At 74.6% G+C, this 57,516-nt stretch carries 46 protein-coding genes (1 of these 46 only partly in view); 28 read left to right on the forward strand and 18 right to left on the reverse strand.

The window, feature by feature from the left end; all coding sequences use genetic code 11:
- Positions 1-228: 228 nt before the first annotated feature.
- The 5 genes from ACFY0X_RS16770 (at position 229) to ACFY0X_RS16790 (ending at position 9,160) form a co-directional block, all read left to right on the forward strand.
- Positions 229-1,227 carry an acetylxylan esterase gene (locus tag ACFY0X_RS16770; RefSeq protein WP_387754934.1) on the forward strand — a complete coding sequence of 333 codons (999 nt, stop codon included), beginning with the start codon at positions 229-231 and terminating at the stop codon, positions 1,225-1,227.
- Positions 1,224-2,624 (forward strand): GH1 family beta-glucosidase, encoded by a 1,401-nt coding sequence (locus ACFY0X_RS16775; RefSeq protein ID WP_387754936.1) that lies wholly within the window; start codon positions 1,224-1,226, stop codon positions 2,622-2,624. The genes ACFY0X_RS16770 and ACFY0X_RS16775 overlap by 4 nt, the downstream gene beginning before the upstream one ends.
- Positions 2,621-4,903 carry an alpha-xylosidase gene (yicI, locus tag ACFY0X_RS16780; RefSeq protein ID WP_387754939.1) on the forward strand — a complete coding sequence of 761 codons (2,283 nt, stop codon included), beginning with the start codon at positions 2,621-2,623 and terminating at the stop codon, positions 4,901-4,903. The genes ACFY0X_RS16775 and yicI overlap by 4 nt, the downstream gene beginning before the upstream one ends.
- 87 nt (positions 4,904-4,990) lie before the next feature.
- Positions 4,991-6,976: a TIM-barrel domain-containing protein gene (locus ACFY0X_RS16785; protein ID WP_387754942.1), complete on the forward strand. Its 1,986-nt coding sequence runs from the start codon at positions 4,991-4,993 to the stop codon at positions 6,974-6,976.
- A 42-nt stretch (positions 6,977-7,018) separates the two neighbouring features.
- Complete coding sequence (locus ACFY0X_RS16790) at positions 7,019-9,160, forward strand: alpha-galactosidase (protein WP_387754944.1); 2,142 nt, start codon at positions 7,019-7,021, stop codon at positions 9,158-9,160.
- Between the two features lie 75 nt (positions 9,161-9,235).
- On the opposite strand, the gene xylA is transcribed toward ACFY0X_RS16790, so the two are convergent.
- Positions 9,236-10,408, reverse strand: a complete 1,173-nt coding sequence (gene xylA, locus ACFY0X_RS16795) for a xylose isomerase (protein ID WP_387754947.1) — start codon at positions 10,406-10,408, stop codon at positions 9,236-9,238.
- Positions 10,409-10,503: 95 nt separating this feature from the next.
- Between xylA and xylB the strand changes: the two genes are divergently transcribed.
- Together xylB and ACFY0X_RS16805 are read left to right on the forward strand one after the other, a co-directional pair.
- A complete protein-coding gene (gene xylB / locus ACFY0X_RS16800; RefSeq protein WP_387754950.1) occupies positions 10,504-11,934 on the forward strand; it encodes a xylulokinase in 1,431 nt (476 codons plus the stop codon).
- A gap of 69 nt (positions 11,935-12,003) precedes the next feature.
- The gene (locus ACFY0X_RS16805) at positions 12,004-13,161 is read left to right on the forward strand and encodes an ROK family protein (RefSeq protein WP_387755707.1); all 1,158 of its coding nucleotides are present in this window, start codon (positions 12,004-12,006) and stop codon (positions 13,159-13,161) included.
- Positions 13,162-13,270: 109 nt separating this feature from the next.
- Here the strand turns inward: ACFY0X_RS16805 and ACFY0X_RS16810 are convergent, their stop codons facing one another.
- The gene (locus tag ACFY0X_RS16810; protein WP_387755710.1) at positions 13,271-14,605 is read right to left on the reverse strand and encodes a non-reducing end alpha-L-arabinofuranosidase family hydrolase; all 1,335 of its coding nucleotides are present in this window, start codon (positions 14,603-14,605) and stop codon (positions 13,271-13,273) included.
- Between the two features lie 335 nt (positions 14,606-14,940).
- Here ACFY0X_RS16810 and ACFY0X_RS16815 point away from each other — a divergent pair, with 335 nt between their 5' ends.
- The 4 genes from ACFY0X_RS16815 to aspA all read left to right on the forward strand — a co-directional run bounded on the left by ACFY0X_RS16815 (position 14,941) and on the right by aspA (position 19,697).
- Entirely contained in the window at positions 14,941-15,669 is a 729-nt protein-coding gene (locus tag ACFY0X_RS16815) for a FadR/GntR family transcriptional regulator (RefSeq protein ID WP_387754953.1), read from the forward strand.
- Positions 15,666-17,105 (forward strand): amino acid permease, encoded by a 1,440-nt coding sequence (locus ACFY0X_RS16820; RefSeq protein WP_387754956.1) that lies wholly within the window; start codon positions 15,666-15,668, stop codon positions 17,103-17,105. Before ACFY0X_RS16815 ends, ACFY0X_RS16820 begins: the two co-directional genes overlap by 4 nt.
- Before the next feature lie 97 nt (positions 17,106-17,202).
- A complete protein-coding gene (locus ACFY0X_RS16825) occupies positions 17,203-18,219 on the forward strand; it encodes an asparaginase (RefSeq protein WP_387754959.1) in 1,017 nt (338 codons plus the stop codon).
- 47 nt (positions 18,220-18,266) lie between these two features.
- Positions 18,267-19,697, forward strand: a complete 1,431-nt coding sequence (aspA, locus tag ACFY0X_RS16830; protein ID WP_387754962.1) for an aspartate ammonia-lyase — start codon at positions 18,267-18,269, stop codon at positions 19,695-19,697.
- Between the two features lie 113 nt (positions 19,698-19,810).
- Here the strand turns inward: aspA and ACFY0X_RS16835 are convergent, their stop codons facing one another.
- Positions 19,811-20,302 (reverse strand): universal stress protein, encoded by a 492-nt coding sequence (locus ACFY0X_RS16835; protein WP_387754964.1) that lies wholly within the window; start codon positions 20,300-20,302, stop codon positions 19,811-19,813.
- A gap of 4 nt (positions 20,303-20,306) precedes the next feature.
- Entirely contained in the window at positions 20,307-21,563 is a 1,257-nt protein-coding gene (locus ACFY0X_RS16840; RefSeq protein ID WP_387755713.1) for an SLC13 family permease, read from the reverse strand.
- Positions 21,564-21,788: 225 nt separating this feature from the next.
- Between ACFY0X_RS16840 and ACFY0X_RS16845 the strand changes: the two genes are divergently transcribed.
- The 3 genes from ACFY0X_RS16845 to ACFY0X_RS16855 all read left to right on the forward strand — a co-directional run bounded on the left by ACFY0X_RS16845 (position 21,789) and on the right by ACFY0X_RS16855 (position 26,746).
- Positions 21,789-22,358, forward strand: a complete 570-nt coding sequence (locus ACFY0X_RS16845; protein ID WP_387754967.1) for a GNAT family N-acetyltransferase — start codon at positions 21,789-21,791, stop codon at positions 22,356-22,358.
- 170 nt (positions 22,359-22,528) lie between these two features.
- A complete protein-coding gene (locus ACFY0X_RS16850) occupies positions 22,529-24,268 on the forward strand; it encodes a glycosyltransferase family 2 protein (protein WP_387754970.1) in 1,740 nt (579 codons plus the stop codon).
- 135 nt (positions 24,269-24,403) lie between these two features.
- On the forward strand, positions 24,404-26,746 hold the full coding sequence (locus tag ACFY0X_RS16855) for an acyltransferase family protein (RefSeq protein ID WP_387754972.1): 2,343 nt from the start codon (positions 24,404-24,406) through the stop codon (positions 26,744-26,746).
- On the opposite strand, the gene ACFY0X_RS16860 is transcribed toward ACFY0X_RS16855, so the two are convergent.
- Positions 26,737-27,237, reverse strand: coding sequence for a hypothetical protein (locus ACFY0X_RS16860; protein ID WP_387754975.1), 501 nt, complete (start codon positions 27,235-27,237; stop codon positions 26,737-26,739). The genes ACFY0X_RS16855 and ACFY0X_RS16860 overlap by 10 nt on opposite strands.
- A 242-nt stretch (positions 27,238-27,479) precedes the next feature.
- Here ACFY0X_RS16860 and ACFY0X_RS16865 point away from each other — a divergent pair, with 242 nt between their 5' ends.
- From ACFY0X_RS16865 to ACFY0X_RS16875, 3 genes are all read left to right on the forward strand, one after another.
- Entirely contained in the window at positions 27,480-27,710 is a 231-nt protein-coding gene (locus tag ACFY0X_RS16865; RefSeq protein ID WP_387754978.1) for a hypothetical protein, read from the forward strand.
- Positions 27,711-27,844: 134 nt separating this feature from the next.
- Positions 27,845-28,354, forward strand: a complete 510-nt coding sequence (locus tag ACFY0X_RS16870) for a hypothetical protein (protein ID WP_387754981.1) — start codon at positions 27,845-27,847, stop codon at positions 28,352-28,354.
- A gap of 349 nt (positions 28,355-28,703) precedes the next feature.
- Entirely contained in the window at positions 28,704-29,366 is a 663-nt protein-coding gene (locus tag ACFY0X_RS16875; RefSeq protein ID WP_387754983.1) for a DUF4937 domain-containing protein, read from the forward strand.
- A 53-nt stretch (positions 29,367-29,419) separates the two neighbouring features.
- On the opposite strand, the gene ACFY0X_RS16880 is transcribed toward ACFY0X_RS16875, so the two are convergent.
- The 4 genes from ACFY0X_RS16880 to ACFY0X_RS16895 form a co-directional block, all read right to left on the reverse strand.
- Positions 29,420-30,475 carry an SDR family oxidoreductase gene (locus tag ACFY0X_RS16880; protein ID WP_387754985.1) on the reverse strand — a complete coding sequence of 352 codons (1,056 nt, stop codon included), beginning with the start codon at positions 30,473-30,475 and terminating at the stop codon, positions 29,420-29,422.
- 119 nt (positions 30,476-30,594) lie between these two features.
- Positions 30,595-31,170 (reverse strand): TetR/AcrR family transcriptional regulator, encoded by a 576-nt coding sequence (locus ACFY0X_RS16885; RefSeq protein WP_387754988.1) that lies wholly within the window; start codon positions 31,168-31,170, stop codon positions 30,595-30,597.
- A 123-nt stretch (positions 31,171-31,293) separates the two neighbouring features.
- The gene (locus tag ACFY0X_RS16890; protein WP_387754990.1) at positions 31,294-31,923 is read right to left on the reverse strand and encodes a histidine phosphatase family protein; all 630 of its coding nucleotides are present in this window, start codon (positions 31,921-31,923) and stop codon (positions 31,294-31,296) included.
- A 125-nt stretch (positions 31,924-32,048) separates the two neighbouring features.
- Positions 32,049-32,999 carry an oxidoreductase gene (locus tag ACFY0X_RS16895; RefSeq protein ID WP_387754993.1) on the reverse strand — a complete coding sequence of 317 codons (951 nt, stop codon included), beginning with the start codon at positions 32,997-32,999 and terminating at the stop codon, positions 32,049-32,051.
- An 84-nt stretch (positions 33,000-33,083) separates the two neighbouring features.
- Here ACFY0X_RS16895 and ACFY0X_RS16900 point away from each other — a divergent pair, with 84 nt between their 5' ends.
- Both ACFY0X_RS16900 and ACFY0X_RS16905 read left to right on the forward strand, forming a co-directional pair.
- A complete protein-coding gene (locus ACFY0X_RS16900) occupies positions 33,084-34,070 on the forward strand; it encodes an ArsR family transcriptional regulator (RefSeq protein WP_387754996.1) in 987 nt (328 codons plus the stop codon).
- Between the two features lie 571 nt (positions 34,071-34,641).
- Positions 34,642-35,019 carry a hypothetical protein gene (locus tag ACFY0X_RS16905; RefSeq protein WP_387754998.1) on the forward strand — a complete coding sequence of 126 codons (378 nt, stop codon included), beginning with the start codon at positions 34,642-34,644 and terminating at the stop codon, positions 35,017-35,019.
- Between the two features lie 104 nt (positions 35,020-35,123).
- On the opposite strand, the gene ACFY0X_RS16910 is transcribed toward ACFY0X_RS16905, so the two are convergent.
- Positions 35,124-36,719, reverse strand: coding sequence for a M4 family metallopeptidase (locus ACFY0X_RS16910; protein ID WP_387755001.1), 1,596 nt, complete (start codon positions 36,717-36,719; stop codon positions 35,124-35,126).
- A 156-nt stretch (positions 36,720-36,875) separates the two neighbouring features.
- On the opposite strand from ACFY0X_RS16910, the gene ACFY0X_RS16915 reads away from it, so the two are divergent.
- Together ACFY0X_RS16915 and ACFY0X_RS16920 are read left to right on the forward strand one after the other, a co-directional pair.
- Entirely contained in the window at positions 36,876-37,277 is a 402-nt protein-coding gene (locus ACFY0X_RS16915) for a GNAT family N-acetyltransferase (RefSeq protein ID WP_387755004.1), read from the forward strand.
- Between the two features lie 109 nt (positions 37,278-37,386).
- Entirely contained in the window at positions 37,387-38,715 is a 1,329-nt protein-coding gene (locus tag ACFY0X_RS16920; protein ID WP_387755007.1) for a hypothetical protein, read from the forward strand.
- A gap of 7 nt (positions 38,716-38,722) precedes the next feature.
- Here the strand turns inward: ACFY0X_RS16920 and ACFY0X_RS16925 are convergent, their stop codons facing one another.
- Positions 38,723-40,819 (reverse strand): amino acid adenylation domain-containing protein, encoded by a 2,097-nt coding sequence (locus ACFY0X_RS16925; RefSeq protein ID WP_387755009.1) that lies wholly within the window; start codon positions 40,817-40,819, stop codon positions 38,723-38,725.
- Positions 40,820-41,031: 212 nt separating this feature from the next.
- Here ACFY0X_RS16925 and ACFY0X_RS16930 point away from each other — a divergent pair, with 212 nt between their 5' ends.
- From ACFY0X_RS16930 to ACFY0X_RS16950, 5 genes are all read left to right on the forward strand, one after another.
- Positions 41,032-41,856, forward strand: coding sequence for an ABC transporter ATP-binding protein (locus ACFY0X_RS16930; RefSeq protein WP_387755012.1), 825 nt, complete (start codon positions 41,032-41,034; stop codon positions 41,854-41,856).
- A gap of 130 nt (positions 41,857-41,986) precedes the next feature.
- Positions 41,987-43,132, forward strand: coding sequence for an iron uptake system protein EfeO (gene efeO / locus ACFY0X_RS16935; protein ID WP_387755015.1), 1,146 nt, complete (start codon positions 41,987-41,989; stop codon positions 43,130-43,132).
- Positions 43,133-43,249: 117 nt separating this feature from the next.
- A complete protein-coding gene (gene efeB / locus ACFY0X_RS16940) occupies positions 43,250-44,551 on the forward strand; it encodes an iron uptake transporter deferrochelatase/peroxidase subunit (RefSeq protein ID WP_387755017.1) in 1,302 nt (433 codons plus the stop codon).
- Between the two features lie 46 nt (positions 44,552-44,597).
- Entirely contained in the window at positions 44,598-45,452 is an 855-nt protein-coding gene (gene efeU, locus ACFY0X_RS16945; RefSeq protein ID WP_387755019.1) for an iron uptake transporter permease EfeU, read from the forward strand.
- Positions 45,453-45,679: 227 nt separating this feature from the next.
- A complete protein-coding gene (locus ACFY0X_RS16950; RefSeq protein ID WP_387755022.1) occupies positions 45,680-46,291 on the forward strand; it encodes a DUF4232 domain-containing protein in 612 nt (203 codons plus the stop codon).
- A 113-nt stretch (positions 46,292-46,404) separates the two neighbouring features.
- On the opposite strand, the gene ACFY0X_RS16955 is transcribed toward ACFY0X_RS16950, so the two are convergent.
- The 4 genes from ACFY0X_RS16955 to ACFY0X_RS16970 form a co-directional block, all read right to left on the reverse strand.
- On the reverse strand, positions 46,405-48,969 hold the full coding sequence (locus ACFY0X_RS16955; RefSeq protein WP_387755025.1) for an ABC transporter permease: 2,565 nt from the start codon (positions 48,967-48,969) through the stop codon (positions 46,405-46,407).
- 56 nt (positions 48,970-49,025) lie between these two features.
- Positions 49,026-49,796 carry an ABC transporter ATP-binding protein gene (locus tag ACFY0X_RS16960; RefSeq protein WP_387755027.1) on the reverse strand — a complete coding sequence of 257 codons (771 nt, stop codon included), beginning with the start codon at positions 49,794-49,796 and terminating at the stop codon, positions 49,026-49,028.
- 213 nt (positions 49,797-50,009) lie between these two features.
- Positions 50,010-52,127 (reverse strand): restriction endonuclease, encoded by a 2,118-nt coding sequence (locus tag ACFY0X_RS16965; protein WP_387755029.1) that lies wholly within the window; start codon positions 52,125-52,127, stop codon positions 50,010-50,012.
- A 362-nt stretch (positions 52,128-52,489) separates the two neighbouring features.
- On the reverse strand, positions 52,490-52,810 hold the full coding sequence (locus ACFY0X_RS16970) for a hypothetical protein (RefSeq protein ID WP_387755032.1): 321 nt from the start codon (positions 52,808-52,810) through the stop codon (positions 52,490-52,492).
- Between the two features lie 213 nt (positions 52,811-53,023).
- Between ACFY0X_RS16970 and ACFY0X_RS16975 the strand changes: the two genes are divergently transcribed.
- Entirely contained in the window at positions 53,024-53,959 is a 936-nt protein-coding gene (locus ACFY0X_RS16975) for a DUF2797 domain-containing protein (protein ID WP_387755034.1), read from the forward strand.
- Between the two features lie 126 nt (positions 53,960-54,085).
- Here the strand turns inward: ACFY0X_RS16975 and ACFY0X_RS16980 are convergent, their stop codons facing one another.
- From ACFY0X_RS16980 to ACFY0X_RS16990, 3 genes are all read right to left on the reverse strand, one after another.
- Complete coding sequence (locus ACFY0X_RS16980) at positions 54,086-54,451, reverse strand: hypothetical protein (protein ID WP_387755036.1); 366 nt, start codon at positions 54,449-54,451, stop codon at positions 54,086-54,088.
- Positions 54,448-55,149, reverse strand: a complete 702-nt coding sequence (locus ACFY0X_RS16985) for a DUF6232 family protein (protein ID WP_387755038.1) — start codon at positions 55,147-55,149, stop codon at positions 54,448-54,450. The genes ACFY0X_RS16980 and ACFY0X_RS16985 overlap by 4 nt, the downstream gene beginning before the upstream one ends.
- A 265-nt stretch (positions 55,150-55,414) precedes the next feature.
- On the reverse strand, positions 55,415-56,029 hold the full coding sequence (locus ACFY0X_RS16990) for a TetR/AcrR family transcriptional regulator C-terminal domain-containing protein (RefSeq protein WP_387755041.1): 615 nt from the start codon (positions 56,027-56,029) through the stop codon (positions 55,415-55,417).
- A 93-nt stretch (positions 56,030-56,122) separates the two neighbouring features.
- Here ACFY0X_RS16990 and ACFY0X_RS16995 point away from each other — a divergent pair, with 93 nt between their 5' ends.
- Positions 56,123-57,516: the 5' portion of an FAD-dependent monooxygenase gene (locus ACFY0X_RS16995; protein ID WP_387755044.1), read on the forward strand. It continues 121 nt past the right edge of the window; only the first 1,394 of its 1,515 coding nucleotides appear in the window; it begins with the start codon at positions 56,123-56,125; its stop codon lies off the right edge, out of view.

Genomic DNA, 57,516 nt, shown 5'->3' on the forward strand with positions numbered 1-57,516 from the left:
CCCACGCCGTGCGCGGGGCGCGCCCGGGCGAGTGCGGGCGGGCCGCCTCCCGCTCCGCCCGGGGGGGGCCCCCCCCCCGCGGCCCCCCCCCGCGGGGGGGGGCCCCCCCCCCGGGGGCCCCCCACCCCCGTGCGATCCCGCACCCCGCCGCCCGGCGGCAGCCCCGGCCCCGGTGCCGCCGCCCCACACCACCGCACCCCCTCATCGCCCCATCCGGAGGAACCCGCCATGCCGCACACCGATTTCGGCCTCGACGAGCTCGTCGGCTACCGGCCGGACCTGCCCGCCCCGGAGGACTTCGACGCGTTCTGGCGGCGCACCCTCGCCGAGGCCCGTTCGCACGGCGGGGTGGTCAAGGCCGATCGCGTCACCGCGCGGTACGGGCTGCGCACCGTCGAGGTCGACGACGTCCGGTTCCCCGGCTGGAACGGCGAGCCGGTGGCCGCCTGGCTGCTGCGCCCGCGCGGCGCGGTGGATCCGCTGCCGGTCGTCGTCAGCTACATCGGCTACTCCGGCGGCCGCGGGCTGCCCACCGAGCACCTGTTCTGGTCCGCCGCCGGCTACGCCCAGCTCGTCGTGGACAGCCGGGGGCAGGGCCACGACACCCCGGACACCGGCGCGGGCGACGGCACCCAGTGGGTCGGCGGCTTCATGACCCGCGGCATCGACTCCCCGGAGAACCACTACTACCGGCGGCTGATGACCGACTGCGTGCGCGCCGTGGACGCCGTCGCGGAACTGCCCGGCCTCGACACCGACCGGATCGTCCTGGCCGGCGGCAGCCAGGGCGGCGGCCTGGCCCTCGCCGTCGCCGGGCTCGCCGGTGACGGGGTGGCCGCGGTGATGCCCGACGTCCCGTTCCTGTGCCACTACCGCGAGGCCGCGCAGATCGCCCTGGAGGGCCCGTACCAGGAGCTCGTCAGCTACCTGCGCTGGCACAGCCGGCACCGCGTGCAGTCGGCCTTCGACACCCTCGACTACTTCGACGGCATCCACTTCGCCCGGCGGGCCACCGCACCGGCGCTGTTCAGCGTCGGCCTGATGGACCCGGTCTGCCCGCCCCGGACGGTCTACGCCGCCTTCAACCGCTACGCGGGCGAGGACCGCACCATGACCGTCTGGCCGTTCGCCGACCACGGCGGCGGCTACGCCTCCAACCCGCCCGCCCAGCTCGACTGGCTGCGCGAGCGCGGGCTGGGGCCGGAGCCGCGCGGGGCGGGCGCATGATCGCCCCGGCCTTCCCCCAGCTGCCGCCGGGCTTCCGGTTCGGCGCCGCCACCGCCGCCTACCAGATCGAGGGCGCCCACGAGGAGGACGGGCGCGGCCCGTCCATCTGGGACACCTTCAGCCACACCCCGGGCCGTACCCTCGGCGGCGCCACCGGGGACACCGCCTGCGACCACTACCACCGCTACCCCGAGGACGTCGCCCTGCTTCGCGAGCTCGGCGTCGACGGCTACCGCTTCTCGATCGCCTGGTCGCGCCTGCTGCCGCGGGGCACCGGCCCGGTCAACGCCAAGGGCCTGGACTTCTACGACCGGCTGATCGACGAACTGCTGGCCGCCGGGATCGCCCCCGCCGCCACCCTCTACCACTGGGACCTGCCGCAGGCCCTGGAGGACCGGGGCGGCTGGCGGGTGCGGGAGACGGCGGAGGCGTTCGCCGAGTACGCCGCCGTCGCCGCCGACCGCTACGGGGACCGGGTCGAACGCTGGATCACCCTCAACGAGCCCTTCTGCTCCGCCTTCGTCGGCTACGCCGAGGGCCGGCACGCACCCGGCGCCCGGGAGGGCCGCGGGGCGCTCGCGGCCGCCCACCACCTGCTCGTCGGCCACGGCCTGGCCGTACGGGAGCTGCGCACCGCCGGCGCCCGCGACGTCGGCATCACGCTCAACCTCGACCGCCTGCACCCCGCCTCCGGCCGCCCCGAGGACCTCGCCGCCCTGCGCCGGGCCGAGGTCCTGCACAACGAGGTCTGGACGGAACCGCTGTTCGCCGGGCGCTACCCCGAGCACGAGGAGGAGACCTGGGCGGGCCTGGCGGACGGCGACTGGCGGCGCCCGGGCGACCTCCGACTCATCGGCGCCCCCCTGGACTTCGTCGGCATCAACTTCTACCGGCCGGTCACCGTCGAAGCCGCCCCGCACCGCGAGCCCGACCCCGAGAAGCGCACCGCCACGGACATCGGCGTCACCGAACCGAACCCGTACGGCACCCGGCTGACCACCATGGGCTGGCCCGTCGTCCCGTCCGCGTTCACCGAGCTGCTCCGCGACATCGACGCCCGCTACCCGCGGCTCCCGCCGCTCTGGATCACCGAGAACGGCTCCGCCGAGGCCGACAGCGTCACCCCCGACGGCCGGATCCACGACGCCGAGCGCGTCGACTACCTGGCCGGCCACCTCGCCGCCGTCGCCGACGCCGTCACCGCCGGCGTCGACGTCCGCGGCTACTACGTCTGGTCCCTGCTGGACAACTTCGAGTGGGCCCGCGGCTACGAGCAGCGCTTCGGCCTCGTCCGCGTCGACTACGACACCCTGACCCGAACCCCCAAGGACAGCTACCACTGGTACCGGGGCCTGATCACCGCGCACCGAGCGCGGACGGAGGAATCCGCCCGATGAAGTTCACCGACGGCTACTGGCTGATGCGCCCGGGCGTCACCGCGCGCTACGCCACCGAGGTCGCCGACGTCCGCGCCGATGAGCACCGGCTGACCCTCTACGCGCCCGTCAAGCACGTGCGCGGCCGCGGCGACACGCTCAACAGCCCGCTGCTGACCGTCGAGTGCTGGTCCCCGGCCGAAGGCGTGATCGGGGTGCGCGCCACCCACCACGCCGGCTCGGTGCGGGGCGGGCCGGAGTTCGCGCTGCCCGGTGCCGAGCAGGGCGGCGGCAAGGTGCGCCGGGACGGCGACGTGGTGGAACTCTGCGCCGGGGAGCTGTCCCTGCGGGTGGACACCTCGAAGCCCTGGCAGCTGGAGTTCACCGCCGGCGGCCGGGTGCTCACCACGGCCGGCGAGCGCGGCACCGGCTTCGTCACCGACGCGGACGGCCGCCACCACATGTTCGGGCAGCTCTCCCTGGGAGTCGGCGAGCTGGTCTACGGGCTGGGGGAGAGGTTCACCCCGTTCGTCCGCAACGGCCAGGTCGTGGACGTCTGGCAGGCCGACGGCGGCACCAGCAGCGAGCAGGCGTACAAGAACGTCCCGTTCCACCTGACCAACCGGGGCTACGGGGTGTTCGTCAACCACCCCGGCAAGATCAGCTACGAGATCGGCTCCGAGTCCGTCGGCCAGGTGCAGTTCAGCGTCGAGGACCAGTCGCTGGAGTACTTCGTCGTCCACGGCCCGACCCCCAAGCAGATCCTGGAGCGCTACACGGCCCTGACCGGGCGCCCCGCGCTGCCCCCGGCCTGGGCGCTGGGCCTGTGGCTGACCACCTCCTTCACCACCGACTACGACGAGGCCACCGTCAACCGCTTCGTCGGCGGCATGGCCGAACGCGGCATCCCGCTGAGCGTGTTCCACTTCGACTGCTTCTGGATGCGCGGGTACCAGTGGAGCGACTTCCGCTGGGACGAGGACACCTTCCCGGACCCGGCGGGCATGCTCGCCAGGCTCAAGGCACAGGGACTGCGCGTCAGCCTGTGGATCAACCCGTACATCGCGCAGAAGTCGGAGCTGTTCGCCGAGGGCATGCGCGAGGGCTACCTGGTGCGCCGCCCGGACGGCGGCGTCTGGCAGTGGGACCTGTGGCAACCGGGCATGGCCCTGGTCGACTTCACCAACCCCGCCGCCCGCGACTGGTACACCGGCAGGCTGCGCGCCCTGCTGGACATCGGCGTGGACTGCTTCAAGACCGACTTCGGCGAGCGCATCCCCACCGAGGTGGTCTGGCACGACGGCTCCGACCCGGAGCGGATGCACAACTACTACACCCAGCTCTACAACCAGGCCGTGTTCGAGCTGCTCCGCGAGGAGCGCGGGGAGGGCGAGGCGCTGCTGTTCGCCCGCTCCGCCACCGCGGGCGGCCAGCAGTACCCGGTGCACTGGGGCGGCGACTGCGAATCGCACTTCAACGCGATGGCGGAGTCGCTGCGCGGCGGACTCTCCCTCGGCCTGTCCGGCTTCGGCTTCTGGAGCCACGACATCGGCGGCTTCGAGGGCACCCCGACCCCCGCCGTCTTCAAGCGCTGGGCCCAGTTCGGCCTGCTCTCCTCGCACAGCCGGCTGCACGGCAGCAAGTCCTACCGGGTGCCGTGGGACTTCGGCGAGGAGGCCGTCGAGGTCACCCGCGAGTTCACCCTGCTCAAGCACCGGCTCGCGCCCTACCTCCAGCGCGCGGCGCAGCAGGCCCACGCGACCGGCGTCCCGGTGATGCGCGCGATGGTGCTGGAGTTCCCGGACGACCCGGCCGCCGCCACCCTCGACCGGCAGTACCTGCTCGGCGACGACCTGCTCGTCGCCCCGGTCTTCACCGACGACGGCACGGTCGAGTACTACGTGCCCGAGGGCACCTGGACCAACGTCCTCACCGGCGACCAGGTGACCGGCCCGCGCTGGGTGCGCGAACAGCACGACTTCCACACCCTCCCGCTGCTCGCCCGCCCCGACTCCGTCATCCCCTTCGGCGCGGACGACCGGCGCCCGGTCTCCGCCTGGGCCGAGGGCGTCGAACTCCGGGTGCACGCCTTCGCCGACGGCGCCGAACGCACCGTCGTCATCCCCCGCACCGAAGGCGCCGGCGAGGCCGCCCGCTTCCACCTGCGCCGCACCGGCGACCGGCTGACGGTGACCACCGACAGCCCGCACCCCTGGCAGCTCCGGACCGGCGGCCCGGACGGGGCCCTGCACGTCTGCCCGGCCGGCACGTACGAGGCCGAGCTGCCCCACCCGGTCTGAGGCCGGCCGGCCGCCGGAGCCCACCCCCGGGCGTACGGCCCTCGGAGATCCCCGCCCCCGCCCGCCACCCGAACAGAGGAACCACCCTTGACCTACACCATCCGCGCGGGCGGCCTGGAACGGCACACCCCCGCAGAAGTCCTGCGGATCGAGCCCTGGGGACCGGACGCACTGCGGGTGCGCGCCGCGTCCGGGACGATCGACCCCGCCGCCCCGGGCGCCCTGGAGGGCCCCGAGCCCTGCCCGCAGGCCGAAGCGTCCGTCTCGCAGGACGGCTCCGCCCGCCTGGTCAACGGCCGCATCGCCGTCGAGGCCACGGCGCACGGCCGGCTGAGGTTCCTCGACACCGCCTCGGGCCGCGAACTCCTCGCCGAGCGCAGCCCGCACGCGCACCACGCCGACTGCCGCGTCCACGCGGCGGGCGGCCGGACGGAACAGTCCTTCCAGGCCTACGACGGCGAACGCCTGCACGGCCTGGGGCAGCACCTGCACGGGCGCCTGGACCAGAAGGGCTGCGTGATCGACCTCGTCCAGTCCAACACCGTGGCCGCCGTCCCCTTCCTGCACTCCTCGCGCGGCTACGGACTGCTGTGGAACAACCCCGCCACCGGCCGCGTCGAACTGGGCGCCGACGCCACCCGGTGGACCGCCGACGCCGGCGGGCGCATCGACTACTGGATCACCGCCGGCGACACCCCGGCCCGGATCCTGGACTCCTACACCCGGGCCACCGGCCGCCCGCCGCTGCTCCCCGAGTGGGCCTCCGGCTTCTGGCAGTCGAGGCTCCGCTACCGCACCCAGGACGAACTCCTGGCGGTGGCACGGGAGTACCGGGAGCGCGGCCTGCCGCTGTCGGTGATCGTCTGCGACTTCTTCCACTGGCCGAGGATGGGCGACTGGCGCTTCGAGGCGAGCGAGTGGCCCGATCCCGCCGCCATGGTCAAGGAACTGTCGGAGCTCGGGGTGAAGCTCGCCGTGTCGGTGTGGCCCACCGTGGAGCCCGGCAGTGACACCCACGACGAACTGCGGTCGGCCGGGCACCTGGTGAGGGAGGCGGACGGCGGCCTGCTCACCTTCCCGTGGCCGTCCCGGTACGGCGGGGACGCGCTGACCCGCCCCATGGCGTACTACGACGCCACCCACCCCGGGGCGCGCGCCGCGCTGTGGCGGCGGCTGAAGGACAACTACCGTTCGCCGGGGGTGGCGTGCTTCTGGCTGGACGCCTGCGAACCCGACCTGCCCCCGGACCGCGCCGACCGGGCGGTCTACGCGGCCGGGCCGGCCGCCGAGGCCGCGAACCTCTACCCGCTGGAGCACGTCCGGGGGGTCGCCGACGGCCTGCGCGCGGAGGGCGAGGACCGGCCGCTGTCGCTGATCCGCTCGGCCTGGGCGGGCAGTCAGGCCCACGGGGCCCTGCTGTGGTCCGGCGACATCCCCACGACCTTCGACTCGCTCGGGCGCCAGATCAGGGCGGGGCTGAACGTCGCGATGAGCGGCATCCCGTGGTGGACCACCGACATCGGCGGCTTCTTCGGCGGCGACCCGGACGACCCGGCGTACCGCGAGCTGCTGATCCGGTGGTTCCAGTACGGCACGTTCAGCCCGGTCACCCGGCTGCACGGGGACCGCGAGCCCAACTTCCCCGCCTTCGCCACCGACATGACTGGTGGGCCGAACGAGATCTGGTCGTACGGGGAGGAGGCGTACGGCATCCTCCGCGACCACCTGGTGCTGCGCGAGCGCCTGCGCCCGTACCTGAGGAGCCTGTCCGAGGAGGCCCACCGCACCGGCGCCCCGCCGATGCGTCCGCTGTTCTTCGAGTTCCCCGAGGACGTGCGCGCCTGGGAGGTGGACGACCAGTTCCTGCTCGGCCCCGACGTGCTGGTGGCACCCGTGTACGAGGCGGGCGTCCGGGCCCGCCGGGTGTACCTGCCCTCGGGTGCCCGCTGGCTCGACCCGGTCACCGGCCGGGTGCTGGAGGGCGGCAGGACGCTGGACGCGCCGGCCCCGCTGGAACGCGTCCCGGTCTTCGTGCGGGACGGGGCCGACGTCGCGGACCGGCTGACCCCGTAGGCCGCGCCGGCCAGTACTGGACCACTCCCGAACGAGGATGAGATGACCGATGCGAACGTCGTCGTACTGACGGCCGGTGACGCGGCCCTCGCGCTGGACACCGCCGGCCCCGGGATGCCCCGGGTGCTGCACTGGGGCGTCGATCCCGGCTTCCGGGCCGGCGACGCCGCGCAGGTGCTCGACGCCATGGGCCGGGCCCCGGACCACCGGGCCGGCAGCCTGATGCCGTCCCAGGGACAGGGCTGGTTCGGACGGCCGGCCCTGGCAGGGCACCGCGAGGGCCGGGTCCGCCCCCCGCGTTTCGAACTCGCCGAACCGGTCGGCCTGCGCGCCGTCCGGGACGGCCGGGGCGGCGCCGTCCACGTGCGGGCCCTGGACCGGGGCGCGGGGCTCGCGCTGGACACCGAGTTGCAGATGACGGAGCACGGCGTGGTGCGGCTGCGCCACGCCCTGACCAACACGGCGACCGACGCCTACACCCTGGACGTCCTGGCGTGCGTCCTCCCGGTGCCCGCCCACGCCGCGGAACTGCTGGACTTCGCGGGCCGCTGGGCCCGTGAGCGCTCCCCGCAGCGCGCCCCGCTGCGGCAGGGCGTGTGGTCGAGGGAGAGCCGGCGCGGCCGTACCGGCTTCGACGCCGGACTGCTGCTCGCCGGCACCGCGGGCTTCGGCTTCCGGCAGGGCCGGGTCTGGGGCGTGCACCCCGCCTGGAGCGGCAACCACGTCCAGTACGCGGAGCGGCTGGCGGACGGGACGACGGTCCTCGGCGGCGGCGAACTGCTGGACGCCGGCGAGATCCGGCTCGCGGAGGGCGAGTGCCACCGGACCCCGTGGGTGTACTTCGCGACCTCCGGCTCGGGCCTGGACGGGATCAGCCGCGGATTCCACGACATGCTCCGGGCCCGGCCCCGGCACCCGAACACCGCCCGGCCGGTCACCGCGAACATCTGGGAGGCGGTCTACTTCGACCACGACCCCGAACGGGTGCGCGCCCTCGCGCACACCGCGGCGGAGGTCGGCGTGGAGCGGTTCGTCGTGGACGACGGCTGGTTCCGGCACCGCCGCCACGACCGGGCCGGCCTCGGCGACTGGTACGTCGACGAGAAGGTGTGGCCCGACGGGCTCCGCCCGATCGCCGACCACGTCCACGGGCTCGGCATGCAGTTCGGCCTCTGGGTCGAGCCCGAGATGGTCAACCCCGACTCCGACCTGGCCCGCGCCCACCCCGACTGGTTCCTCGCCGACGCCGAACGCCTCCCGTTCGAGCAGCGCCACCAGCACGTCCTGGACGTCGCGAACCCCGACGCCTACGCCCATCTGCTGGAGCGGATCAGCACCCTGGTCGGGGAGGCGGGCATCGACTACCTCAAGTGGGACCACAACCGCGACCTGGCCGACGCCGTCCACGACGGCCGGCCCGGCGTGCACGCGCAGACCACGGCGGTCTACCGGCTGCTGGACGAACTGCGCGGCCGCCACCCCGGGTTGGAGATCGAGTCCTGCTCGTCCGGCGGGGCCCGCGCGGACCTCGGCATCCTGGAGCACACGGACCGGATCTGGGGATCGGACAACATCGACCCGGTCGAACGCCAGGCGATCCAGCGCTGGACCGGCCTCCTCCTGCCCTACGAGCTGATCGGCTCCCACGTCGGCTCCGCCCCCGCCCACATCAGCCACCGGGACACCACGCTCGCCTTCCGCTGCGCCACCGCCCTGTTCGGACACGCCGGCATCGAGGCCGACATCACGGCCTGGCCGGAGAGCGACCTGACCGCGCTCACCTCCTGGGTCGGCGCCTACAAGGAACTGCGGCCGCTGCTCCACGGCGGTGACGTGGTCCGCGCCGACCACCCCGACCCGGCAGCCTGGGTCCACGGGGTCGTCTCCCGGGACCGGGCCCACGCCGTCTTCGCCTACGTCCAGCTGGACACCTCCGTCGCCGAGAACGGCGCGCCCGTACGCCTGCCGGGCCTGGAGCCCGAGACCCGCTACGCGCTACGGGTGCGCCCCGAGCTCTCCTGCCCCGAGCACTCCTGGCCCGCCTGGGCCCGGCGGACGGCCGCGCTCACCCTGACCGGCCGGTACCTCGCCGAAGTCGGCCTCGCCGCCCCGGGCCTGACCAACCACCCCGGCCACGCACTGGTGGTCGAGGCACAGGCACAGCCACCCGCCGCGCGGGAGTGAACTCGACCTCCACGTCGACGACCGCCGCGGCCGGCGGCGAGCCACCGGGCTCGCCGCCGGCCGCGGCGGTCCCGGTCAGCGGGCGCCGAGGAGGTGGTCGAGGGCCAGCTGGTCGAGCTGCTCGAAGGCCATGCCGCGCGCGGCGGCGGCGTCGACGTCGAACTCCTCGAAGGCGGACGTGTCCGCGAGCAGCCCGGTCAGGCCGTCCTCGGCCGTGGGGAGGGCGAGTTCGGGCAGTCGGGAGGCGGCGAGCGCGGCTTGGACCTCCGGGTCGGCCCGGAAGGCGCGGGAGCGCTCCGCCAGCAGCAGGTAGTTGCGCATGCAGCCGGCCGCCGAGGCCCAGACGCCGTCGAAGTCCTCGGTGCGCGGCGGCTTGAAGTCGAAGTGCTTCGGGCCGTCGTAGCCGGCCGACTCCAGCAGGTCGACCAGCCAGAAGGCCTGCCGCAGGTCCCCCGCGCCGAACCGCAGGTCCTGGTCGTACTTGATGCCGGACTGGCCGTTGAGGTCGATGTGGAACAGCTTGCCGTGCCACAGGGCCTGGGCGATGCCGTGCGGGAAGTTGAGGCCCGCCATCTGCTCGTGGCCGACCTCCGGGTTGAGGCCGACCCGGTCGGGGCGCTCCAACTCGTTGATGAACGCCAGGGCGTGGCCGACGGTGGGCAGCAGGATGTCGCCGCGCGGCTCGTTGGGCTTGGGCTCGATCGCGAAGCGCAGGTCGTAGCCCTGCCGTTCGACGTACTCGCCGAGCAGGTCGAAGGCCTCCTTCAGCCGGTCGAGGGCGGTGCGCACGTCCTTGGCCGCGCCGGACTCGGCGCCCTCGCGCCCGCCCCAGGCGACGTAGACCGAGGCGCCGAGCTCGGCGGCCAGGTCGATGTTGCGGATGGTCTTGCGCAGCGCGTAGCGCCGCACGTCGCGGTCGTTGGCGGTGAACGCGCCGTCCTTGAAGACGGGGTGGGTGAACAGGTTGGTGGTGGCCATCGGCACCTTCAGCCCGGACGCGTCCAGGGCGGCGCGGAAGCGCTTGACCGCCTGCTCGCGCTCGGCCTCGCCCGCGCCGAACGGGATCAGGTCGTCGTCGTGGAAGGTGACGCCGTGGGCGCCGAGGGCGGCCAGCCGCCGGACCGTCTCGACCGGGTCGAGGGCGGGCCGGGTCGCGTCGCCGAACGGGTCGCGCCCCTGCCATCCGACGGTCCACAGGCCGAAGGTGAACTTGTGCGCGGGGGTGGGGACGAGCGGGTCGCTGGACATGGAGCGGCTCCGAATCGGGTGCGGAGGGTGTTTGTCAGGGCTCTCAACAAATTAGTATGCCGGGACGTCAAAAGGAACCCGCACCGGAGGAACACATGGCTGAGCAGCGTGTCGTGATCGGCGTCGACAGCTCGACCCAGGCCACCAAGGCCCTGGCCGTCGACATCGACACCGGCGAGGTGGTGGGGGAGGGCCGCGCCCGGCACACCGTCAGCACGGGCGCCGGCCGGGAGAGCGACCCCGAGCAGTGGTGGGAGGCGCTCGTCGAGGCCGCGGCACTCACCGGCTGGGCGGACCGCGCGGCCGCCCTCTCCGTCGCCGGCCAGCAGCACGGCCTCGTCACCCTCGACCGGGCCGGGCGCCCGGTGCGCCCGGCGCTGCTCTGGAACGACGTCCGGTCCGCGCCGCAGGCCGCGCGACTGCGCGACGCGCTCGGCGCGGCGGAGATCGCCCGCCGCACCGGCAGCGTCCCCACCGCCGCCTTCACCGCCGCCAAGTGGGCCTGGCTGCGCACCGACGAGCCCGCCGCGGCCGACCGCGTCGCGGCCGTCCGCCTTCCCCATGACTTCCTGACCGAACGGCTGACCGGCGAGGCCGTCACCGACCGGGGCGACGCCTCGGGCACCGGCTGGTGGGGCCCGGACGGGTACGACCGGGACGTCCTCGCCCGGATCGGCCTCGATCCCGGGCTGCTGCCCCGGGTCCTCGCGGCCGGCGCGCGGGCCGGCACCGTCCGTCCCGGACTGCCGCTGCGCGAGGGGGCGCCGGTGGCCACCGGCACGGGCGACAACATGGCGGCGGCCCTCGGGCTCGGCCTCCTGCCCGGGCAGCCGGTGCTCAGCCTCGGCACCTCCGGCACCGTCTACGCCGTCGGCCGGACGCGGCCCGCCGATCCGAGCGGCACCGTCGCCGGCTTCGCCGACGCCCTCGGGGGCTGGCTGCCGCTGGCCTGCACGCTCAACTGCACCCTGGCCGTCGACCGCTTCGCCGCCCTGCTCGGACGCGGCCGCGAGGAGGTCGAGGACGGCGGCACCGCGGTCGTCCTGCCCTACCTGGACGGCGAACGCACCCCGGACCTCCCCGGCGCGTCCGGCCTGGTCCACGGCCTGCGCCACGACACCACGCCCGGCCAGCTGCTCCAGGCCGCCTACGACGGCGCCGCCCACGCCCTGCTCACGGCGCTGGACGGCGTCCTGCTCGCGGGAGGCGAGGACCCCGGGGGCGACGAACCGCTGCTGCTGATCGGCGGCGGCGCCCGCGGCCGGGCCTGGCAGCGGACCGTCCTGCGGCTCTCGGGCCGGCCGGTCCAGGTGCCCGTCGCCCGGGAGCTGGTCGCGCTCGGCGCCGCCGCCCAGGCCGCCGCGCTGCTCACCGGAGAGCCCGCCGACGCGGTGGCGCGCCGCTGGCGCACGGCCGACGGCCCGGTGCTGGCAGCCGTCGAGAGGGACGACGACGCGCTCGAACGGATCGGGGATACCCTGCGTCGGGCCGGGGCCCTGCAGGGCGCGCCGGCCGAGGACCGGTAGGAGGGGCGCGTGACGGTGGCGATCAGGGCGGGCAAGGGGTCGGAAGGCGGACCGGCGTCGCAGCAGGACATGCGACGGCGGAACCTCTCACTGGTGCTCGGTGCGGTCGCCGGGCACAGCCCGCTCTCCCGCGCGGACGTCGCCGGGCGCGTCGGCCTGACCAGGGCGGCCGTCTCCTCCCTGGTGGACGAGCTGATCGGCCGCGGAGCGCTGACCGAGGCGGCGGCCACGGCCAGTGGACGGGTCGGCCGCCCCGGACGGGCGCTGGCCGTGAACGACCGGGGCCCGGCCGGGCTGGGCCTGGAGATCGGCGTCAGCCACCTCGGCGCGTGCGTGGTGGACCTGCGGGGCGAGCCCCGGGTGTGGCGCCGGGTCGAACGGCAGAACGCGGGCCGGCCGGCCGGGGAGGTCCTGACGGACGCCGCCGAGCTGGCGGCCGAGGCGCAGGCCGAGGCCGCGGCCCTCGGACTGCGCGTCGAGGGCCGCGTCCTGGCCGTCCCCGGGGTGGTGCCGAACGAACCGGCCGGGCTGGTCGAGCGCGCACCCAACCTCGGCTGGCGAGGCGTCCGGCCCGCCGACCACTGGCCCGACCCGGACACCGTGCCCGAGCCGGAGAACGAGGCCAACCTCGGGGCGCTGGCCGAGTACTGGAGCGCCGGACAGGCCGCGGAGACCTTCGTCCACGTCTCCGCCGGGGCCGGGATCGGCGCGGCCCTGGTCATCGACGGACGGCTGTTCCGGGGCGCCCGCGGCTTCGCCGGCGAACTCGGCCACCTCCCCGTCCGGCCGGACGGTGTCCGGTGCGCCTGCGGTGCCCGCGGCTGCCTGGAACAGTACGCGGGCGAGGCGGCGGTGCTGCGCGAGGCCGGCCTCGGGCGGCACCGCCCGGGCGACCCGGTCGCCGCGCTCGCCGAGCGGGCCGCCGCCGGACACGAGCCCACCCTGCGGGCGCTGGACGGTGCGGGGCGGGCCCTGGGCCTCGCCCTCGCCGCCGCGGTGGAACTCGTCGACCCGGACGGGCTCGTCCTCGGCGGCGCCTACGCCGAGCTCGCCGACTGGCTGCTGCCCTCCGTACGCGCCGAGTTGGCCGCCCGGGTCACCGTGCGGCCCTGGGCCCCGGAGGCGCTGCGCCCCTCGGCGCTGGGGCGGCGCGGCCCGCTGCTGGGCGCGGCGCTGACGACGGTGCGCCGGATCATGGCCGACCCCCTGCTGCTGTCCACCGGGTGACCGGAGGCCGGGGGCGAACGCCGGCTCCTTCCAGGCCCCACCGGGCCACGATGCGCGGGTGGCCGAGGTGTCGGCCACCCGCGCTCGCGGTCGTGGTGCGTCCGGCGGGTCAGCGCTGCAGGGTGAGGACGGCCGGCCGGTACGGCAGTTGCAGGTAGGGGGCGCCGTCGCTCCTGGGGTCCCTGCCCTGGTAGAGGAACTGCAGGCGGCAGGCGTCGACGGTCATGGTCTGGTCGGGGTTGTCGCGGACCAGGTCGCCGTGGCTGATGTCGTTGGTCCAGCCGGCGCCGCTGTTGGCCTTGCCCGCAAACGGGTTGCCCTCGGTGGCGGCCTGCGGGGTCCAGGTGCCGTTCAGGCTGGTGGCGGTGAAGGAGCGGAAGTAGCGCTGCTCGTTGGTGCCCCGGGCCTCGACGATCATCAGGTACTGGTTCTGGCCCTGGACCTTGTAGACCTGCGGGGCCTCGAAGAGGTTCTTCACGGTGTCGGTCATGACGGTGCTGTAGGAGGAGCCGAAGCTGCCCGGGAAGTTCCCGATCGGCATGCTCGCGCGGTAGATGCTGCCGTTGTCACCGGCGAAGAACAGGTACATGTTCCGGTCGTCGGCGATCAGGGTCGGGTCGATCGGGCCGCCGGTCGGGAGGCTGCCGGTGAACAGGTCCTGCGGCGCGGACCAGCCGTTGGGGTTGGTCGGGTCGCTGGACGTGCGGTAGCTGAAGGACCAGGAGGTGCCCCACCCCAGGGAGGCCAGCACCCAGACGTTCCTGGGCGCGAAGTAGAACAGCTGGGGCGCGACCGCGGACCGGGGCAGACCGGTCTGGGCGGCCGAGGCCATGTCCGACCAGTTGGTGAAGGGAGCGAACCCCATCGTGTTCCACGACGAACCGTCAGAGGTCGTGGCGTAGACCAGGTGCTTGCCGTTGTACGTCGTGGTGGTGAAGTCCTTCAGCGCGACCCACCCGTTCGCCGGCTGCGCCAGCGGTGCCGTCGACGTCCAGCGGTACGTCGACGGAAGGGCACAGGAGGTCGTGGACAGGCCGGTCCACCGCTGGTTGGCGGCGCCGGTGCAGTTCCAGAGCTGCACCGCCGTGCCGTTGGCGGTCCCGCCGCCCGAGACGTCCAGGCACAGCCCGGACTCGACGCCGACGATCGTGCCGTCGGCGTTCACCCGCCACTGCTGGTCGGCGCCGCCGCCGCACCCGCGGATCGCCACCCGGGTCCCGGCCGTGGTGGCGTGGCCCGGGGCCTCCAGGCACTTGTCGCCGTACACGGTCAGCTGACCGCTGTCCGTCGACGTCCACTGCTGGTTGGCCCCGCCCCAGCAGTCGTAGATCTGCAGGTTCGTGCCGTCGGTCCGGCTGGCACCCGGCACGTCGAGGCACCGGCCGGAGGCCGTACCGCGCACGGCGCCGGTGGTGGCCGCCTGAGCCGGGCCGGCGACGAGCATCGCCGCCAGGGCGGCCAGGGCCGCGACGGCGGCGGCGAGCACCGCGAACGGACGTGTGCGGGCGGAGCTTGATCTGTACACGGGATCGTCATCCTTGGGTGAGCGGCTCGGGTGGGGCAGGGAGGGCGGCGCGGAATGTTAGCGCTAACAAAATGCTGAAGCAGAGTCAGCGGTGGTAATGCGGGGTGGATTCCACGTTTATAGACCCGGCGCCTCGGCCGTGTCCAGAGACGTGCGAGCACCGTCTTCAGCCGACTTCCGCAAGCTGCGCCGCGAGCCGTTCCGTCCGGGCCGGTGTCTTGACACCGTGGCGCCGGTGCCCCGAGGATCGGCCCGTGAACCTGTCAGACAGCCAGACAGCTGGCATACCGCGGCGGATCAGCGCCACCGAAGCCGTGTTCGGCCACCTGCGCGGCGCGATCGAGCGCGGTGACTACGCGGTGGGCGACAAGCTCCCGTCCGAAGCGGAGCTGTGCCGGACCCTGGAGGTCAGCCGACCGGTGCTGCGGGAGGCGCTGCGGGCCCTGCAGGCCATGGGCCTGACCGTCTCCAGGACCGGCAAGGGCACCTTCGTCGTGGCGAACACGGTCGAGGACCCCACCTTCGGCGACTACGCGGCGAGTGACCTGCTGGAGGTGCGTCGGCACGTCGAGATCCCGGTCGCCGGGTACGCGGCGCTGCGTCGTACCCCGGGGGACCTGGACCACCTGGCCCACCTGCTCGACCGGATGGAGCGGGAGACCGACACCACCGCGTGGGTCGCGCTGGACACCGTCTTCCACCTGGCGGTGGCGGAGGCGGCCCAGAACCCCGTGTTCCGCCGGGTCATCGAGGAGATCCGTGACGCACTGGCGCGTCAGTCGACCTTCCTCAACGAGCTGGGCGGCCGGCGCGAGCAGTCCAACTGCGAGCACCGGGCCATCGTCGAGGCGCTGGTGGACGGTTCCGAGCACGACGCCGTCGAGGCGATGTCCCACCACCTCCACCGGGTCGAGACGACCCTCACCGACATCGTGCGCCCCAAGCGGGCGGACACCCCCACGGAAGGCAGATCCGAGGCGTGAGCGAGCAGTTCCTCAAAGACGAGAAGCGCCCCACGACCCGTCACGTCGATGCCGGGGACACCGGCTACAGCAAGTCCCTGAAACCCCGTCACGTCAACATGATCGCCATCGGCGGCGCGATCGGCACCGGCCTCTTCCTCGGCGCCGGCGGGCGCCTCGCCGACGCCGGCCCCTCGCTGTTCGTCGCCTACGCCGTCTGCGGCCTCTTCGCGTTCCTCGTCGTGCGCGCGCTCGGCGAACTCGTCCTGTACCGCCCGTCCTCCGGGGCCTTCGTCTCGTACGCCCGGGAGTTCCTGGGGGAGAAGGGCGCGTACACCGCGGGCTGGATGTACTTCCTCAACTGGGCGACCACCGGCATCGCCGACATCACCGCGGTGGCGACGTACACCCACTACTGGCACCTGTTCTCCAGCGTCCCGCAGTGGGTCATCGCGCTCATCGCCCTGGCCGTGGTGCTCACCGTGAACCTGGTCTCGGTGCGGTTCTTCGGTGAACTGGAGTTCTGGTTCGCCATCGTCAAGGTCGGCGCGCTGGTGGTCTTCATGGGCATCGCGATCTTCCTGATCGTCACCCGGCACCCGGTGGACGGCACCGTACCGGGACCGTCGCTGATCACCGACAACGGCGGCGTCTTCCCCCACGGGTTGCTGCCCATGTTGCTGATCATCCAGGGCGTCGTCTTCGCCTACGCCTCCGTCGAACTGGTCGGCGTCACGGCCGGGGAGACCGAGAACCCCGAGAAGATCATGCCGAAGGCGATCAACTCGATCATGTGGCGGGTGGGCCTCTTCTACGTCGGCTCGGTCGTCCTGCTCTCGATGCTGATGCCCTGGAACAGGTACTCCGCCGGCCAGAGCCCCTTCGTGACCGTGCTGTCCCACATCGGCGTCCCGGCGGCCGGCAGCGTGATGAACCTGGTCGTCCTCACCGCGGCCATGTCCTCGCTGAACTCCGGCCTCTACTCCACCGGCCGCATCCTGCGCTCGATGGCCGTGAACGGGTCCGCCCCGCGTTTCACCGCCCGGATGAGCCGCACCCAGGTGCCGTACGGCGGCATCCTGCTCACCAGCGGCATGTGCGTCCTGGGCGTCGGCCTCAACTTCGTGGTGCCCGCCGACGCGTTCGAGATCGTGCTCAACCTCGCGGCGATCGGCATCATCGCGACCTGGGCCATGATCATGGTCTGCCACCTCTTCTTCTGGCGGAAGACCCGGGCCGGCGAACTGGCCCGCCCGGCGTACCGCCTGCCCGGCTCCCCGTGGACCGAGCTCGTGACGCTGGCCTTCCTCGCCTCCGTCCTGGTCCTCATGTACGCCGACGGCGGCGCCGGACGCACCACCGTGCTGTGCGTGCCGCTGATCGCGGCCGCGCTCGTCGCCGGCTGGTACGCGATCCGGGGGCGCCTCGCGCGCGAAGCCGCCGGGACCGACGACTGAACCGGGCGGCGGCCCTCGGCGACGTGCGGACCGGTCCCGCCGTCGCCGAGGGCCGCCGGGACGGACTGGAAGCGACCCACCACCGATCGAGGCAGTGATGCACAGAAGTTCCCCGGCGGACGCTCCGGCGATCCGCGAACCCCACCACGTCCCCGTCGCCCACGTCACCCGCGGCGGCATGATCGAGGGCGTCCACCACGGCTCCGTCGTCGTCCTCGACGCGGACGGCGAGGTCCGGTTCCGGCTCGGTGACATCGAGGCGGCCTGCTATCCGCGGTCGGCGCTCAAGCCGGTCCAGGCCGTCGCCATGGTGCGGGCCGGGCTGCCGCTGGACGGCGAACTGCTCTCCCTCGCGACGGGCAGCCACTCCGGCGAGGAACGCCACCTCGCCGGCACCCGGCGGATCCTCGAACTGGCCGGCCTCACCGAGGACGACCTGCGCAACGTCCCGGACCACCCGTACGATCCGGCCGTCCGGGACACCTGGGTGCGAGGCGACCGCCCGCCGTCCCGGCTCGCCCAGAACTGCTCCGGCAAGCACGCCGCGATGCTCTACCTCTGCAAGCTCAACGGCTGGCCCCTGACCACCTACCTCGACCCCCGCCACCCGCTCCAGCGGGAGATCGCCGCCGTCGTCGAGGAGCTCACCGGCCGGCGTACCGCGCACACCAGCGTGGACGGCTGCGGCACCCCGCTGTTCGCGGTCTCCCTGCGCGGCCTCGCCCTCGCCGCCGCCCGCATCGCCGCCGCGGCGCCGGGGACCGCCGAGTTCCGGGTCGCGCAGGCGCTGCGCGGTCACCCGGAGATGGCCTCGGGCAGCGGACGGGACACGGCCGTGCTGATGCGCGCGGTGCCCGGACTGCTCGCCAAGGACGGCTTCGAGGGCGTCCAGATCGCCGCGCTGCCGGACGGCCGCGCCGTCGCCGTGAAGATCGCGGACGGGGCGAACCGGGCACGCGTCCCGGTGACGGCCGCCGCCCTGGCGCTGGCGGGAGTCGATCCCGCGCTGCTGGCGGACTGCGCCGGCGAGGCCACGGCCGGCGGCGGCCACCGCGTCGGCGAAGTCCGCCCGGTGCCGGCCCTGGCGCCGCAGGCCCGCGCCGCTTCGGCGTGACCGGTCCACGACCCCCGCACCCACCTCAGGAAGAGGACCCGCACACCATGACCGCCGCCACCCGCAGCGAGCACGACCTGCTCGGAGACCGGGACGTCCCCGCCGACGCCTACTGGGGCGTCCACACCCTGCGTGCCACCGAGAACTTCCCCATCACGGGCACGCCCATCTCCACGTACCCGCACCTGATCGACGCCCTGGCCGCCGTGAAGGAGGCCGCCGCCCTCGCCAACGAGGAACTCGGCCTGCTGGAGCCCCGCAAGGCCGCCGCGATCGTCGCCGCCTGCCGCGAGATCCGCGGCGGGACGCTGCACGACCAGTTCGTCGTGGACGTCATCCAGGGCGGCGCCGGCACCTCGACCAACATGAACGCCAACGAGGTCATCGCCAACCGGGCGCTGGAACTGCTGGGCCACGCCAGGGGCGAGTACCGGCACCTGCACCCCAACGAGGACGTCAACCTCGGTCAGTCCACCAACGACGTCTACCCGACCGCGGTCCGGATCGCGACCGTCTTCGCGGTGCGCGGCCTGCTCGACGCGATGGCCGTCCTCCAGGACGCGTTCGCCCGCAAGTCCGTCGAGTTCCGCGACGTGCTGAAGATGGGCCGCACCCAGTTGCAGGACGCCGTGCCGATGACGCTCGGACAGGAGTTCTCCGCCTTCGCGGTGATGCTCGACGAGGACCGCAGCCGGCTCGCCGAGGCGGTCGGGCTGATCCACGAGATCAACCTCGGCGCGACCGCGATCGGCACCGGCCTCAACGCCCCCGCCGGGTACGCCGAAGCCGCCCGGCGCCACCTCGCGGCCATCACCGGGCTGCCCCTCGTCACCGCGGCCAACCTGGTCGAAGCCACCCAGGACTGCGGCGCGTTCGTCCAGATGTCCGGCGTGCTCAAGCGCATCGCCGTCAAGCTCTCCAAGACCTGCAACGACCTGCGCCTGCTGTCGTCCGGGCCGCGGGCCGGACTGGGCGAGATCAACCTGCCGCCGGTGCAGGCCGGTTCGAGCATCATGCCCGGCAAGGTCAACCCGGTGATCCCGGAAGTCGTCAACCAGGTCGCCTTCGAGGTGATCGGCAACGACGTCGCCGTCACCATGGCCGCCGAGGCGGGCCAGCTCCAGCTCAACGCCTTCGAACCGATCATCCTGCACTCGCTCTCGGAGTCCGTCACCCACCTGCGCGCGGCCTGCCTCACCCTCGCCGAGCGCTGCGTGGTCGGCATCACCGCCAACACCGAGGCGCTGCGCGCGAGCGTCGAGAACTCCATCGGCCTGGTGACCGCCCTCAACCCGCACATCGGGTACACGGCCGCCACCGACATCGCCAAGGAGGCCCTGGCCAGCGGCCGGGGCGTGGCCGAACTCGTCCTGGAGAAGGGCCTGCTCCCGGCCGAGACGCTCAGGGCGCTGCTGCGGCCCGAGGTGCTCGCGGGCAGCGGTGTGCCCGAGGTGGTCGGCGGCGTGCCGGTGGCCTGAGCGCGGGCACCGTTCGCGAGCGCAGGACGAGCCGCCGTACCGGTCCCGGTGCGGCGGCTCGTCGCGTCCGGCCGGACGCCCCGCGCGGCGGCGCGGACCGGCGGCCGGTCGGGTCAGTGGTGGTGGTGCGGCGGGGGCGGGAGGGTGTCGGCGCCGGGTGCGGGTTCCGGCCAGACCAGCAGGACCGGGCAGGGCGCGTGGTCGACCACGAAGCGGGTCGCGAGGCCGAGGCTGTGCGGGCCGAGCCGGGTGCGGTCGCCGTCCCGGGCGAGGACCAGCAGCTCCGCGCCCTCGACGGCCGCGACGACCTCGCGTTCGACCCGTCCGGTGCGTTCCACGTGGGCGCAGGGGCGGCCGAGGCGCTCGGCCGCGGCGTCGAGCAGCTGTCGGGCGGAGGCCGCCGCCAGGGTCTCCACCCGGGTGCCGGGGTCCCGTTCGCGGTGGCCGCGGCCGAGCAGCCCGGCGAAGGCGCCGTGCGCCACGCCGGGCACCTCCTGGCCGCTGACGTGCAGCAGGACGATCTCGGCGCCCTGCGGCGCGTGCGCGCGGGCGGCGTCGACACAGGCGGGCCAGGTGCCTTCGGTGATCCAGACGACGACGGTCACGGTGTCAGCCTCCGAGGAGTCGTAGGGATGCCCACAGTGCCACCACGGCCGCCGCCAGGGCGGCGGGCACGACGAGCAGTCCGAGCCGGGTGAACTCGCCCAGGCCGATGTCGGTGTCGTGCTCGCGGACGATGCGCCGCCACAGCAGGGTGGCCAGGGAGCCGGCGTAGGTGAGGTTGGGGCCGATGTTCACCCCGAGCAGCACCGCCAGGACCGCGCCCGCACCGGACGGGACGGCCAGCGGCAGCAGCACCAGGGTGGCGGGCAGGTTGTTGATGACGTTCGCCAGCACCGCCGCCAGCGCCGCGACGCCGAGCAGGGCGGGCAGCGAGGTGCCGTGGGGGACGAGGTGCCCGAGCGCGGAGGCCAGCCCGTTGTCCACGACGGCCCGGACCACGATGCCGAGCGCCAGCACGAAGGCCAGGAACGGCACGGCGGCCGAGCGCACGATCGCCACCGGGGTGGTGCGGCGCCGGACCAGGGCCCGGACGGCGAGCACGAGCGCTCCGGCCAGCGCCGCCCAGGCCGGATCGACGCCGACGACCGAGGTGAGGACGAACCCGGCGAGCGTGCAGGCGACGGTGACGAGCGCGAACAGCGGCGTCTCCGGCGCCGTCACCTCGTCCGCGGTCGGGGCGCCCGCGTCCAGGTCGGCGGCGAAGAACCGGCGCAGCACCAGGTACTCGACGGCGATGGCCGCCACCCACGGCAGCGCCATCAGCGCGGCGAACCGGGTGAAGCTCAGCCCGCTGGCGGCGAAGGCCAGCAGGTTGGTGAGGTTGGAGACCGGCAGCAGCAGCGACGCGGTGTTCGACAGGTGGGTGCAGGCGTACAGGTGCGGCTTGGGCCGGGCGCCCAGCCGGGCCGCGGTGACGAACACCACCGGCGTCAGCAGCACCACGGTGGCGTCCAGGCTGAGCACCGCCGTGACCACCGAGGCGACCGCGAACACCTGCGCCAGCAGCCGCCGCGGGCTCCCGGCCGACGTCCGCGCCATCCACGCCCCGCAGGCGCGGAACAGGCCCTCGTCGTCGCACAGCTGCGCCAGCACCAGCACGGCCGCCAGGAACCCGATCACCGGCCCGAGCCGCTGCGCCTCGGCCACCGCGTGGTCCCAGGAGATCGCCCCGACGGCCACCACCAGCCCGGCCGCCGGGACGGCGACCACGGCCTCCGGCCAGCCCCACGGCCGCACCACGGCGCAGACCAGCACCAGCACCAGCAGCCCGATGGACAGCGCTTCCGCGGATGACGTACTCAGGGTCTCGCTCCTCGCAGGTGACGGTGCCCACCTGCTCCGTCGACATACGGGTGGGCCGGTAGGAATGTACCGGTTGCGACGGCGTGACCAGGGGCGGCACGGGGAGCGGGGCCGGAGAGCGTCGGGGCGCTCCGGGCCGGTTCCGGGTGTGCCCGGCGCGCTGTGGCACGATGCCCGCGGGCCGGCCACCACGGGCGGCCCTCCGCAGGTGAGGAGAGGACAGCCATGACCGAGACCGCCGCCGAATCCACCGGGCCCGCCGGGGAGCCCGTGTTCCGGCCCGCCGTGCCCGCCGACGTCCCGGCGCTGGTCGCGCTGGTCGAGTCGGCCTACCGGGGTGACGCCAGCCGGGCCGGGTGGACCACCGAGGCGGACCTGCTGGACGGCCGGCGCACCGACTCGGAGGCCGTCACGGCGGCCGTGGGCCACCCCGAGGGCCTGGTGGTGCTGGCCGAGCGGGACGGCGAACTGCTCGCCTGCTGCCAGCTGGAACGGCGCGGCGAGCGGGCGTACTTCGGCATGTTCTCGGTGCGCCCCGGGCTGCAGGGCGGCGGGATCGGCCGGGCCGTGCTGGCCGAGGCGGAGCGGGTGGCCGCCGAGGAGTGGGGCGTCGGCGCGATGGAGATGACGGTGATCGAGCAGCGCGCCGAGCTGATCGCCTGGTACGAGCGGCGCGGCTTCCGGCGCACCGGGGAGTTCAGCCCGTTCCCGTACGGCGACGAGCGGTTCGGCATACCGCTGCGGCCGGACCTCCGGTTCGCCCACCTGGTCAAGGAGTTGAAGGCGGCCGGGTGAGCACCGGGCGCCTGCCGACCGGCCCGGTTTCCGCAGGTGACGCCCTGTCAAGTCGCTGAGCTGGGGCGATGCGGAGATGTCACACCTCGTTCATTATTGGTCTAGGCCAATGTGAGAAGCTGAGCGCGAACGGCCACGTTCCGTCCGCTGCCCAGGGGGGCCATTTCCGCATGCCCGTTCTCCATGGCACCGCCATGCCCGCACCCGACACCGGTCCGCGCCGGACACCCGCGGACCCCGACGACCACCGCCTGCCCAGCCCGCCCGACGACGAGGAGCTCTACTGGTACTTCGGCCCGCAGCGCCGCTGGGTGCTGCTCTGCGCCACCCTCTCCTACGCGGGAGCCACCGCCACGCTCGGCCTGTTCGCCCTCAGCAAGCCGCTGCTCTGGCCGTTCCTGGTGCTCACCGTGCTCAACGCGGCCACCTGGCTGCTCTCGCTCACCGACGGCCAGCGCGCCCGGCGCTTCACCCGCGACTCGCACGACCTGCTGCTGCGCGCCTGGAGCCCGGCCCGCGCCCCGAGCGTGGACCTGCTGCTGCCGACCGCCGGCGAACCGCTGGCCGTCCTGGACAACGCCTACCGGCACACCGCGGCCGTCCGGTGGCCCGGTGAGCTGACCGTCCTGGTCCTCGACGACGCCGGCCGCCCGGAGGTGCGCCGACTCGCCGAGTCCTACGGATTCCAGTACCGCGCCCGCCCCGACCGGGGCCGGTTCAAGAAGGCCGGCAACCTCAACCACGGCCTGGCCGAGGGCACCGGCGAGGTCGTCGCCGTCCTGGACGCCGACTTCTGCCCCCGCCCCGACTTCCTGCACCACCTGGTGCCCTACCTCGACAACCCCGGGGTCGGCATCGTGCAGAGCCCGCAGTGCTTCGACACGGACGCCGACATGTCCTGGCTCGAACGCGCCGCGGGAGCCACCCAGGAGATCTTCTACCGCTGGATCCAGCCCTCCCGGGACGCGCAGGACGGCACCGTCTGCTGCGGCACCAACGCCCTGTACCGCCGCGCCGCCCTGCAGCGGATCGGCGGCTTCGCCGAGATCGACCACAGCGAGGACCTCTACACCGGCCTCGCCCTCGCCCGCGCCGGATGGGCCACCCGCTACGTCCCCGCGCTGGTCGCCAAGGGCATGTCGCCCACCGGACTGCCCGCCTTCATCAGCCAGCAGTACCGCTGGTGCCTCGGCTCCCTGGCCCTGGTCCGCGACCCGGACTTCCGCAAGGGGCCGCTGCCCAGGTCCGCCCGGCTCTGCTTCTGGAACGGCATCCTCGGCTACGTCACCAGCGCGGTGAACGTCTTCGCCGTGCCGCTGCCCGCCCTGATCATGCTGTTCTTCCGGCCGGAGGAGATCCAGCCCTGGCAGGTGCTGCCGTTCCTGCCGCCGATCTGGGTCGCCCTGGTGCTGCTGCCCGCGATGTCCCGCACCCGCTGGCGCTTCGAGGTCACCCGGGTCCAACTCCTCGGCGGGCTCTGCCACGTGGTCGCCATCGCGCACGCGCTGCGCCGCCGCTCCGCCGACTGGGTGCCCACCGGCGCCGTGTCCGGCGGCAGTTCGCTCGCCCGTACCGTCGCCCGGATCGGGGTCGGCTGGCTGGGGTTCGTCGTCCTCGCGGGCGTCGCCGGACTGGTCCGGGCAGCGCTGCTGTACGGCTGGCAGCCCTACTGGGCGCTCGCCGGGCTGCTCGCGCTCACCGCGTACACCATGGTCCCGCTGATCCGGGAGCTGTGGCCGCTGCTGAACGGGGCCGGGGGCGGCAAGGGCGCCGCCGTCGGAGAGGTCGCCGCGCCCGCCCGGGGCCGCTCCGACCTCGGGTTCGGCCGGGCCGAGGCCGTCGCCGTCACCGCCGTCCTGCTGCTGTGCGGACTGCTGGCCTCCGGCTGGGCCGATCCGCTGATGTTCTGACCTGCCGTCAGTTCCGATCCACCGCTCGATCGTTGCGTTTCCTTGCGCGTCGCCCCACCGGCGCGGACACCGCCCGGCCGCCCCATCGGCCCGGCGGGCCCGACCACCGCTGCCACTCCTGCAAGGAGCACCGCCGTGTCAACGGCCGTACCACCACCGCCGTCCGCCGATTCCTCCTCCGCAGCCTCCGCCGCTGCCTCCGCCGCTGCCTCCGCTGCCTCCGCCTCCGGGATGCGCGCCGACTCCGCCGGGACGCGCACCGAGCTGCTACCCGACGTCGTCCGGATGGACCGCGAAGCCGCCGCCCCGCGGCGCGCCGCCGTCGCCGAGAACGGGCGGACCCGCCGGCGCACCGCCTTCCGCCCCGACATCGAGGGGCTGCGTGGCGTCGCCGTGCTCTCCGTCCTCGCCTTCCACTCCGCCGTCCCCGGCCTGACCGGCGGCTTCGTCGGCGTCGACGTCTTCTTCGTCGTCTCCGGCTTCCTGATCACCGGCCTGCTCGTCGGCCGCCCGCTCGGCCTGCGGGACTTCGCCGCCCGCCGCGCCCGGCGCATCCTGCCCGCCGCCGCCACCGTGCTGGTCGCCACCGCCGTCGCCGGCGGCGCCCTGCTCGACCCGCTGCGCGGCACCGACCTCGCCCGGGACCTGATCGCCTCCGCCGGCCAGTTCGCCAACTGGCGCTTCGTCGGCCAGCAGACCGACTACCTGGCCGCCGAACGCGATCCCAGCCCGCTGCAGCACTTCTGGTCGCTGGGCGTGGAGAACCAGTTCTACCTGCTCTGGGGCGTCCTGCTGCTCGGCCTCGCCCGCTACCTGCACGGGCGCCGCCGCACCCTGGCGATCACCCTCGCCACGGTGGCCGTCGGCGGCGTCTCGCTGGCGCTCTGCCTGCGCTGGACGGCCACCTCCGCGCCGCTCGCCTACTTCTCCACCGGCAGCCGGCTCTGGGAGTTCGCGGCCGGCGCCTGCGCGGCGCTGGCGGCCCCCGCACTGGCCTCCCGCGCCGAGCGGCGGCCGACGGTGTGGTCCCTGCGGGTGGTCGGCTGGCTGGGCCTGGCGGCCGTCCTCGCACCGGTCGTCCTCTACGACCGCACCACCGCGTTCCCCGGCGCCGCCGCGCTGCTGCCCGTCCTCGGCACCGCCGCCGTCCTGCTCGCCGGGCACGGCACCCCCGGCGCCGCCGACGCCGGCCGGCTGCTCGCCGCCCGCCCGCTGCGCGCCGCCGGACGGCTCTCCTACGCCTGGTACCTCTGGCACTGGCCGGTGCTGACCATCGCCCAGGCCCGGTTCGGCGCGCTGCCCTGGACCACCCTGCTCGCGCTCACCGCCGCCAGCGCGCTGCCCGCCTGGCTCACCCTGCGGTTGGTCGAGCAGCCGCTGCGGTACGGCAGCAGCCCGGCGCCCCGGCGCGGGCTCGCGGTCGGCGCCAGCGCCCTGGTCATCCCGCTGATCGCCGCACTCACCCTCGGCGGCGGCACCGTGCGCGCCCTCGGCGACCCCGCCGCCGGGCCCGTGGCGGCCCCCGCCGGAGCCGCCGACGGCCCGGGCCTGCTCGCCCCCGGCACCCGGGTGCTCGCCCTGACGCCCTCGCTGGCCCGGGCCCGGGAGGACTTCCCGCCCGGCAAGGGCTGCGAGATCCCGCTCAACGCCGACAGCAGCCCGCGCTGCCTCTTCGGCACCGAGGACAGCCCCGACCGGATCGTGCTGATCGGCGACTCGCACGCCGGGCAGTGGATCTCCGCCGCGCTCGCGCTGGCCGAGCAGCGGCGCTGGGCCCTGGAGGTCCTGGTCAAGCCCGGCTGCCCGCTGGCCACCCTCACCGTGCGCAACAACGTGCTCGGCCGCACCTTCGAGGAGTGCGACCGCTGGCGCGAGAACACCCTCACCCGGCTGACCTCCGGGCCCAGGCCGCGGCTGGTCCTGATGGCCGGGCTCAACCGGTACGGCAGCCAGGAGGAGCGCGCCGAGGGGTGGACCCGCACCCTGGACCGGCTCACCGCGCTCGGCGCCCCGCTCGCCTACCTCGGCGACACCCCGATGCCCGGCAAGGACATCCCGACCTGCCTGGCCGCCTCCGACGGGCGCTCGGACGCCTGCTTCTTCCCGCGCGACACCGCCTTCGAGCCGGACCCCGTACTGGACGGCGGGCTCGCCGCCCGGTACGGGGTCCGGACCCTCGACGTCGGACCGCTGCTCTGCCCCGGCACCGGGCCCTCCTGCCCGGCCGTGCTGGAGGGCGTCGTGCTGTACCGGGACACCGGGCACATCACCGACACCCTGGCGCGGGTGCTGGCGCCCCGGCTGGACAAGGGCCTGCTGGGGGCGGCGGCCGGTCCGGCTGCTATGGCCGCTCCGACCGGGTCGGCCGGTTCGGCCGGGTCGACCGTTCCCGCCGGGGCCGCTCCCGCCGGGTCCGCTCCCGCCGCGTCCGTGACCACCGCATCCGTGACCGCCGGGACGCCGTCGGCTCAGCCGTAGAGGCTGTGGCAGATCCGGGCCTGGTCCGACCCGGTCGGCCAGTGGCCCGCCCGCTCCGCCTGGTCGCAGATGGTGCTCCGGCCGCCGCCCGAGCCCGCCCCGGCACTCGCCGGGGCGGGCGCGCCCGACGGGCTACGGGCCGGAGCCGCGGAGTGCGGGCTGTGCGCCGGCTTGGGATGCGCGCTCGCCGAGGCGCGCTGGGCGTCGGGCGTCGTGCCGGCCCCCGCGCTGGACGCGGCCGGCACCGTGACCGGGCCGCCCACCGGGACCGCCGGGCCCGGGGTGGGCGGCGGCAGCGGGGACGGCGCGGGCGTGGCCGGTGACGGCGAGACCGGCAGCAGCTGCGCCGCCGACTCCGAGGCGGACGGCGAGGCGTCCGGCATCGCCGCCACGCTGACCTCGTCGCCCTTCCCCGGCCCGCACATCACCAGGACGGACGCCAGCACGGCGCCCGTCCCGACCATCGCGGCCGTCCAGGCCTTGCGTGACAACCGCCTCGGCTGCGGGGCGGTGGACCACGGCGGTAGCGGATTCGTCGGGACCGGCGGCGGCTGCCAAGCGTTCTGCGGCCACTGCCACGGCCCTCCGGTGGGCTGCCCAGTCATTGTGCTCGTCCCTTCCAGCGGCCCCCCTCGAACCTTTCCGTGCTCAACGAGCGCGCCGACGCGGGGACATGACCCGGAAGAGGGGTCTGGACGGGCGTTGATTGCCACCGCGCCACATGCTGGGGGGCATGGAGACCAACAGCACGTCCGAGGCCCTGGTCGAGGTGGCCGAGTTCCGGACCGACAGCCGCTACCGCCTCGTCCACTTCGAGGGCCACGGCTGGGAGCCGCTCGCACCGGAGGAGTTCGAGCCGCGCGTCCACCAGCTCTTCCCCGACCTCGACCCGCGCGACCCCCAGCGGGTCCGCTGGGCCGACCGCCCGTGGGAATGGCCCGACTGGCACCCCGGCGAGGCCTGAGCCGGCTCCTGGGCCCCGGGGTGCCGGCGCCGGTCCCGGACCCCGGGTACGGAGCGGGGCCCGGGCGGCGCCGGCGCGGCCGGAACCCGCCGCAGGCGGCAAGGTCGACCCCGTGACCCGGCTACGCTGAGCGGGTGAGTGCGGATCACTTCTGGCGCCGCCTGCCCGGCCGGGCCGTGGACGCCTGCTCGCCGGAGGAGCTCGGCGAACTCGTGCCCCGCGACCGCGACGTCCGATACGACCGGTTGGCCTCCGCCGGGCTCGCCCTCGGCGTGCGGCGCACCGCCGTCCTGATGGAACTCGCACTCACCGAGAACGGCCTCCACCCCGACCCGGCCGCCCGGCTGCCCGTCTACGGCGGCGGACGCCACCGACCGGACGGGGCACCGCCGGACGGCGCCATGCCGGTGCTGCGTCCCGAACAGGTCGCGGCGGCCGCCGCCTTTCTGCGCGGCTCGGCGCTCGGCGAACTCGTCCGCCAGCAGAACACCGTGCTGGCCCGCACGGCCGCGCACCTCGGCTACCCGACGCCCTGGTCCGAGACCTGGGCGGCACTCGTCGTCCACGACCTGCGCGAGCTGCGGGACTTCTTCGCCGGCGCGGCCGCGGCCGGCGACGCGGTGGTCGTCCGCGAGGCGGAGTGAACCCGCCCGCCGGCGGCCGGGGGCCTGGCGAGGGCGGAGCGGCCCCCGCCTGAACTCCGCGGCGTTCCGGCCGAGTTCGACCGGATAGGCGCCGGAGGCGCCCGGCCGCCCCGCGGGACGTGAAGAGCTCGCGCTCCCGGCGCCGAGGACGGCAGCGGCGGCGCCGACGACCGGCCCGGGCGTACGTCGGTGGGCCCGGCTCCGTCAGGGGAGCCACTGGCTACGCCTCAGGTCCTACTGCGCCGGCCCGGCTTGCTCCGTCCTCGGGCCGATTGACGCCGGACGGGGGCCGCGACCGATGATTCCTCGCGTCGGTTCGTCGTGTCCGTACCCGGGAGGCAGGCTGCTCATGTGGGCCAAATGGATCAGTTGTGAGGTACCGGTGGCCGCGCGGGGGCAGTTCTTCGCGGCCCAGCTCCACTGGTCGAGGATCAGTGACCAGCCAGGCCTGGTCGGGCAGGTCGGCGGCTGGGATCCGGCGACCGGCCAGGCCCGTCTGCTGGGACTGTGGACCGGCGCGGAGGCCTACGGCGGCTTCATGCGGGAGCGGCACGACGCGGTGGTCGCCGAGAGCGGGCCGGTCGCCGGCTATTCGGCGATCGAGACCGCCACCGGCGGGACCGTCCTGGAGATGCCGGGTGAGACGGCCGGTCCGGCCGCTGCTCTTCGACGCGCCGCTCTCCTGCGGGTCGCCGACTGCCGGCTGCTGCCCGGACGCCAGGAGCACTTCCTCGACGTCCAGCGCACGGTGTGGGCTCCGGGCATGGCGGCGGCCGGCGGCATGCTCGCCGGAGTCGTCACCCGCCTGGAGCCGGACCGCTACCTGGTCACGACCCTGTGGTCCGGCTCCACCGCCCACCAGCGCTACGCCGCCCGGCACCTGCCGGCGCTGCGCTCTCGCGCCGCACCGGAGAACGACGTCCGGTCGATGACCGGCCACGCCGTGCCCCTTGAGGCGGCCTGGCGTGTCCTGCCCGATCCCCGACCCGCCGAGCGGGGCGGGCGAACCTGACGGGGCGCGGGGTGGCGCGTGGGAAGTCGGCGGGGCCGACTTCCCACGCGGCGTCACGACGCGCCGAAGTCCTCCGCCACCAGGCGGTCGGCCCAGGCGGTCAGGGCCGGGTTGAGCGGTGGGTGGGTGAGGCCGGCGGTGCTGGCGAGGCGGTCGGCGGAGGCGGTGTCGTAGCGGTCCTCGGAGAGGAAGGTGAGGGTCTCCGGGTCGGCGCCGGTGAGGGCGCGGGGGAGGCGGCGGACGAGGCGGACGGGGACCAGGGCTCGGGGCGGGCGGACGCCGAGGTGGCGGGCGAGCAGGGTGATCAGCTCGGGGAGGTGGGGGGTGGCCGGGTCGAGGACGGTGTGGGCCGCGAGCGGGCCGCGGTCGTGCTCGGGGACGGCGGCCAGGAAGCGGGCCAGGTGGTCGACGGTGACGACGGGCAGGAAGGTGCGCCGGGTGCCGGGCAGCAGGGGGAGGCGGCCGCGGTGGAGCTGCCGGACGAGTTGGGCGAGGCCCAGGTACTGGCCGGCCTCGCCGGTCCGCGAGTGGCCGATGACGCTGCTCGGGTTGACGGTGGTGAGCGGGACGCCGAGGCGGGGTGCGGTGACCCGGACGGCGGCGTCGCCGAGGTGCTTGGAGGCCTCGTACGCGCCGAGCCGGGTGTAGAGCGCGGCGGTGGCGGCCGGGTCGAGGGGGTGGTGCGGGCGCGGGTCGCGGCCGACGCGGTAGCCGGAGAGGTGGACCAGGCGGCGCAGCCCGGGGCGGGTGGCGGCCCAGTGCAGGGCGTGCAGGGCGCCGTGGACGTTGGTGGGTTCGGCCTGGGCGCGGGTGAGGCCGAAGGCGTAGCGGGCGGCGAGGTTGTGGACGTCGCGGACCTCGCCGAGCCGGGCGTCGTCCTCGGGGGAGAGGCCGAGGCCGGGGCGGGTGAGGTCGGCGGTGACGGTGGTCGGCGCGCCGCCGTCCGCGCCGTGGTCGTGCAGCCAGCGGCGCAGGGCGTCGGCGCTGCCCGGGCCGCGGACGGCGGCGGCGACCGGCTCGCCGCGGGTGAGGAGTTCGAGGAGGAGCCAGCGGCCGAGGAAGCCGGTGGCGCCGAGGACGAGGGTGCGGGGCGGTGCGGTGGGGGTCATGGCGAACTCCAGGGATCGAGAATCAGTAGACCGGTCTGCATATTTTTTGGGCAGGAGGCGGCGCGGAGCGTTCGGCCCGTACGCCGGCTACCTGACGCCCTATCTGCCGCCCACCCGTGCTACCCGCGGCCGAGCAGGTGCCGGACGGCGTTCCGGGCGTGGTCCAGCGGTTCGCGGCTGCGCCGGACGGAGGCGAGCAGGACGGCGCCCTCCAGCAGGGCGAGCACCTGCCCGGCGGCGGCCTCGGCCTGGTCCGGGCCGAAGCCCTCGGCCTCCAGCCGCCCGGCCAGGACCCGCTGCCAGCCCCCGTACAGCTCGGCGCAGACCGTCCGCAGGGTCTCGTTGGTGCCGGCCACCTCCAGCGCGACGGTGGCGATCGGGCAGCCGCTGGTGTAGTCGGAGTGCTCCAGGCGTTCGGCGAACGCCTCGATCAGCCGCTCGGCGAGGGCGGCGGTGTCGGCGCCGTCCCCGGCCAGCGCGGTGAGCAGCGCCTCGACCTCCTGACCGGCCTGGGTGAGCGCGGCGGCCACCAACTGGTCCTTGCCACCGGGGAAGTGGAAGTAGAGCGAACCGCGCGGGGCGCCGGTGGCGGCCACGATCCGGTTGAGGCCCGTCCCGAAGTAGCCCTGCGCCTCGATCAGTTCCCTGGTGCCGGCGATCAGCCGGGCCCGGGTCTCCTCGCCCTTGACTCCCATGCGGCTGATAGTAGACCGGTCTGCATATTCCTGTCGACGGGCCCCCGGCGGACCCTCAGCGGACCCCGGTGGTAGACCCCCGGCGGGCTCCCGCCGGTCCTTCGGTCGGCCCTCGGCGCCCTGTCAGAAGCGGAACCGGGGCGGGTAGCCGGTCCAGTGCAGCTCCTCCGGCAGGTGGCCCTGGTCGTTCAGCAGCAGTACGGCGGGCGGCCGACCGGGCGTGTAGCGCAGGACGGTCAGCGCCGCGTTGGCGGCGTTGACGCCGAGCCAGCGCCAGGCCGGGGCGTCCAGCGCGTGCCGGACCAGCCACCCCACCAGGAAGGCGTGGGTGACCACCAGTTCGTGCCGCTCCTCGCCGCCCGGCACCGGCCCGGTGAACCGCTCGACGGCCCGCCGTGCCAGCGCGGCCCCGCTCGCCCGCTCCTGCGCCGTGGTGCCGGCGAGATAGGTCAGCGGGAACTCGGCGCTGTCGTCGGGAAGTTCGTCCCGGGCGGGCACGTACGGAACGAAGTCCCCGGCCTCCTCGCACGGCTCCGGCCGCACGCCGCCCAGCTGCTCCGCGACCAGCCGCGCGGTCTCGGCCGCGCGGGGCAGCGGGCCGTGGTGCAGCGCCGAGAACGGGCGGCCGGCCAGCCGCCGGCCCAGCAGGGACGCCTGGCGGCGGCCGGCGGCGGTGAGCCCGCTGCCGTCGCCTTCGGACGCGGTCTCGCCGTGGCGGGCCAGGTAGAGGTAGCGGGTGGCGCGGTCGGTCATGCTCCGGGTCTCCTCACGGTGGACGAAGATCATGTCGCGCCGGAGTGACGTACCGCGGGCCGCGCCCGGTTCCCGGCCAGCCCCGGCGGCCGCGCCGGGCCGGGCCCCGGCGGGCCGGGCCGGGGTCAGCCCCGGTGGGCCTCGTCCAGCAGCGCCAGCTCCTCCGCCGACAGCCGCAGCGCCCCGGCGGCGATGTTGTCCTCCAGGTGCGCCACGTCGCCGGTGCCCGGGATGGCCAGCACGTGCGGGCCGCGCTGCAGCGTCCAGGCCAGCCGCACCTGGGCGGTGCTCACCCCGCGCGCCTCGGCGACCGTCCGGACCTGGGCGGCCTCGGCCTCGCCGGCGCCGCCCTCCCGACCGGCCCCGGCGATCGCGTAGAAGGGGACGAAGGCGATGCCCTGCTCCCCGCAGATCCGCAGCAGCTCGTCCTGTTCGGCCGGGGCGCCGATGCCGTACGGGTTCTGCACGCAGACCACCGGCGCGATGGTCCGCGCCTCGGCGAGCTGGTGCGGGCGGACGTTGGACAGGCCCAGCTGCCGGATCAGCCCGGCCTCGCGCAGCTCGGCCAGCGCGCCGAAGCGTTCGGCGACCGAGTCGGTGCCGAGGACGCGCAGGTTCACCAGGTCGAGGTGGTCGCGGCCGAGCTCGCGCAGGTTCTGCTCGACCTGGGCGCGCAGCCGCTCGGGGGTGCGGGCGTGCTCGACCCACTCGCCGTCGAGGCCGCGCCCGGGGCCGACCTTGGTGGCGATCACCAGGTCGTCGGCGTACGGCGCGAGCGCCCGGTTGATCAGCTCGTTGGCGGAGCGCAGCGGGGAGAAGTAGAAGGCGGCGGTGTCGATGTGGTTGACACCCAGTTCGACCGCGCGGCGCAGCACCCGCAGCGCCTGGTCGCGGTCGCGCGGGACGGCGTGCGGGACGAGCGCCGGGCCGGTCTGCGGCAGCCGCATCGTGCCGAAGCCGATCCGGTGGACGGTGCGGTCGCCGAGCCGCCAGGTGCCGGAGGCGGCGGCGGTGGTCGCGGTGGTCGCGGGGGTGGTGATCGAGCCGGCGGTGATCGAGGCGCTGTCGGAAGTCATGCCGATCATGATCGCCAATGCCCTAGCCTGACCGCCAGTGATTCGGGAATGCGCGAATCCATCGGAGGCCGACCAGGGGGAGCATTGCCGACCGAGCTGCTGTTCACGGCGGGCGACCTGGCCCGGATGCGGTTCGCGGTCTCGCCGATGTGGGAGGTCGGTCCGAGCCTGCGCCTGCTGCGTTCGGGCCTCCCGCACGCCGTCCACTGGCCGTGGGCGGAGCAGGTGCGGCCCCGGCTCTCCGCGCTCGGCCCGGCGTACGGGCTGCTCGCGGAACTCGTCCCGCCCACCGGCTACGTGCCCGACTTCATCAACCCCGCTCCGCCCGGGCCCACGCCGACCCTCGCCGAGGAGCTCGCCGCGATCCGGGCCACCCCGGCCGCGCGGGTCCGGCGCGACCTCGACCGGCTGGCGGAGGAACAGGGCCGGCTCGGGCCCCGGCTGCGGGCCCTGCACGCCGATCCGCGGGCCGGACTGCCCCGGCTGACCGCCGCGATCGGGACGTACTGGGAGCTGGCGCTGGCACCGTACTGGGCGCGGATCCGCGCCGTCCTGGACGCCGAGGTGCTGCGCCGGGCCCGGCAGGCCGCCGAGTACGGGGCCGCGCGGGTGCTGAACGACCTGCACGCGGAGCTGTGCTGGTCGGAGGACACCCTCCGGCTGCTCCACCGGGCCCGCCCGCTGCCCGGCCGGAAGGCCGGAGCGGGCCTGCTGCTGATCCCGTCGGCCTTCACCGGCCCGGGCCTGTTCACCCGGCTCGCCCCGGCGGACCCGCCGCAGGTCGCCTACCCGGCACCCGGGACCGGCGGCCTGTGGGAGACGGCCCGGCCCCCGGGCGCGGACGCGCTCGCCGCGGTGCTCGGCCGCTCCCGCGCCCTGCTGCTGGCGGAGCTCGCCGACCCGGCGACGACCACCGAACTCGCCCGGCGCACCGGACTCTCGCCCTCGGCCGTCTCCCAGTACCTGACGGCGCTGCGCGACGCGCACCTGGTGAGCGCCCACCGCGCGGGGCGCTGGGTGCTCTACGCCAGGACGGCCTCGGCGGAGGCGCTGCTGGCGCCGTTCGGGTGAGGATGACCGGAGGGGGATCGGGTGCCCCTTGCCCGACGCGCCGGCGTCCCCCGGGGCCGGAGCCGCCGGACACCCGTGGCGTGCGGGTCCTGACAACCCGTCGGCGCCCCGGCGCCCCGGGTGCCTCCGGTGTCGAGGAGGCCGCCGGAGCGCCCTGATCCCCGCGCTGCCCGGATCGCCCTCGGCGCCGTCGCACTCGCCGGGGCGCCCGGACGACAGGCCGCCCCGACTCCGTCGCCCGGCCGCGCCCGGCCGGTGCGCCGCCGACCGTCCGCGTACCGCGCGCCCACTGCGCCGCGCCACCCTGGACGCCGATCCCGTCGCCACCGCCCGCGCACCCGGCCCGACGGCCGACCGCCCCTCGGCCGAGCGCCTCCACCGGCCTCGGAGTGGTCCGGGACCTGCGCGCCGCCCGGGGCGGTGGCCAAGGCCCGAACGGTCGATCGGCCCGCCCGCCGGCCGGCTCTCGCGACGGCGGGCATGGCCGGGACCGCTACCAACCGCTCGGCCGGGTTGGCCGGTTGTACCGCGGCCTGGTCCGCGCCGGGCGCCGCCGGTTAGGCTGCCCGGCGTGGCGGAGGAGCACGCGGCGGACGACCGGGCCGCGGAGGAGTGGGTCCGGAAGCACTTCGGCGTGCTCCCGGAGCCGCAGGGTGCGCTGACCGCCTTCGACGGGCGCCTCGTCATCGACCTGGACACCCGGCTGGTCACCGTGGACGGCCGCGAGGTGCGGCTCACCCGCGCCGAGGTCAAGCTGCTGCGCGGCCTGGTCGAGCTGGGCGAGGGCGTGCACGGGCCCCACACGATCATGTGGAAGGTCTTCGACGCGTCGCCCCACCCCCACGAGCTGCGGTACCCGATGACGGTGCTCAGGACGAAGCTCGGCGAACCCTCCTGGATCGTGCGGACCGACGCGGGTTACGGCCTGCGGCCGCCGGAACTGCCGTAGCCGGCCGGCGACCGCCGCGCGGGAGCAGCCGGACGGCCCGGCCCGGCGGGGTGTCCGCCGGGCCGGGCCGCTGTCGGTCGGTGCGAGGTGGATCCGGACGGGCGTCAGCTGACGTTGACGCCGCTCCAGGCGGCCGCCACCGCGTTGTACTCGGCGCTGCCGGCGCCGTACAGGTCGCGGGCCGCGTTCAGCGAGGCGGTGCGGGCGCCCTTGTAGGTGGTGGTGGACGTCATGTAGACGGTCAGCGCGCGGTACCAGATCTTGGCGATCTTGTCGTGGCCGACGCCGGCCACCGTGGAGCCGTTGCAGGTCGGGCTGTTGTAGGTGACCCCGTTGATGGTCTTGCTGCCGCTGCCCTCGCTGGCCAGGTAGAACCAGTGGTTGCCGACGCCCGAGGAGTTGTGGACGTCCAGCTTGCCGACCGAGCTGCTCCAGCAGTCCGCCGAGCGGCCGTCCAGCGAGGGCTTGTCGAAGCGGCGCAGCCACGGCGGGGTGGACTGGTCGCTGAACAGGTAGTCGCCGGTGTCGATGCTGTTGTTGGCGTACCACTCGACCATGGTGCCGAAGATGTCGCTGGTGGCCTCGTTGAGGCCGCCGGACTCGCCGCTGTAGCGCAGGTTGGCGGTGGCGCTGGTGACGCCGTGGGTCATCTCGTGGCCCATGGTGTCCAGGTCCACCTGCTCCGGGTCGGTGGTGCCGTCGCCGTCGCCGGTCATCATGCAGAAGCAGGTGTCGGACCACTGGGCGTTGTCCCAGTTGGTGCCGACGTGGACGAAGACGGTGGCGCCCTTGCCGTCGTTCTTGATGCCGTTGCGGCCGTGGACGTTCTTGTAGTAGTCGTACGTCCAGGCGGTGTTGGCGTGGGCGTCGACGGCGGCGGTGGAGCGGTCGGTGGAGAACTTCCTCCCGTCGCCCCAGACGTTGGTGGTGCTGCTGAACGGGGTGCCGGAGGTGGCCTTGAGCGAGCTCGCGGAGAGGTTGTTGGCGTCCTTGGTGACGTGGCCGCGGACCGGGTCGGTCAGGGTGTAACCGCCGCCGGTCTTGGCGGTGGTGTCGATGGTGATCTTGCCGGTGTACTCGGAGTTCCCGGTGCCGGTCGCCTGGTGCTCGGCGTCGTAGGACTCGATCTGCTCGCCGGTGGTGGCGTCGGTGACGACCACCTTGCCGGCCGGCTGGCCGTGCTCGCCGGTGCCCTCGACGGTGGTGCGCCAGGCCAGGCGGGGCGTGCCGTCGGCGGCCCAGACGACCAGTTCGGGGGTGCTGACGGCGTCCTGGACGCCGGGGGCGGCGGCCAGCGCGCCGGCCGCGCCGGACTGCGCCGTCACCTTGGGGACGGTCGACTTCACGGCGGCGTCGTGGGCGGCCGCACGGGAGGAGTCCTTGAGCCGGCCCTTGGCGTCCTGGTGGACGACCAGGTCGCCGCCGACCACCGGCAGGCCCTGGTAGGTGCGGTCGAAGCGCACGTGCGAGGCGCCGTCGGCGTCCAGCACGACGTCCTTGAGCACGAGGTCCTGACCGGTGCCGAAGCCGAACACCGTGGCGTTGTGGGCCACGTTGGCGCGGGCCTGGGATATCGCGGCCTCGCGCGGGCCGGTGGCGGCGGAGGCCGTGGCAGCCGGGACGGTGGCGCCGGCGAGGGCGGCGACGACCGCGACGGCCGCGGCCACGCGGGCACGGCGGGAGGAGGACGTGGGGATCACTCTGACTCCAGTGGGGGTAGCTGCAGGGAAAGGAGCTGGTCAGAGATTGACGGCGGTCAGTCAGGTGCAGCTAGAGGAAAGGTCATAACTTTGCCAAGTTGTGTCCTTCGATGGTCAAAAGTGACCAGGAATTAACAAGCGGTCTACAGTGCCGTCGTGACGATCAACTACCTGTGGCGCGGACCGCTCACCGACCCCGAACTCGGCGCCCTGCACGCCGACGGCTTCGGCGGGCCCGTGGAACCCGACGGCCGGACCGCCCGGTTGGAGCGGCACAGCCTCGGCTGGGTCACCGCCCGCCGCCCCGCCGACGGCGCCCTGGTCGGCTTCGTCAACCTCGCCTGGGACGGCGGCGTCCACGCCTTCCTGCTCGACACCGTGGTCGCCGCGGACGCCCGGCGGCAGGGCGTCGCCACCCGGCTGGTCGCCGAGGCCGCCGAGGGCGCCCGCGCGGCCGGCTGCGCCTGGTTGCACGTCGACTTCGAGCCGCACCTGCGGCCCTTCTACCTCGACGCCTGCGGCCTGCGGCCCACCGACGCGGGGCTGTTGGCGCTCTGACCCGGGCCCGCCGCCGACCGGACCGGGGCCGCCGCCGACCGGACCGGGGCCGCCGCCGACCGGACCGGGGCCTGTCGGCGGCGAGGCCCACCCCCTAGGCTTCCGCCCCATGGACGGATGGGTGGGGGCCTGGACCGGCGGCCGGGCGGCGGTCCACGTGGGCGACGTGGCGGACTTCGACGCCCAGTTCCTCGCCCCCGGCACGGACCCGGCGCGGCGCCTGCGACGGCTGCGGCAGGCCCACCACTACGCCTGTCTGGCCGTGGGCTACAGCCCCGAACCGGCCGTGCTGGTGCTGCCCGCCGAGGTCGCCCCGGAGTGGACCGACTGGCTGGCCCGGGAGTTGGCCTGGGGCCCGGTCGAGGTGCACGCCGGCGTGGCCCCGGACCGGACGGTGGCCGAGGCCCTCGCCGACCGCCCGGCGCTGGCGGCGCGGATCGCCGACTCCGGCCGCCCGGTAGTGGGTTGGGGCCGGACGGCCGCGCAGGGCGAGGGGCCCGAGCTCGCCGCCGTCCGCCGCTTCGAGTCCAAGGCCGCCGCCCACGACCTGTTCGCCGCCCTCGCCCCCGGGCACCCCGGCATCCGCCTGCCGCACCAGGAGCGCCCGGACGGCCGGCGCCGGGCCGCCCGCCGGCTGACCGCCCGCGCCGTGCGCGGGCTGACCACGGTGCTGAAGAGCCCGTACGGCGTCGGCGGCCACGGCACGGTCGTGGTGGAGCCCGCCGACCTGTTCGCCGCGGGCGGCGGCGGGGCCCTGCTGCGGCGGCTGGTCCGGACCGGAGACCTGCCGTCCGACGGCCCGCTGCTGCTGGAGGAGTACGTGGACCCGGGCCCGGCCGCCCGGCTGCGCGACCTCACCTACGACGCCCTGGTGGGGCCGGACGGCACCGTCCACCCGGTCGGCGCGGGCGCCATGGACGTGGCCGGCACCCGCTACCGGGGCGTCACCGTCGGCCCCGGCGCGGTGCCGCGGGGCGCCGCCGCCACCGCCCGCCGGTTCACCCTGGCGGTGGGGGAGCGGCTGGCCGCCGAGGGCTACCGCGGCTGGTACGACGTCGACTTCGTCACCGACCGGGAGCGCCGGCTCGCCCCCACCGAGATCAACCTGCGGCTCACCGGCCCGGCCGTCGCCCTGATGCTGCGCGCCCGTCTGGACCGGGTGCGCGGCCCGGGCCACCTGGTGCGCACCCTGGATGCGATGCCGCTCGGCGCCCGGCTCGGCCAGGGCGCGCTGCACGACCACCTGGAACGGCTGCGGCCGCGCTGCGCCCGGCTCGGGGTCACCCTGCTGCCGCTGATCCCGACCGCAGGCCGCGAGCCCGAACCCACCGTCGGCCTCGCCCTCGCCGGGCCGGACACCGAGGCGCTGGACGCCGCCGAGGCCCTGGTCGCGGCGGGCCACCACGCGCTGGCCGGGATCTTCGAGGCGCTCCGCTGACGAACCGTCACCTGCCTTTGGACGTACGAGGTTTGCGCAACAGGAAGACCACCAGGACGACCGCCGCCAGCATCAACGGGACGTTGAAGGCGAACACCATGGCCGTCTGGCGCGGCCAGTCCGTCGCCGCTGTGAGCCGGTAGAGGTTGTCCTGCGGCCACCAGGAGACCAGCAGCCAGCCCACCGAGAGGTGGGCGAGCAGCGACAGTCCGAACGACCGGCCCTGGCGCAGCACCGCCGGGAAGCCGAGCACCAGGAAGGCCACCCCGGCGCCGAACGCCAGGTTCTCGCACAGGTACAGCAACCGGAAGCCGGCCCGGTAGCCGGGCGGCACGCCGCCGAGATCGGTCGCGCCGGGGAAGAACACGTCGGTGGTCAGCCAGGCGAACAGCGCCCCGAGGGCCACCAGCAGGGCCGCCGCGCAGCCCAGGGACTCGTCCGCGCCGCCGCCCGCGCCCCCGGCCTTGCCGCCGCTACGGCGCTGACCGCCCTTCGCCCCCGCCGACCCGCCCGGACGCGCGGCGGTGTGCCCCGGCGGGGCGGGCAGCGGCAGCGCCGCGCGGTCCAGCTTGCCCGCCCGGGTGCGCGGCAGCTCGGGCACCGGGACGACGGCGGCGGGCACCGACCGGCCCTGGAGCCGCCTCCCCAGGTACTGGGAGAGCGACCAGCCGTCCGTCCCGTCCCAGCCCGGCTCGGTCACCGCGTAGCCGACCAGCTGCCGCTTGCCCGGTCGGGGCTCCACCTGGACGACGGCCGCCTCGCGGACCCCCGGGTGGCCGCGCAGCACGCCCTCGGCCCGCGCCGCCGCCCGGACCAGCGGGAGCACCGTGCCGACCGGCCGGGGGCCGAGCGGCCCGACCACCGTCGCCGCCCGGGCGGTGAACTCCAGCACGCCGTCGTCCCGCAGCCGCCCGACGTCGCCGGTCAGCAGCACCCGCCCGTCCGGGTCGAAGTCCGCCCGGACGAAGCCGCGGGCGGTGTCCGCGGGCCGGTTCAGGTAGCCGCGGGCCAGGCCGGCGCCGCCGATCGCGATCTCGCCGAACCGCCCGCGCGGCAGCGGCGTGCCCTCCGGCCCCAGCACGTACACCCGGGTGCCGGGGAAGGGCCGGCCGACCAGCGAGACCCGCTCGGCGCCGTCGGCGGCGGCCGTGCCCCGGGCGTCGAACCAGGTGCTGTCCACGGTGGCCTCGGCCAGGCCGTAGACGTTCAGCACCCTGGTCCGCTCGCCGAGCAGCCGCTGCAGGCCCGACTGCTCGTCCAGGTACCACTTCTCGGCGCCCACGGTGAGCAGCCGCACCCCGGGCAGCCCGTCGCCGGTCCGCGCCAGCAGCGCGGTCAGCCGGCGCGCGGTGCGGACGTTCAGCTCCAGGACGGTGATCCGCTCGGCGGCGACCAGGGCGGGCAGCGCGCCGAGGTCGGCGGCGCGGTCCAGGGCGAGGTTGAACGGGGTGACGACCAGGGTGGCGCCGGTGCCGAGGGCGCGGACCCAGTCGGCGGTGAAGACGTCGAACTCCAGGCTCGCGGTCTGCAGGATCCGGTCCTCGGCGGTGAGCCCGTACACCTCGCGCCAGCCCTCGTACGCGGCCAGCAGGTTGCGGTGCTCGATCAGCGCGCCGACGGGCAGGCCGGTGGAGCCGGAGGTGTAGAGGACGCAGGCGAGGTCCGCGGAGGAGGTCTCGGGCGGCTCGAACGGGGCCGTCGCGGGGGCGGCCGCGTCGACGCAGACCAACCGTGCCCCGCCGGCGTCCGCCAGCCGGCCGCGGTGGCGCTTCTCGGTGACCACCACGTCCGGCGCGGCGTCCGCCAGCACGTGCCGCAGCAGCGCGTCCGGCGCGGTCGGCTCCAGCGGTACGAACGCCGCGCCCGCCTTCAGCACGGCCAGCAGCGCCACGTACACCTCGGTGCCCCGGCCCAGGGCGACCACCGCACGGCCGCCCGGGGCCAGGCCCCGCTCCGTCAGCACGGCGGCCAGCCGCCCGGCCCGCTCGTCCAGTTCCCGGTAACCCAGCTCCCGCTCGCCGCAGCGCACGGCCACCGCCTCCGGCGCCCGGCGGGCCCGCAGTTCGACCAGTGCGTGCAGGGTGTCGGCCCGCTCCTCGGTCATCGTCGTCTCCCCCTGTTCCCCTCGGAGGCACGATCCTCCTACCAACTCCCGCCGGGCAACAGGGTCCTGGCGCGTCCATCCCTCGGACGTCCGGGCCCGCCCCCGGGCGACGGTTGTACTCTGCACGCGGACGGACGGCGCCGGCCCGCCCGCCCCGCCCTGCGTGCGGCGCCCCGCCCGCACACCCCGTCCGACGCCGCGATCGGAGCCCCATGCACTCATCCGCCCCCGACGCCGCCGGGCCGCTGCTGCGCACCCGGGACGTCGACGTCGTGCGCGACGGCCGCCACCTGCTGCGCGGGATCACCCTGGAGATCCGCCCCGGCGAGCACTGGGCGCTGCTCGGCCCCAACGGCGCGGGCAAGTCCACCCTGCTCGCGCTGCTCGGCGCGGTCTCCCACCCGACCCGGGGCGAGGTGGACGTGCTCGGCCGCCGGCTCGGCCGGGTGGACGTCCGGGAACTGCGCGCCCACCTCGGGCACGTCAACCCGCGCCACCCGCTGCGCTCGCCGCTGACGGTGCGCGAGGTCGTGCTCACCGGGCACACCAACACCATCGAGCCGGAGTTCCACCGCAAGCCGGCCCCGGAGGCCCTGGAGCGGGCCGAGCTGCTGATCGACACCCTCGGCATGCGCGCGATGGCCGAGGCCGCCTGGACCACGCTGTCCCAGGGCGAGCGCGGCCGGGCCCTGATCGCCCGCGCGCTGATGCCCAGCCCCCGGCTGCTGCTGCTCGACGAGCCCGCCACCGGCCTCGACCTGACCGCCCGCGAACTGCTGCTGGACAGCCTGGACCTGCTGCGCCACCAGCACCCGGAACTGGCCAGCGTGCTGGTCACCCACCACCTGGAGGAGCTGCCGGAGAGCACCACCCACGCCCTGCTGCTGCGCGGCGGCGAGTGCGTCGCGGCCGGGCCGGTGGCGGAGGTGATGACCACGGAGCTGATCAGCGAGACCTTCGGCCACCCGATCCGGATCAGTCGGCACGAGGGCCGCTGGACGGCCCGGGCGGCCGCCCGCCGTACACCGGGAAGGTAACGGTTCCGGGGGTGGGTATGGACTGAAAATCGTCTGTACGTAAGGTATGCCTTAGCTAATGATGGTCGGCTGGCCCGCCAGTCGACCGCACTGCCTCGGCACCCCCATGCCCTTTTCCGTTGGAGCCCGCATGTCCGCCCGTCGCCGTTCCACCGCAGCAGCGCTGCTCACCCTCGCCGTGGCGACCGCAACCCTGGCCGGATGCTCGTCCAAGAAGGACGACAAGGCCGCCTCCGACGCGGTCAAGGTGAACGCGACCGACACCGCCTGCGAGGTCTCCAGGACCAGCTTCCCGGCCGGCCACGTCGTGCTGGACATCAGCAACAAGGGCTCCAAGACCACCGAGGTCTACGTCTACGGCGAGGGCGACAAGATCGTCACCGAGCGGGAGAACATCGGCCCCGGCACCAAGGCCAGCATCAACGCCGAGATCAAGGCCGGCTCGTACGAGATCGCCTGCAAGCCCGGCATGGTCGGCGACGGCATCCGCCAGAAGGTCACCGTCACCGGCGCGGGCGGCAGCGCCGCGCCGACCGACCCGCGCCTGGCCGCCGCCGTCGACTCCTACCGCACGTACGCCCAGGAGCAGGCCGACGCCACCATCCCGGCCGTCGAGGCCTTCGCCGCCGCGATCAAGGCGGGCGACGTGGAGAAGGCCAAGTCGCTGTACGCGCCCTCGCGCACCGGCTGGGAGCGCACCGAGCCGGTCGCCGAGAGCTTCGGCGACGTCGACCCGAAGACCGACACCCGCGAGGACAAGCTGGAGCAGGGCCAGGAGTGGACCGGCTGGCACAAGCTGGAGAAGTCGCTCTGGGCCGACGCGAAGATCGGCGACGACGAGAAGAAGCTCGCCGACCAGCTGGTCGCGGACCTCAAGGACTGGCAGAAGAAGATCCCCGAGGCCGAGATCACCGCGACCAGCATGGCCAACGGTGCCAAGGAGCTGCTGGACGAGGTCGCCACCAACAAGATCACCGGTGAGGAGGACCGCTACAGCCACACCGACCTGGCCGACTTCCAGGCCAACGTCGAGGGCGCGCAGAAGGCCTACGAGCTGCTGAAGCCGGTCGCCTCCGAGAAGGACGCGGAGCTGGCGAAGACGCTGGACTCCGAGTTCACCGCCATCAACACCCTGCTGGCCAAGTACAAGCAGGCCGACGGCTCCTTCACCTCCTACGACAAGGTCACCGAGGCCGAGCGCAAGACCTTCTCCGACGCGGTCAACTCGCTGGGCGAGCCGCTGTCGAAGCTGGCCGCCGCCGTGGTCGTCAAGTAACGGCCGCACCCACCCGCAGCACCACCCCCACCGACGCCGTGGCGGCCCGCGATCCGGCCGCCACGGCCTCCGTGGGTCAGCGCAGAAGACCGGCACAGTAGAAGGGCCCGCCCGCCGATGGACACGGAGCACGAGCAGCAGAACGGGACGCCGGCCACCCCGGACGCCACCGAGAGCAGGGGCGCGGTCAGCCGGCGCGCCGTCATCGGCTGGGCCGGGGCGGGCGTCGCGCTCGGCGCCGCCGCCGTCGGCTCGGTCGCCGCGGCGACCCGCCAGGACGACGCCGTCCCGGTGGCCGCGCCGGTCGGCGCCGAGGTGCCGTTCTACGGGGAGCACCAGGCGGGCATCTCCACCCCGGTCCAGGACCGGCTGCACTTCGCCGCCTTCGACGTCTCCGAGAAGGCCACCCGGGACTCCCTGGTCAAGATGCTCAAGGAGTGGACCAAGGCGGCCGCCGCGATGACCGGCGGGCGCGAGGTCGGCACCGGCGCGGTGCCCGACTCGGCGCAGGCGCCGCCGGACGACACCGGCGAGGCCCTCGGCCTGCCCGCCTCCCGGCTCACCCTGACCATCGGCTTCGGGCCGAGCCTGTTCGAGAAGGACGGCGTGGACCGCTTCGGCCTCCTGGCCAAGCGCCCCGAGGCCCTGATCGACCTGCCGAACTTCAAGGGCGACAAGCTCGACCCGGCCCGCAGCGGCGGCGACCTCTGCGTCCAGGCCTGCGCGGACGACCCGCAGGTCGCCGTGCACGCGATCCGCAACCTGGCCCGGATCGGCATGGGCACCGTCAACATCCGCTGGTCGCAGCTCGGCTTCGGCAAGACCTCCTCGACCACCCCGGACGCGCAGACCCCGCGCAACCTGATGGGGTTCAAGGACGGCACCCACAACATCGCGGGCACCGACACCGCGAAGCTGGCCGACCACGTCTGGGCCGCCCCCGGCGACGGCCCGGAGTGGATGACCGGCGGCTCCTACCTGGTCGCCCGGCGGATCCGGATGCACATCGAGACCTGGGACCGCACCGGGCTCAAGGAGCAGGAGGACGTCTTCGGCCGCACCAAGGGCGAGGGCGCGCCGTACGGCAAGGCCAAGGAGCACGACGCGCCGGACCTCAAGGCGATGCCCGCGGACTCGCACGTCGCGCTCGCCCACCCGGACGCCAACAACGGCCTGATGATCCTGCGCCGCGGCTTCTCCTTCACCGACGGCACCGACGGCCTCGGCCGCCTGGACGCGGGGCTGTTCTTCCTCGCCTACCAGCGCGACACCCGCAAGGCCTTCGTCCCGCTGCAGAACCGCCTGGCGGCGAGCGACAAGCTCAACGAGTACATCCAGCACGTCGGTTCCGCCCACTTCGCCTGCCCCGCGGGCGTGCGCAAGCCGGGGGAGTGGTGGGGCCAGGCCCTCTTCGGCTGATCCCCGCCCGACCCCCTCGTACCACCTCGACACCCCGGGAGCCCGCGTGTTCGGCAACTACCTGATCGGCCTGCGCGAAGGCCTCGAAGCCAGCCTGGTCGTCTGCATCCTGATCGCCTACCTGGTCAAGACCGACCGCAAGGACAAGCTGCCGCCGGTGTGGATCGGCGTCGCCTCGGCCGTGGCGCTCTCCATGGCCTTCGGCGCGGTGCTCCAGTTCGGCTCCTCGCAGCTCACCTTCGAGGCCCAGGAGGCGCTCGGCGGCACCCTGTCGATCGTCTCGGTCGGCCTGGTGACCTGGATGGTGTTCTGGATGCGCCGCACCGCCCGGCACCTGAAGACCGAGCTGCACGGCAAGCTGGACGCGGCGCTCGCGATGGGCACCACGGCCCTGGTGGTCACCTCCTTCCTGGCCGTCGGCCGCGAGGGCCTGGAGACCGCGCTGTTCATCTGGTCGGCCGTGCAGGCCACCGACGACGGCTGGAACCCGCTGGTCGGCGCCGCGCTCGGCCTGCTCACCTCGGTGGTGCTCGGCTGGCTGTTCTACCGGGGCGCGCTGAAGATCAACCTGGCCAAGTTCTTCACCTGGACCGGCGCGATGCTGGTCGTGGTCGCGGCCGGGGTGCTCGCCTACGGCGTGCACGACCTCCAGGAGGCCGGCTGGCTGCCCGGTCTGCACAGCCTGGCCTTCGACATCTCCAGCGCGGTTCCCAAGGACAGCTGGTACGGCACCCTGCTGAAGGGCGTGTTCAACTTCCAGCCGGACCCGACGGTGCTGCAGCTGGTGGTCTGGCTGGCCTACCTGCTGCCCACGCTGGCGGTGTTCTTCAACCTCTTCAACCTCTTCGGCGGCGGCCGGCCCGAGCCGGCTCCGCGGGCGGCCGCCAAGTCGGCCTCCTGACACCCGGATTCGACCCCTCACCGCCCCGCCCGGCAGCCGCCGGGCGGGGCGGTTTTCGTCGAGCCGGCGCCCATTCCCGCCAGTTCCGGCCAGTTCCGGCCGAAACAAGTCAGGAAAGCGACGAAAACGGTCAGCTCTGACAATCTGCAGCCCCAGTGGAACCGTTCCGCCACGGCCTTCGTACTAAGGGTGACAGCTCCATGCCATTACCCACCCATGGGGGGATCATGACCGTTCGCAGGCCTGCCAGGTTAGTCGCCGCCGGTGTCGCCGCCCTCGCGGCGACGGTTCTGCTCACCGCGTGCGACGACGTGAAGTACACGGACGACAAGCCGGGCGACCCGAAGGCGAGCGCCGCCGGGGCCACCGTCCCCGGTGACCCGATGGCCGGCCAGGCGGCCGGTTCGCGGTGCAAGAGCGACGAGGTCACCGCCACCGTGCAGATCAAGGGCGCGGGCTCGGCCATGCTGACGATCAAGAACAAGAGCGACCACAACTGCACCCTGTACGGTTACCCGGGCTTCGGCGGGCTGAAGGCCGACAACAGCGCGGACGCGCTGTCGGCCAACCGCGAGGCGCACCCCGGGCCGGCGGTGCTGACCACTCTGAAGCCCAACAAGTCCGGCTACGCGGGCCTCAAGTGGACCGCCTGCGACAAGGCGGACGCCGGCTGCCACGTGCTCACCGGCCTCCAGGTCACCCTGCCGGACGAGACCGCGCCGGTCACCGCCGAGGTGCTCGGCACCGACGGCAAGCCGGCCGGCCAGCTGCTGGTCTCGGCCGCCGGGCTGACCACCGGCACCTTGCAGCCGAACAACGAGAAGGTCCTGTTCAACTGACGCCGCTCGGCTGACGCCGTTCGACGACGCCTTGCGACCCACGACGCGCCGGAGCCCCCGGGGCGGTTCCTCGAAACCGCCCCGGGGGCTCCCGGCTCCGTCCTCCCGGACCGCTACTGGCTCTTGATCGAGTCCAGGACGTCCAGCTTCGCCGCCCGGTGGGCCGGCCAGAGCGCGGCCAGCAGGCCGATCACGGCGGCGGCGAGCAGGAAGCCGGCGATCTGCACCGGCGGCACCACGGTGGTGATGTCCTTCAGACTGTCCGCCAGCGTGCGCACGCCCGCCCAGGCGACCAGGACGCCGAGGCCGACGCCCACCAGCCCGCCGAACAGCGCGATCAGCAGCGACTCCAGGCGGACCATCCGACGGATGCCGAGCCGGTCCAGGCCGATCGCCCGCAGCATGCCGATCTCCCGGCGGCGCTCGAACACCGACATCGCCATGGTGTTGACCACGCCGAGCACCGCGATGACCACGGACATTCCGAGCAGCCCGTACATCATGTTCAGGATCCCGGTGACCATCTTGCGGTTCTCCGCCTTGATCTCCTTCTCGCCCTTGACCGCGATCAGCGGGTTGCCGCCGGACGCGTCGCGCAGCGCCTGCTTCAGCTCGGGGGTGGCGCCGTTCGTGCCCTTGACCAGGACCTTCTCCAGCCCGGAGCCGGGCTTGGCGTGCGGGCCGACCACGGCCTCCGGGGCGACGATCGAGGCCAGCGCGGTGTTGGCCTCCAGGATGCCGCCGACGGTCAGCGAGCCCTTGACGCCGTCCGGGTAGGTGACGGCGAGGGTGTCGCCGACCTTGTACCCGGCCTGCTCGGCGCGGCCCGAACTGACCAGGAGCCTGCCCTGCCGGAGGGCGTCCGCGGAGCCTTCGGTGACCTTGACGGTGGCCAGCTGGTCGATGGTCGCGGCGTCCACCGCGGTGATCCACTCGCTGTCGTCCTCGTTCGGCCCGGTCCGGACGGACATGCTGCGCTCGGCGCTCACCACGCCGACGCCGGGCGCCTTGGCGATCTGGGTGGCGATCTCGGGGGAGAGCGGGGAGAAGTTCTGCATCGCGACCGTGTAGTCGGCCTTGAGGTCGGTCGCGGCGGCCTTGTCCACCGCCTCGTTCACCGAGGCGCCGATCACGGTCAGCGAGGTGATCAGGGTGACCCCGATGGTCAGCGCCGAGGCCGTGGCGGCGGTGCGGCGCGGGTTGCGGATCGCGTTCTCCTCGGCCAGCTTGCCCGGGGCGCCGTACAGGGTGCGCAGCAGCGGGGCGATCAGGGCGATCAGTGGTCGGGACAGCAGCGGGGTCAGCACGAACACGCCGATCAGCAGCGCGCCGGCGCCGACGCCGACCAGCTTGACCTCCTTGCCGCCCACGCCGGCCGCCAGCGCGGCGAGGCCGGCCAGGGAGAACAGCAGGCCGATGGTGTTGCGGACCAGTAGGCCCTTCTGGGTGGCGGGCTGCTCGGCCGAGCTCATCGCCGCCACCGGGGCGATCCGGGAGGCCCGGCGGGCGGGCAGCCAGGCGGCCAGTACCGTGACCAGCACGCCGACCGCGAGCGCGGCGACCACCGTGCCCGGCGCGACGATCAGCGGGCCGTCCGGCAGGTTCGCGTCCATCGGGCCGTTGAGCAGCGACTTGAGCCCGACGGCGATGCCGATGCCCGCCAGCAGGCCGGTCACCGACGCGGTCAGGCCGACCAGCAGCGCCTCGACCAGTACCGAGCGGGTGATCTGGCGGCGGGTGGCGCCGACGGCGCGCAGCAGGGCCAGCTCCTTGGTGCGCTGGGCGACCAGCATGGTGAAGGTGTTGGCGATGATGAAGACGCCGACGAACAGCGCGATGCCGGCGAAGGCCATCAGGAAGGTGGTCAGGAAGGTGGTGCCCTTCCTGATCATCTCGTCCTGCTCGTCGGCGAGTTCGCGGCCGGTCCTGGCCTCGATGGAGTCGCCCTGCGGGACGGCCTGCCTGACGGCGGTGAGCAGCGCGGCGTCGTCGGTGCCCGGCCGGGCCTTGACGTCCAGCTCGGCGAAGCGGCCCGGGCTCAGGTAGAGCCGCTGGGCGGTGGCGGTGTCGAAGGCGGCCAGCGAGCCGCCGGCCACCACGCGCGGGTCGTTGGTGTGCACGGTGCCGGTGAGCTTCAGCTGCATCACCGGGCCGTTGACGGCGACCCGGACGGTGTCGCCGACCTGGTAGCCGCCCTTGGCGGCGGTCCTGGCGTCCAGCGCGATCTCGGTGGCGTCCTTCGGGCCGCGGCCCTCGACCAGCGGGTAGCGCGGGTCGGTGCCGTCGGCGCCCGGCACGTAGTTGGTGCCGGTGGTGGAGAAGCCGTTGCCGATCAGCGCGCCCTTCCGGTCGGCGATGCCGGCGAAGCCGCTGACCACGCCGCGGACCTCGGCGGCGCCGGACAGCGCGGCGACCTTGGCACGGGTCTCCTCGGTGAGGGTCGGGCTGTCGACGGCCCGGTCTCCGTGGTCGTAGCCGAAGCCGGCGGCCTCGCGGTCGCTGACCGTCACGGCGATGTCGGTGTAGCTCTTGGAGTTCTGGGTCCGGAGCGCGTTGCCGACGGTGTCGGAGAAGACCAGCGTGCCGGCCACGAAGGCGGTGCCGAGCATGACGGCCAGTACCGTCATCAGCAGTCGGGCCTTGTGGGCGAGCACATTGCGCAGTGCGGTGCGGAACATGGGGGAGCGTCAGTCCTGGGGTACTCGGGGACGGGTGGCGTTTCGGGGCCGGGTCCTCAGCTGGTGCGGCCCTTGGCGTCGAAGCGGCGCATGCGGTCCAGGACGGTGTCGGCGGTGGGGTTGTGGAGTTCGTCGACGATCCGGCCGTCGGCGAGGAAGACGACGCGGTCGGCGTAGGAGGCGGCGACCGGGTCGTGGGTCACCATGACGACGGTCTGGCCGAGTTCGCGCACGGAGTTGCGCAGGAAGGAGAGGATCTCGGCGCCGGAGCGGGAGTCGAGGTTCCCGGTGGGCTCGTCGGCGAAGATGATGTCGGGCTTGCCGGCCAGGGCGCGGGCGCAGGCGACGCGCTGCTGCTGGCCGCCGGAGAGCTGCGAGGGGCGGTGGCCGAGGCGGCCGGAGAGGCCGACGGTGTCGACGACGCGGTCCAGCCAGGGCTTGTCGACCTTGCGGCCGGCGATGTCCATCGGGAGCGTGATGTTCTCCAGGGCCGTCAGGGTGGGGAGCAGGTTGAAGGCCTGGAAGATGAAGCCGATGTGGTCGCGGCGCAGCTGGGTGAGCTGCTTGTCCTTGAGGCCGACGAGCTCGGTGTCGCCGATGGTGGAGGAGCCGGAGGTGACGGTGTCGAGGCCGGCCATGCAGTGCATCAGGGTGGACTTGCCGGAGCCGGAGGGGCCCATGATGGCGGTGAACTCGCCCTGGGGGAAGACCACGCTGACGTTGTCGAGGGCGACGACGCGGGTCTCTCCCTCCCCGTAGACCTTGTTCAGGCCGGTGGCTCGGGCGGCCGCCCGGCCGGTGCGGACGGCGGTTGCGGGGAATGTCACGTGGACTCCTGGAACGAACTAACGGAATGTTCAACTCCGTTCCATCATCCCAAGCTGTTCGGACGCGATGCGTATGCCGCGCGGCTGGTCGGCCCCCGCCGACCCGGCGGGGCGGCGGGGGCTCTCTCCTCCTCAGGTATGACCCGAACCCTGAGGTCCAAGGTCCCGGGCCGCTCCTGGACGAGTCCCGGACCGGTCCAGGGCCGGGGCCGTCTACTCGACCGCCACGCCGAAGGCCGCCGCCAGCCCGGCCAGGCCGTCGCCCACCGTCCGCCCGGACGGGCTGAACTCCCAGCCGCCGGCCGCCCGGCGGAAGGCCCCGAGCAGCATCGCGCTGTCCGGCACCCCGCCCGTCGGGCCCGTCCAGGCGGCCGGACCGTCCGCCCCCGGCCCGTACGCGGCGGCGAGGGCCAGCCCGTGCACGTAGCCGAGCGGCAGCGCCGGATGCTCCTCCTCGGTGGAGACCGCGACCACCACCTCCTCGACGGCGGCCGGCAGCCGGTGCAGGTCCAGGGCCAGCCGGGCCGCCCGGGTCGGCTCGCCCGGCACCGACCGGGTCGGATGCAGCCGGACGGCGCCGTCCGGGTCCTGCGGGCTGTTGAAGAACACGAAGTGCTCGTCGCTCAGCACCCGGCCGCCGGCGCCGCACAGGAAGGCGGTCACGTCCAGCTCCACCGCCTCCCCGCCGGCCGTCCGGCTCCGCCAGCTCACCGTCAGGGCGGTCCCGCCCGACTCCGCGGGCGCCTCGGCCGCGGCCGGGGCGGCGGCGGAGCCCCCGCCGAGCCGGCCGCGCAGGCCCTGCTCCGCGAGCAGCGCGACCAGCTCCGGGCCGCTCACCAGGGTCAGCGGCTTGCCCTCGATGTAGCTGTACGAGCCTCGGCCGAAGCCCGCGGTGGTGACCAGGATGCCCTTGATGGCGCCGTGGTGGCGGACGGTGGACTCCAGGTCCCGCACCGCCGTCGGCGGGACGGTCTTCTTGTAGCGCTTCGCCTGGATCACGATCCGGCCGCCGGTCACCGGGTCCAGGTCCTCGGCCACCACGTCCACCCCGACGTCGCCGCTGCGGGCCGTGGTCATCACCTTGAAGCCGCGCAGCCGGAACAGCTCGGCGATCAGGTCCTCGAACTCCAGCGGGTCCATCTCGAACAGGTCCGGCTCGTCCTCGCCGCCGTGCCCGGCCATGCTCCCGCCGACGCTCTCCGGCCGCCGGTCCGGCCGCACCTCGTCCAGCCGCTCCGGGCGCGCCGACAGCCGGCCGCCCAGGCCCTGGAAGCACTCCACCGGCGCCACCCGGTCCAGCGCCAGCGCGGCGAAACCGGCCCGGGTCGCGGTCAGGGTGGAGACGAAGCGATCGGCCTCCCGGCCGGTCGCCGGGTCGATGCCGAGCACGAAGCCGTTCAGCACCACCGAGTCCAGCAGCCCGTCCCGGTCCGCCCGGAACAGCTCCGCCGCCACCCGCAGCGCCGACTGCGCCAGCACCTCCCGGTACAGCGCCTTGCGCTCCGTCGCCGGCCGGGCCACCTCGGCCTCGCGGTCGTCCGACTTCACGTACCGCACCCGGGCGGCGGCCGGCACCACGTCCGGCCCGGGCAGCTCCCAGTCCACCACCAGCTGGCGGCTCCCGGCGTCGAACGCCGCCACCAGCCGGTGCGGGAAGCCCTCCGGCCAGGCCGCCGAGGCGTACAGGCCGGCCGTGAAGTACTCCTGCACCGCCTCCGGCTCACCCGCCCGCAGCCGGCGCAGCAACTCCTCGGTCCGGGCGGCCAGCTCCTCCTGCTGCCGGCGGGACCGCTCGACGTGCGTCAGGTACTCCTGGTGGTACGCGGCCAGCCGGTGCTGCCGGTCGGCCTCCCGGGCCTGCGCGGCGTACCAGTCCTGCTCGAACCGGGCCCGGGCCTGGGCCAGGTACCGCTCGTACTGCTGCCGCACCCCCGGGTTGCGGGCCTGGACCGGGTCCGGCGGCGGCACGAAGTACCGCGCCTCGGACTGGTCCGGCATCGGCACCGGCTCGCCCAGCGGGCCCGGGTCGAACGACGGCACCGCCCGCGGCGCCAGCAGGGCCTGCGGACCGAACGCCGGCGCGGCCAGCCCGGCGGCCAGCAGCCCCCTCAACTCCTCCACCCGGGCGTCCAGTTCGGCCGTCCGCCGGGCCGCCTCCGCCTCCCGCGACTGCTGGTAGGCGCGCTGCGCCTCGCGCTCGCCGCGGACCGCCGCCTTCTGCGCCTCGCGCTGCTCCCGCTCCCGGCGGCGCTGCTCCGCCGCCTCGGCGCGCCACCGGGCCTCCTCCCGGCGCTGCTGCTGTCGCTGCGCCTCCGCCCAGATCGCCAGCACCCCGCTGCTCCGCCGCCCCGACACCGTCCGCCCACCCCATTCGCCTCGCGCCGACCGCGGCCGCGCGGCAGCGCCTCCCGGGCGCACCGCCGACCGCGCCCGCCACAATAGAACGTGAACACCCCGCCCGGCCAAGCGCCGGTGACCTGCGGGCCCTTCCGGCGGCGGGCGGCCCCGGTCGCGGTGCACCTGACGGCCTGTCGGGGAGGGGGCCGGGGCGGAGAGCAGACGTGGGCCCGCCCGGCGAAGCTCGCCGGACGGGCCCACGATCTCCCGTGCAGTGCCGTCGCGCACCCGGCCGGAGAGCCGGGCTGTCGCGGGACCGGCGCCGCGGGGTCGGCGCCGCGGATCAGTGCCGCGGGTCAGGAGGAGACGGCGTCGGCCTTCTGGATGGTCGCCCCGAGGTCGCACCAGGTGGTCGAGGTGCCGCCGGACTCGACGCGGTTGCCGTAGTGGGTGTAGTTGCCGTAGCCCGGCTTGTAGCAGACGATCCGGCCGGTGAAGGCCGAGCCGACGCACCGGATCGAGGCGCCGGCGTGGCCGCCGCTGCCGGTGAAGTAGGACGGCGCGTTGCAGCTCAGTGCGGTGGTGGTGGCCGACGCGGGCGCGGCGGCCAGGACCAGGCCGGAGCCGGCGAGGGCGATGGAGCCGGCGGCGGCCGCGACACGCTGGAGGATGCGCATGGTGGTTCCCTTCCCGAAGCGGATCGTTCGTGGGGAGTGCACTGGGAAGGACGCTAACCGGATGAATTGACGTGGTCACGTCGACTCGATCATTCGTCGAGCGCCGCTCCACCGGGCCCGGCCGCCGACCGGCGCGGGCGGCCTCCGCCGGCGGCCCTGCGCCCTGTCGGTGCCACCGGGTAGTCTCGACCGCTACCGACGGCAAGGAGCGACGTGACGATCCCCCCGCAGCAGCAGGCCGCCCCGGGCGGCTGGATCTCCACCGGGCTGAGCTGGCGGGACGGCCGCGCCGTGCTCGGGGCCGCGCGCGGCGCCCAGGTGCACGAGCGCGCCGTGACGCCCGGGGCGGAGGTCGGCTGGCTGCTGGGCGGCCCGCGCCGCTGCGTCGGGGCCTGGCTCGCCGGGGCGACGGAGCGCACGCCCTGCCCGCACCACGCGGTGGTCGACCCCGGCGGCGGCGCGACGCAGTGCCCGGCCTGCCAGAGCGTGGACCGCGGCCTCGCCCTCGCCCGGGACCAGATCCTCGACGACGGCCGCACCTACCTGCTCTACCTCGCCTGGTTCGGCGAGGGCCTGCTCAAGGTCGGCCTGACCGCCGAGCAGCGCGGCGACAGCCGGCTGCTCGAACAGGGCGCGCTGGCCTACGCGTTCACCGCCCGCGGCGCCCTGCCGGCGATCCGGCGCGCCGAACTCACCGTCGCCGCCTCGGGCCTGGCCCGCGAGCGGTTCAAGTCCCGGCTCAAGACCGAGCACTGGTGGTCGCACGGCGACGCCGAGCACCGCCGTACGGTGCTCGGCGAGGCCCGCGCCCAGGCGCACCGGCTGCTGGACGGCCACGCCCTGGAGCTGCTCGCCGACCGCCCGGTGGTCGACCACGTCGAGCGCTACGGCCTGGCGGGCGGCGCCCCGGAGGCGTACCGGGAGATCGCCGCACTGGCCGACGGCGCGGTGGTCGCGGGCCGGCTGCGGCCGCCGGTGGGCCGGCACCTCTTCCTCGACCAGGCGGACGGCTCCGGCCCGCTGCTGCTGGACACCCGGCTGCTCACCGGCTGGACGCTCAGCCCGGTCACCGGCCGCGGGTCCGAGGGCCTGACGCTGCACGAACGACTGCGTCCGCCGGAGCCGGACACCCAGGAGGCGCTGTTCTGACGTCCGGAGGCACTGCGGCCACGGTGGTCGCGCCAGAAACCCGCGAGGGGAACGCCTCCTCGCCGAGACGGGCCCGGGCGGCGTGACCCGCCACCCGGGCCCGGGTGGCGGCCCACGCCGCTGCGGTCAGCCGCTGAGCAGGGCGAGGAGCTGGTTCGCCAGGCTCAGCGCGGGCGCCGCGGCCTCGCCGAGGCTTTGGGCCACACCGGCCAGCAGGAGCAGGGTGTTGCGCCGGCTCCTCGGCTCCTCGGCGGCGGGGCTGGTCAGCACCGGCAGGGCCTCCGCGAGGCTCTGCCGGTCGGCCTCCGGGAGCCGGCCGTCCCGGGCCAGCTCGGTGACCACCGCGGCGAGCCGGGTGAACAGTGCGACGACCTCCGGCGGCAGGGCCTCGGCGCCCGGGCCGCTGTTGTGCTGGATGCCGATGTTCCCGCTGCCGCCGTGGATCGTGACCCGGTCGCCGTACTGCACGTCCGGACGCTGGTCGTCGTTCACTTGCTGACCCCCGTGTTCCCCTGGCCGCCGTAGATGTTGACGCTGTCGCCGAACTGGTACTGCCTCAGGTCGACGGTGATGCTCTGGACGAGCTGCTGGAACTCGGCCTGCGGGTTCTCGATCGCGCGGGTGATGGCCGCCTGGAGCTCGAAGGCGGGCTGCGGGACGAGCCAGGCCAGCACCGCGGTCGGCGGCCCTGCCGTGTCCACGGTCAGCACGTGCAGGTCGGGGCGGCGCAGCACCGGCCACGTGAAGATCAGGAAGTAGACCCCCACGGTGATCACCCCGCTGATGACCGGGCCGGCCCCGGAGCCCGAGGACGAACCGCTGTCGTACAGGCCCGACGAGCTCCGGGTGGCCTGGGAGATCGCGAACGCGACCACCAGGACGGCCAGGGTGAAGGCGAGCAGCCGTAGGAGCGCGCGGCGCCGGCCGGGCACGATCAGGGTGGTGCCGACCCGGGCGACGTTGGCCAACGGGTAGGCCGCCTGCCCGACCCAGAGGATGCGGTTGGTGACGGCGACCCGGATGGTGGCCGAGCTGTCGGCGGAGGCACCGGAGTAGGCCGTCGGCGGGGCGACGGGCGGTGCCGGACCGACCGGGGGCGGTGTCGGCGGCCCGCCGGGCGGCCGTGGAACGTACGGGACACGGCCGGTCCGGCCGGGGTCGGTGGGGTGGGTGGGATCGGTCGGCTGCATGGGTGCTCCCCCGAGACTGCGGAACGCGCGACGACCAATGAACCAGCGCACCGTCTCCGGCACAAGTCGTTTGCGTCACTCCATGCTTGACTTCGCGTCATTTCCAGGATCCAAACCACCCTGCGGGATGACGGTGAGTCAGCTCGGCTTGCCTCGGACCCCACCCGGACCGGACCTGGCCCCCTGTCCGAGTGGCGGCGGGTGCCCCGGCCTGGTCCGCGGCGCGGCAGGCCGGCGCGGCCCGGGTGTCCGTCGCGGGTGTTCGTCACGCTCGCCCGAGGATCGCCGACATCCCGAACTCGAACCGCTCGTCGAACGAGTCCGGCGCCAGGTGCCGGAGCGTGCTGTGGAGGGCCGGGTGGGTGGCCGCGGAGACGGCGCCGCCGAGGGCGTCGCCCCAGGGGTGGTCGCCGGCGGCGGCCTGCTCCTCCTGGACCAAGCCGAGGGTGAAGTAGGTCAGCGTCCACGCCGTCCAGGAGGCCTCGCGGCCGTCCCTGCCGCCGTCGAGCAGTGCGCCGACCAGCAGTTCGGCGAAGCGCAGGGTGTTCGGCTCGGCCGCGTAGGTGCCCACCACCAGCGCGGCGCCGTCGCGGTGGGACAGCAGGGCGCGGCGGCAGCGGCGGGCCAGTTCGCGGACCCGCTCCTCGGGCGCGGGCGGCAGGCCGGTGAGCGGGATCTCGCCGAAGACGGCGTCCGCCATCAGCTCCACCATCCGGGCCCTGGTCTTCACGTGCCACTGCACGGTGCTCATGCGCACGCCCAGTCGGTCGGCGACCGCTCTGGTGGTCACCGCCTCCAGGCCCTTCTCGTCCAGGAGTTCCAGGCCTGCGCGTGTCACTGCGGCCGGGTCGAGCCGGTCGCCGGATTGCCTCTTGGTCACTGACCGAGTTTACTGGATCCCAGCTTCTCGGTCAGTGACCGAGAAGTCGTCGCGCCCGGATGCCCGGGCACCGCTCCAGTGGAAGGCAGTCGCATGGAAACGCAGCAGGTCGTCATCGCCGGAGGCGGACCGGTCGGGCTCTGGCTCGCCGCCGAACTGCGCCTGAACGGCGTCGGCGTGACGGTCGTCGAGCAGCGCACCGAGGTCGACCGGCGCTCCAAGGCGCTCACCGTGCACCCCCGCACCATCGAGGTGCTGGCCTCGCGCGGGGTGCACCGGCGCTTCCTGGCGGAGGCCCTGAAGATCTCCACCGGCCACTTCGCCAACCTCCCCGACCGGCTCGACTTCTCGGCCCTGGACACCCCGCACCCCTACACCCTCTTCATCCCCCAGGCCCGGACCGAGGAACTGCTCGAGGAGTACGCCCTCGGCCTCGGTGCCGGGATCCGGCGCGGCCACCGGGTCACCGGGTTCACCGAGCGGCCGGACTCGGTGACCGTACGGGTCGAGGGGCCGCAGGGCCCGTACGACATCCGGGCCGAGTACCTCGCCGGCTGCGACGGCACCCGCAGCACCGTGCGCGAGGCCGCCGGCATCGGCTTCCCCGGCACGCCCGCCGGCTACCTCGGCTGGCTCGGCGACGTCCGCCTCGCCACCCCGCCGCCGCCCGGCTTCAACCGCTTCAACGAGCGGGGCGGACTGATGGTCGTGCCGCTGCCGGGCGGCCGCTGGCGCATCGTCGGGGCCGACCCCGACAGCGCGACCACCCAGTGGCCCGGCGATCTCACCCTGGAGGAGCTGCGGCGCAGGACCGCCGCCATCGCCGGCGAGGACTTCGGCCTGCACGACCCGTCCTGGTTGTCCCGCTTCGGCAACGCCACCCGGCTGGCCGAGCGGTACCGGCGCGGCCGGGTCGTCCTCGCGGGCGACGCCGCCCACCAGCACTACCCGGCCGGCGGCGTCGGCATGAACGTGGGCGTCCAGGACGCCTTCAACCTCGGCTGGAAGCTGGCCGCGACCGTCAACGGCTGGGCGGCCGAGGGGTTGCTGGACACCTACCACACCGACCGGCACCCGGTCGGCGAGCAGCTGGTGGAGCACAGCCGCGCGCAGACCCACCTGTTCCACGCCTTCACCCCGGAGGGCCTGGCCCTGCGGGACCTGCTCAGCCGGCTCGTTCCGCGCTCGAAGGAGTTCGGCGAGGTGCTGGCCGGGCGGCTCAGCGGACTCGACGTCGCCTACCCCGGCGGCGGTCCCGCCGCCCACCCGCTGACCGGCACCCGCGCCCCGGGCCTCACCTTCACCGGGACGGGTACCGGCACCGGAACCGACCCGGGCGCCGACCTGTTCGCGCTGCTGCGGGCGGACGCCTACCTGCTGCTCGACCTCACGTCCGGCGGTGTGCTGGCCGACCGGGCCCGGGACCACGTGACCGTGCACCACGGCGTCCCCGTCCGGCCCCGCGCCGGCTGGGAGGGCCTGCGCGC

Source organism: Kitasatospora sp. NPDC001547 (assembly GCF_042894165.1).
GTDB lineage: Bacteria > Actinomycetota > Actinomycetes > Streptomycetales > Streptomycetaceae > Kitasatospora.

Bases quoted from the DNA above. Each gene is read 5' to 3' on its own strand.
- ACFY0X_RS16890 (WP_387754990.1), bottom strand. From the start codon at position 31,923: ATGACCGACCGCGCCACCCGCTACCTCTACCTGGCCCGCCACGGCGAG.
- ACFY0X_RS16925 (WP_387755009.1), bottom strand. From the start codon at position 40,819: ATGACCGAGGAGCGGGCCGACACCCTGCACGCACTGGTCGAACTGCGG.
- ACFY0X_RS16875 (WP_387754983.1), top strand. From the start codon at position 28,704: ATGTGGGCCAAATGGATCAGTTGTGAGGTACCGGTGGCCGCGCGGGGG.
- ACFY0X_RS16880 (WP_387754985.1), bottom strand. From the start codon at position 30,475: ATGACCCCCACCGCACCGCCCCGCACCCTCGTCCTCGGCGCCACCGGC.
- efeO (WP_387755015.1), top strand. From the start codon at position 41,987: ATGTCCGCCCGTCGCCGTTCCACCGCAGCAGCGCTGCTCACCCTCGCC.
- ACFY0X_RS16930 (WP_387755012.1), top strand. From the start codon at position 41,032: ATGCACTCATCCGCCCCCGACGCCGCCGGGCCGCTGCTGCGCACCCGG.
- ACFY0X_RS16770 (WP_387754934.1), top strand. From the start codon at position 229: ATGCCGCACACCGATTTCGGCCTCGACGAGCTCGTCGGCTACCGGCCG.
- ACFY0X_RS16970 (WP_387755032.1), bottom strand. From the start codon at position 52,810: ATGCGCATCCTCCAGCGTGTCGCGGCCGCCGCCGGCTCCATCGCCCTC.
- ACFY0X_RS16985 (WP_387755038.1), bottom strand. From the start codon at position 55,149: ATGCAGCCGACCGATCCCACCCACCCCACCGACCCCGGCCGGACCGGC.
- xylA (WP_387754947.1), bottom strand. From the start codon at position 10,408: ATGTCCAGCGACCCGCTCGTCCCCACCCCCGCGCACAAGTTCACCTTC.
- ACFY0X_RS16955 (WP_387755025.1), bottom strand. From the start codon at position 48,969: ATGTTCCGCACCGCACTGCGCAATGTGCTCGCCCACAAGGCCCGACTG.
- ACFY0X_RS16845 (WP_387754967.1), top strand. From the start codon at position 21,789: ATGACCGAGACCGCCGCCGAATCCACCGGGCCCGCCGGGGAGCCCGTG.
- ACFY0X_RS16810 (WP_387755710.1), bottom strand. From the start codon at position 14,605: ATGCTCGTCGCCGGCCCGGCTCAGGCGGCCACCACCGGCGCCGTGCGC.
- ACFY0X_RS16950 (WP_387755022.1), top strand. From the start codon at position 45,680: ATGACCGTTCGCAGGCCTGCCAGGTTAGTCGCCGCCGGTGTCGCCGCC.
- yicI (WP_387754939.1), top strand. From the start codon at position 2,621: ATGAAGTTCACCGACGGCTACTGGCTGATGCGCCCGGGCGTCACCGCG.
- ACFY0X_RS16885 (WP_387754988.1), bottom strand. From the start codon at position 31,170: ATGGGAGTCAAGGGCGAGGAGACCCGGGCCCGGCTGATCGCCGGCACC.
- efeB (WP_387755017.1), top strand. From the start codon at position 43,250: ATGGACACGGAGCACGAGCAGCAGAACGGGACGCCGGCCACCCCGGAC.
- ACFY0X_RS16775 (WP_387754936.1), top strand. From the start codon at position 1,224: ATGATCGCCCCGGCCTTCCCCCAGCTGCCGCCGGGCTTCCGGTTCGGC.
- aspA (WP_387754962.1), top strand. From the start codon at position 18,267: ATGACCGCCGCCACCCGCAGCGAGCACGACCTGCTCGGAGACCGGGAC.
- ACFY0X_RS16805 (WP_387755707.1), top strand. From the start codon at position 12,004: ATGCGACGGCGGAACCTCTCACTGGTGCTCGGTGCGGTCGCCGGGCAC.
- ACFY0X_RS16790 (WP_387754944.1), top strand. From the start codon at position 7,019: ATGACCGATGCGAACGTCGTCGTACTGACGGCCGGTGACGCGGCCCTC.
- ACFY0X_RS16895 (WP_387754993.1), bottom strand. From the start codon at position 32,999: ATGACTTCCGACAGCGCCTCGATCACCGCCGGCTCGATCACCACCCCC.
- ACFY0X_RS16865 (WP_387754978.1), top strand. From the start codon at position 27,480: ATGGAGACCAACAGCACGTCCGAGGCCCTGGTCGAGGTGGCCGAGTTC.
- ACFY0X_RS16825 (WP_387754959.1), top strand. From the start codon at position 17,203: ATGCACAGAAGTTCCCCGGCGGACGCTCCGGCGATCCGCGAACCCCAC.
- ACFY0X_RS16850 (WP_387754970.1), top strand. From the start codon at position 22,529: ATGCCCGTTCTCCATGGCACCGCCATGCCCGCACCCGACACCGGTCCG.
- xylB (WP_387754950.1), top strand. From the start codon at position 10,504: ATGGCTGAGCAGCGTGTCGTGATCGGCGTCGACAGCTCGACCCAGGCC.
- ACFY0X_RS16920 (WP_387755007.1), top strand. From the start codon at position 37,387: ATGGACGGATGGGTGGGGGCCTGGACCGGCGGCCGGGCGGCGGTCCAC.